Annotated in this window: 53 protein-coding genes; 29 read left to right on the top strand and 24 right to left on the bottom strand. The window is 59.5% G+C overall.

From position 1 onward, the window contains the following. The first annotated feature begins 1 nt into the window (after position 1). From AC13Q5_RS28685 to AC13Q5_RS28675, 3 genes are all read left to right on the top strand, one after another. Entirely contained in the window at positions 2–463 is a 462-nt protein-coding gene (locus AC13Q5_RS28685; RefSeq protein ID WP_488504076.1) for a YbhB/YbcL family Raf kinase inhibitor-like protein, read from the top strand. Between the two features lie 56 nt (positions 464–519). Then, on the top strand, positions 520–690 hold the full coding sequence (locus AC13Q5_RS28680; RefSeq protein WP_488503984.1) for a hypothetical protein: 171 nt from the start codon (positions 520–522) through the stop codon (positions 688–690). 111 nt (positions 691–801) lie between these two features. Then, positions 802–2,103, top strand: coding sequence for a serine hydrolase (locus AC13Q5_RS28675; RefSeq protein WP_488503983.1), 1,302 nt, complete (start codon positions 802–804; stop codon positions 2,101–2,103). Positions 2,104–2,317: 214 nt separating this feature from the next. On the opposite strand, the gene AC13Q5_RS28670 is transcribed toward AC13Q5_RS28675, so the two are convergent. The 3 genes from AC13Q5_RS28670 to AC13Q5_RS28660 all read right to left on the bottom strand — a co-directional run bounded on the left by AC13Q5_RS28670 (position 2,318) and on the right by AC13Q5_RS28660 (position 6,689). Next, positions 2,318–4,693: a phosphoketolase family protein gene (locus AC13Q5_RS28670; RefSeq protein ID WP_488503982.1), complete on the bottom strand. Its 2,376-nt coding sequence runs from the start codon at positions 4,691–4,693 to the stop codon at positions 2,318–2,320. 19 nt (positions 4,694–4,712) lie between these two features. Next, complete coding sequence (locus AC13Q5_RS28665; protein ID WP_488503981.1) at positions 4,713–5,885, bottom strand: acetate/propionate family kinase; 1,173 nt, start codon at positions 5,883–5,885, stop codon at positions 4,713–4,715. A gap of 105 nt (positions 5,886–5,990) precedes the next feature. Beyond that, positions 5,991–6,689, bottom strand: coding sequence for a DUF4336 domain-containing protein (locus tag AC13Q5_RS28660; protein WP_488503980.1), 699 nt, complete (start codon positions 6,687–6,689; stop codon positions 5,991–5,993). A gap of 52 nt (positions 6,690–6,741) precedes the next feature. Between AC13Q5_RS28660 and AC13Q5_RS28655 the strand changes: the two genes are divergently transcribed. After that, positions 6,742–7,329 (top strand): TetR/AcrR family transcriptional regulator, encoded by a 588-nt coding sequence (locus AC13Q5_RS28655; protein WP_488503979.1) that lies wholly within the window; start codon positions 6,742–6,744, stop codon positions 7,327–7,329. 32 nt (positions 7,330–7,361) lie between these two features. Here AC13Q5_RS28655 and AC13Q5_RS28650 read toward each other — a convergent pair whose 3' ends face one another. Continuing rightward, positions 7,362–7,739: a hypothetical protein gene (locus tag AC13Q5_RS28650; protein WP_488503978.1), complete on the bottom strand. Its 378-nt coding sequence runs from the start codon at positions 7,737–7,739 to the stop codon at positions 7,362–7,364. Between the two features lie 263 nt (positions 7,740–8,002). Beyond that, on the bottom strand, positions 8,003–8,227 hold the full coding sequence (locus AC13Q5_RS28645) for a hypothetical protein (protein ID WP_488503977.1): 225 nt from the start codon (positions 8,225–8,227) through the stop codon (positions 8,003–8,005). A gap of 426 nt (positions 8,228–8,653) precedes the next feature. Here AC13Q5_RS28645 and AC13Q5_RS28640 point away from each other — a divergent pair, with 426 nt between their 5' ends. Next, positions 8,654–10,294, top strand: coding sequence for an FAD-binding dehydrogenase (locus tag AC13Q5_RS28640; protein WP_488503976.1), 1,641 nt, complete (start codon positions 8,654–8,656; stop codon positions 10,292–10,294). A 368-nt stretch (positions 10,295–10,662) separates the two neighbouring features. Here AC13Q5_RS28640 and AC13Q5_RS28635 read toward each other — a convergent pair whose 3' ends face one another. From AC13Q5_RS28635 to AC13Q5_RS28620, 4 genes are all read right to left on the bottom strand, one after another. Further along, a complete protein-coding gene (locus AC13Q5_RS28635; protein WP_488503975.1) occupies positions 10,663–11,034 on the bottom strand; it encodes a hypothetical protein in 372 nt (123 codons plus the stop codon). 138 nt (positions 11,035–11,172) lie between these two features. Continuing rightward, entirely contained in the window at positions 11,173–12,906 is a 1,734-nt protein-coding gene (locus tag AC13Q5_RS28630; protein WP_488503974.1) for a phospholipase D-like domain-containing protein, read from the bottom strand. A 100-nt stretch (positions 12,907–13,006) separates the two neighbouring features. After that, complete coding sequence (locus tag AC13Q5_RS28625) at positions 13,007–13,681, bottom strand: DUF2278 family protein (protein ID WP_488503973.1); 675 nt, start codon at positions 13,679–13,681, stop codon at positions 13,007–13,009. A gap of 23 nt (positions 13,682–13,704) precedes the next feature. Beyond that, positions 13,705–14,250, bottom strand: coding sequence for a hypothetical protein (locus AC13Q5_RS28620; RefSeq protein ID WP_083961423.1), 546 nt, complete (start codon positions 14,248–14,250; stop codon positions 13,705–13,707). A 434-nt stretch (positions 14,251–14,684) separates the two neighbouring features. Between AC13Q5_RS28620 and AC13Q5_RS28615 the strand changes: the two genes are divergently transcribed. The 10 genes from AC13Q5_RS28615 to AC13Q5_RS28570 all read left to right on the top strand — a co-directional run bounded on the left by AC13Q5_RS28615 (position 14,685) and on the right by AC13Q5_RS28570 (position 23,523). Then, positions 14,685–15,731 carry a LacI family DNA-binding transcriptional regulator gene (locus AC13Q5_RS28615; protein WP_488503972.1) on the top strand — a complete coding sequence of 349 codons (1,047 nt, stop codon included), beginning with the start codon at positions 14,685–14,687 and terminating at the stop codon, positions 15,729–15,731. A 79-nt stretch (positions 15,732–15,810) separates the two neighbouring features. After that, positions 15,811–17,418: an ABC transporter substrate-binding protein gene (locus tag AC13Q5_RS28610; RefSeq protein WP_488503971.1), complete on the top strand. Its 1,608-nt coding sequence runs from the start codon at positions 15,811–15,813 to the stop codon at positions 17,416–17,418. Positions 17,419–17,429: 11 nt separating this feature from the next. Next, positions 17,430–18,398 carry an ABC transporter ATP-binding protein gene (locus AC13Q5_RS28605; RefSeq protein ID WP_457877869.1) on the top strand — a complete coding sequence of 323 codons (969 nt, stop codon included), beginning with the start codon at positions 17,430–17,432 and terminating at the stop codon, positions 18,396–18,398. After that, positions 18,391–19,257, top strand: a complete 867-nt coding sequence (locus AC13Q5_RS28600) for an ABC transporter ATP-binding protein (protein WP_488503970.1) — start codon at positions 18,391–18,393, stop codon at positions 19,255–19,257. The genes AC13Q5_RS28605 and AC13Q5_RS28600 overlap by 8 nt, the downstream gene beginning before the upstream one ends. Positions 19,258–19,267: 10 nt before the next feature. Continuing rightward, positions 19,268–20,194 (top strand): ABC transporter permease, encoded by a 927-nt coding sequence (locus tag AC13Q5_RS28595; RefSeq protein ID WP_112411044.1) that lies wholly within the window; start codon positions 19,268–19,270, stop codon positions 20,192–20,194. A 25-nt stretch (positions 20,195–20,219) separates the two neighbouring features. Continuing rightward, entirely contained in the window at positions 20,220–21,110 is an 891-nt protein-coding gene (locus AC13Q5_RS28590) for an ABC transporter permease (RefSeq protein ID WP_488503969.1), read from the top strand. A gap of 38 nt (positions 21,111–21,148) precedes the next feature. After that, positions 21,149–21,946: a glycerophosphodiester phosphodiesterase gene (locus tag AC13Q5_RS28585; RefSeq protein WP_457877872.1), complete on the top strand. Its 798-nt coding sequence runs from the start codon at positions 21,149–21,151 to the stop codon at positions 21,944–21,946. An 85-nt stretch (positions 21,947–22,031) separates the two neighbouring features. Then, positions 22,032–22,355 (top strand): ArsR/SmtB family transcription factor, encoded by a 324-nt coding sequence (locus tag AC13Q5_RS28580; RefSeq protein ID WP_488503968.1) that lies wholly within the window; start codon positions 22,032–22,034, stop codon positions 22,353–22,355. Further along, complete coding sequence (locus tag AC13Q5_RS28575) at positions 22,352–22,777, top strand: SRPBCC family protein (RefSeq protein WP_075854964.1); 426 nt, start codon at positions 22,352–22,354, stop codon at positions 22,775–22,777. The genes AC13Q5_RS28580 and AC13Q5_RS28575 overlap by 4 nt, the downstream gene beginning before the upstream one ends. A 125-nt stretch (positions 22,778–22,902) precedes the next feature. Continuing rightward, a complete protein-coding gene (locus AC13Q5_RS28570) occupies positions 22,903–23,523 on the top strand; it encodes a YdeI/OmpD-associated family protein (RefSeq protein ID WP_488503967.1) in 621 nt (206 codons plus the stop codon). A gap of 185 nt (positions 23,524–23,708) precedes the next feature. Here AC13Q5_RS28570 and AC13Q5_RS28565 read toward each other — a convergent pair whose 3' ends face one another. Together AC13Q5_RS28565 and AC13Q5_RS28560 are read right to left on the bottom strand one after the other, a co-directional pair. Next, complete coding sequence (locus AC13Q5_RS28565; protein WP_488503966.1) at positions 23,709–25,268, bottom strand: glycosyltransferase family 39 protein; 1,560 nt, start codon at positions 25,266–25,268, stop codon at positions 23,709–23,711. 748 nt (positions 25,269–26,016) lie between these two features. Then, complete coding sequence (locus AC13Q5_RS28560) at positions 26,017–26,937, bottom strand: LysR family transcriptional regulator (protein ID WP_488503965.1); 921 nt, start codon at positions 26,935–26,937, stop codon at positions 26,017–26,019. A gap of 73 nt (positions 26,938–27,010) precedes the next feature. On the opposite strand from AC13Q5_RS28560, the gene AC13Q5_RS28555 reads away from it, so the two are divergent. Both AC13Q5_RS28555 and AC13Q5_RS28550 read left to right on the top strand, forming a co-directional pair. After that, a complete protein-coding gene (locus AC13Q5_RS28555) occupies positions 27,011–27,454 on the top strand; it encodes a VOC family protein (RefSeq protein ID WP_488503964.1) in 444 nt (147 codons plus the stop codon). Positions 27,455–27,609: 155 nt separating this feature from the next. After that, complete coding sequence (locus tag AC13Q5_RS28550; RefSeq protein WP_488503963.1) at positions 27,610–28,827, top strand: MFS transporter; 1,218 nt, start codon at positions 27,610–27,612, stop codon at positions 28,825–28,827. A gap of 68 nt (positions 28,828–28,895) precedes the next feature. On the opposite strand, the gene AC13Q5_RS28545 is transcribed toward AC13Q5_RS28550, so the two are convergent. From AC13Q5_RS28545 to AC13Q5_RS28530, 4 genes are all read right to left on the bottom strand, one after another. Beyond that, positions 28,896–29,480 carry an IMPACT family protein gene (locus AC13Q5_RS28545; RefSeq protein ID WP_488503962.1) on the bottom strand — a complete coding sequence of 195 codons (585 nt, stop codon included), beginning with the start codon at positions 29,478–29,480 and terminating at the stop codon, positions 28,896–28,898. A 528-nt stretch (positions 29,481–30,008) separates the two neighbouring features. Further along, the gene (locus AC13Q5_RS28540) at positions 30,009–32,105 is read right to left on the bottom strand and encodes a carboxy terminal-processing peptidase (protein WP_488503961.1); all 2,097 of its coding nucleotides are present in this window, start codon (positions 32,103–32,105) and stop codon (positions 30,009–30,011) included. A 511-nt stretch (positions 32,106–32,616) separates the two neighbouring features. Next, positions 32,617–33,678, bottom strand: coding sequence for a porin (locus tag AC13Q5_RS28535; RefSeq protein ID WP_075854958.1), 1,062 nt, complete (start codon positions 33,676–33,678; stop codon positions 32,617–32,619). 540 nt (positions 33,679–34,218) lie between these two features. Further along, entirely contained in the window at positions 34,219–35,706 is a 1,488-nt protein-coding gene (locus tag AC13Q5_RS28530) for a nucleobase:cation symporter-2 family protein (RefSeq protein ID WP_488503960.1), read from the bottom strand. A 323-nt stretch (positions 35,707–36,029) separates the two neighbouring features. Between AC13Q5_RS28530 and AC13Q5_RS28525 the strand changes: the two genes are divergently transcribed. The 3 genes from AC13Q5_RS28525 (at position 36,030) to AC13Q5_RS28515 (ending at position 38,968) form a co-directional block, all read left to right on the top strand. Beyond that, complete coding sequence (locus AC13Q5_RS28525) at positions 36,030–36,326, top strand: hypothetical protein (RefSeq protein WP_244557918.1); 297 nt, start codon at positions 36,030–36,032, stop codon at positions 36,324–36,326. A 331-nt stretch (positions 36,327–36,657) separates the two neighbouring features. Continuing rightward, complete coding sequence (locus AC13Q5_RS28520) at positions 36,658–38,286, top strand: thiamine pyrophosphate-binding protein (RefSeq protein WP_488503959.1); 1,629 nt, start codon at positions 36,658–36,660, stop codon at positions 38,284–38,286. Positions 38,287–38,527: 241 nt separating this feature from the next. Continuing rightward, entirely contained in the window at positions 38,528–38,968 is a 441-nt protein-coding gene (locus tag AC13Q5_RS28515) for a Fur family transcriptional regulator (RefSeq protein WP_075854956.1), read from the top strand. A gap of 81 nt (positions 38,969–39,049) precedes the next feature. Here the strand turns inward: AC13Q5_RS28515 and AC13Q5_RS28510 are convergent, their stop codons facing one another. Genes AC13Q5_RS28510 through AC13Q5_RS28495 form a run of 4 tightly spaced genes read right to left on the bottom strand, consistent with a single transcriptional unit; the run spans position 39,050 to position 42,571 of the window. Then, complete coding sequence (locus AC13Q5_RS28510; protein WP_488503958.1) at positions 39,050–39,895, bottom strand: metal ABC transporter permease; 846 nt, start codon at positions 39,893–39,895, stop codon at positions 39,050–39,052. Then, positions 39,892–40,752, bottom strand: a complete 861-nt coding sequence (gene sitC, locus AC13Q5_RS28505; protein WP_488503957.1) for an iron/manganese ABC transporter permease subunit SitC — start codon at positions 40,750–40,752, stop codon at positions 39,892–39,894. The genes AC13Q5_RS28510 and sitC overlap by 4 nt, the downstream gene beginning before the upstream one ends. Then, positions 40,749–41,654 carry a manganese/iron ABC transporter ATP-binding protein gene (locus AC13Q5_RS28500; protein ID WP_488503956.1) on the bottom strand — a complete coding sequence of 302 codons (906 nt, stop codon included), beginning with the start codon at positions 41,652–41,654 and terminating at the stop codon, positions 40,749–40,751. The genes sitC and AC13Q5_RS28500 overlap by 4 nt, the downstream gene beginning before the upstream one ends. Continuing rightward, the gene (locus tag AC13Q5_RS28495; protein WP_488503955.1) at positions 41,651–42,571 is read right to left on the bottom strand and encodes a metal ABC transporter substrate-binding protein; all 921 of its coding nucleotides are present in this window, start codon (positions 42,569–42,571) and stop codon (positions 41,651–41,653) included. Before AC13Q5_RS28495 ends, AC13Q5_RS28500 begins: the two co-directional genes overlap by 4 nt. A gap of 174 nt (positions 42,572–42,745) precedes the next feature. Between AC13Q5_RS28495 and AC13Q5_RS28490 the strand changes: the two genes are divergently transcribed. Next, entirely contained in the window at positions 42,746–44,050 is a 1,305-nt protein-coding gene (locus AC13Q5_RS28490; protein ID WP_488503954.1) for an Nramp family divalent metal transporter, read from the top strand. 143 nt (positions 44,051–44,193) lie between these two features. On the opposite strand, the gene AC13Q5_RS28485 is transcribed toward AC13Q5_RS28490, so the two are convergent. Then, positions 44,194–44,478 (bottom strand): acyl carrier protein, encoded by a 285-nt coding sequence (locus AC13Q5_RS28485; RefSeq protein WP_075854950.1) that lies wholly within the window; start codon positions 44,476–44,478, stop codon positions 44,194–44,196. A 96-nt stretch (positions 44,479–44,574) separates the two neighbouring features. On the opposite strand from AC13Q5_RS28485, the gene AC13Q5_RS28480 reads away from it, so the two are divergent. Continuing rightward, entirely contained in the window at positions 44,575–45,789 is a 1,215-nt protein-coding gene (locus AC13Q5_RS28480; protein ID WP_488503953.1) for a beta-ketoacyl-[acyl-carrier-protein] synthase family protein, read from the top strand. A 118-nt stretch (positions 45,790–45,907) separates the two neighbouring features. Next, a complete protein-coding gene (locus AC13Q5_RS28475; RefSeq protein ID WP_488503952.1) occupies positions 45,908–46,549 on the top strand; it encodes a Pr6Pr family membrane protein in 642 nt (213 codons plus the stop codon). A 77-nt stretch (positions 46,550–46,626) separates the two neighbouring features. On the opposite strand, the gene AC13Q5_RS28470 is transcribed toward AC13Q5_RS28475, so the two are convergent. After that, positions 46,627–47,850 carry an MFS transporter gene (locus AC13Q5_RS28470; protein WP_488503951.1) on the bottom strand — a complete coding sequence of 408 codons (1,224 nt, stop codon included), beginning with the start codon at positions 47,848–47,850 and terminating at the stop codon, positions 46,627–46,629. Positions 47,851–47,985: 135 nt separating this feature from the next. Here AC13Q5_RS28470 and AC13Q5_RS28465 point away from each other — a divergent pair, with 135 nt between their 5' ends. Then, a complete protein-coding gene (locus tag AC13Q5_RS28465; RefSeq protein WP_075854946.1) occupies positions 47,986–48,579 on the top strand; it encodes a TetR/AcrR family transcriptional regulator in 594 nt (197 codons plus the stop codon). Positions 48,580–48,640: 61 nt separating this feature from the next. Here AC13Q5_RS28465 and AC13Q5_RS28460 read toward each other — a convergent pair whose 3' ends face one another. Continuing rightward, complete coding sequence (locus AC13Q5_RS28460) at positions 48,641–49,291, bottom strand: glutathione S-transferase family protein (protein WP_488503950.1); 651 nt, start codon at positions 49,289–49,291, stop codon at positions 48,641–48,643. A 142-nt stretch (positions 49,292–49,433) separates the two neighbouring features. Continuing rightward, complete coding sequence (locus AC13Q5_RS28455; RefSeq protein WP_488504075.1) at positions 49,434–50,357, bottom strand: LysR family transcriptional regulator; 924 nt, start codon at positions 50,355–50,357, stop codon at positions 49,434–49,436. 131 nt (positions 50,358–50,488) lie between these two features. Between AC13Q5_RS28455 and AC13Q5_RS28450 the strand changes: the two genes are divergently transcribed. Next, positions 50,489–51,199 carry an SDR family NAD(P)-dependent oxidoreductase gene (locus AC13Q5_RS28450; protein WP_457882098.1) on the top strand — a complete coding sequence of 237 codons (711 nt, stop codon included), beginning with the start codon at positions 50,489–50,491 and terminating at the stop codon, positions 51,197–51,199. Positions 51,200–51,377: 178 nt separating this feature from the next. Then, positions 51,378–51,644 (top strand): WGR domain-containing protein, encoded by a 267-nt coding sequence (locus tag AC13Q5_RS28445; protein WP_488503949.1) that lies wholly within the window; start codon positions 51,378–51,380, stop codon positions 51,642–51,644. 59 nt (positions 51,645–51,703) lie between these two features. Here AC13Q5_RS28445 and AC13Q5_RS28440 read toward each other — a convergent pair whose 3' ends face one another. Next, positions 51,704–51,907 (bottom strand): cold-shock protein, encoded by a 204-nt coding sequence (locus AC13Q5_RS28440; protein WP_047631453.1) that lies wholly within the window; start codon positions 51,905–51,907, stop codon positions 51,704–51,706. 314 nt (positions 51,908–52,221) lie between these two features. On the opposite strand from AC13Q5_RS28440, the gene AC13Q5_RS28435 reads away from it, so the two are divergent. The 3 genes from AC13Q5_RS28435 to AC13Q5_RS28425 are packed head-to-tail and all read left to right on the top strand — an operon-like array spanning position 52,222 to position 55,470. After that, positions 52,222–52,434 (top strand): hypothetical protein, encoded by a 213-nt coding sequence (locus AC13Q5_RS28435; protein WP_488503948.1) that lies wholly within the window; start codon positions 52,222–52,224, stop codon positions 52,432–52,434. Then, positions 52,431–54,089: an acetolactate synthase large subunit gene (locus AC13Q5_RS28430; protein ID WP_488503947.1), complete on the top strand. Its 1,659-nt coding sequence runs from the start codon at positions 52,431–52,433 to the stop codon at positions 54,087–54,089. Before AC13Q5_RS28435 ends, AC13Q5_RS28430 begins: the two co-directional genes overlap by 4 nt. Continuing rightward, positions 54,079–55,470 carry an aldehyde dehydrogenase family protein gene (locus AC13Q5_RS28425; RefSeq protein WP_075854942.1) on the top strand — a complete coding sequence of 464 codons (1,392 nt, stop codon included), beginning with the start codon at positions 54,079–54,081 and terminating at the stop codon, positions 55,468–55,470. Before AC13Q5_RS28430 ends, AC13Q5_RS28425 begins: the two co-directional genes overlap by 11 nt. The last annotated feature ends 193 nt before the right edge of the window (positions 55,471–55,663 follow it).

The following is a 55,663-nucleotide window of genomic DNA, read 5'->3' as shown; positions in this document are numbered from 1 at the left end:
AATGGCTTTGACGTTGATCAGCAAGGTCTTTGCTGAGGATGCGCCGATACCGGGCAAACATGCGCTGAACGGGGCAAATGTATTCCCGCCGCTCGCCTGGGGTGGCGCTCCCGGAAAGACCCAAAGCTTTGCCTTGATCATCGAGGACCTGGATGCGCGAGGTGGCACATTCCGCCATTGCGGCATCGCCAATATTCCGGCGGAGTGGAGCGGTCTGGCCGAAAACGTGGATACGATGCAGGAGCGGGCGCTGCGCTTCTATAAGAATGATTTCGGCAATGCCCGCTATGACGGTCCGCAGCCGCCGGACGGTGACCCTCCGCATCGTTATGTTTTCCGGCTCGCCGCCCTTGATGTGCCGAGGATGACGCTCCCTGAAGCCGCCGGAGCGGAAGCAATGTGGCAAAAGGTGAAGAAACATATGCTTGCAGAAGCACGCCTTACCGGCACCTATCAGTCGTAAACCATCATCTGCGGGCAGACATGACCGGCAGGCTTTGCCGCCGAGGGATGGATGCAATGAGCAGAAGAGATCAGGGCGATCGAGACAAGCGCGAGCCTCGGACATTTTCCGGGGAAGATGTCCGCCAAGGCGAGATCATCCTGAAGCGACGGTGGCAACGCCTGATGTTCATCGGCGGGCTTGCCGCCATAGTCCTTGTGATCCTGCTGGTGCGATTTGCCGGCTAGGGGCACGAAACTCAGGCGAAGACGATAGACGTCGGAGACGCCGGTTGATAATGATAGCTTGATGACGTGGAAGGTGAACGGCGCAGTCGAGTTGCGTTGGGGATCAAGATCATGTCCGCATCTGCCGTCCCACCGCCTGCTTTGTCCGAGGCCGCGATTCGCCGACTGCTTGTCGAGCGTGTCGATGAGCGCTGCTTAAGCGTCGGAATGGTCGTCGGCGTCACCGAAGCCAACCGCCATCGGATCATCGCCCATGGTCGCCGCGACAGGAGCGGCGCGGGTCTGGTCAACGAAGAAACCCTGTTTGAGATCGGCTCAATCACCAAGCTGTTCACTGCGCTGTTGCTGTCCGACATGGCAAACCGATGCGAGGTCGGGATGGATGAGCCGGTGGCGGAGCTGTTGCCGGCGGGAACACGTGTCCCGGTTCGCGATGGCAAAGCCATCACGCTTCGCGATCTGGCCTCGCATTATTCCGGACTGCCGCGGGTGGCGACAAATGGCGACCCGCCAGATCGGCCTGCCGGTCCCTATGTCGCTTACTCCGCGGAAAGGCTCTACCAGTTTCTCGCTAGCCACGAACTGATCCGGACACCTGGCGACAGCTTCGAATATTCCAATGTTGGCGTCGGGTTGCTGGGACACGCGCTGGTGCTACGCGCCGGGGCCGGCAGCTACGAAAGCCTGATCCGCGCGCGCATCCTGGATCCACTGGGTATGGACGATACAGTGATTGCGATCCCGTCACGATTGGCAGGAAACGTTGCGTCAGGCCATGACGACGATCTGGAGCCGACTTCGGACTGGACATTCGATGTGCTGGCCGGAACAGGCGCGCTGCGCTCGACCCTGCCTGATCTGTTGCGTTTTGTGGATGCGGTATGTGATCAGAGCTCAGCGATTGCGTCCATCATCCGTCCATTGATGACCCCGCGCGACCAAGGCGGGTTGGAACTGGCGAAGCCTCACCTGGATGGCGTAATCGCGCTGTCGAAGCCCGGCGGTACGGGTGGTTTCCGCAGCTTTGTCAAATGCATTCCAGAATGGAAACGCGGAGTGGCCGTGCTCAGCAATGCGAGCATCGATGCCGTTGTCGATCTCGGAGCCCATGTATTGGATCCGCGCCGCGACTTGATTTCGTATCCGAAAGAGGTTGCGATCGACCCTGCTTGTCTCGCCTGTTTGGTGGGACGCTATCAAATGAACGATTGGGTGTTCGACGTCACATCCATGGGTGGCCGGCTCCATGTTCCGGTCGGCGATCAGCATAGGGTTTTCCCGACCTCCGAATGGCATTTCTTTCACAAGAGCTCGCCCGTGCAACTCACCTTCGAACCCGGCCCGGACGGTCGAGCCGCCCGTCTGATACTGCATCACAACGGCACCGATCAGATCGCCGAAAGGATTGGGTAGGGCGGGCAGAGTGATATGCGACGACAACGAGCGCTCGAGGCAATTAGACCGAAGCAGCGGCACCCGGCTACGCCAGGTGCAATCTACCGGAAGCCTATGGCCCCGCACCACTTGCTATAATCGCTTTATTCGCTGGCGATAGGCTGGCAGCCAACGACCGGCCTTCGTCAAGCCTGCATCCAACCGCATTGGCTAAGCGCTGACGAGACCGCGCTTATCGCTTCCAGCGCCAATCCCTGATTTCAGGCATGTCTTCGCCGTGCCGCTGGACATAATCATGATGTTTGATGAGCTTTGCTTTCAAGCCGTTGACGACATCGGGCACTTTTTCCGCCAGGCCCGGAACCCGGTCGATTGCTTCAAGCGCGAGATGATAGCGATCCAGTTCGTTCAGCACGGTCATATCGAATGGCGTGGTCGTCGTACCCTCCTCGATAAAGCCGCGAACATGGATGTTGTCGTGATTGGTCCGACGGTATGTCAGCCGGTGGATCAGATAGGGATAGCCGTGATAGGCGAAGATCACCGGCTTGTCCGTGGTAAAGATCTGATCGAAGGCCTGATGATCGAGACCATGCGGATGCTGCTTCGGGTCCTGCAGAGCCAGGAGATCGACGACGTTGACCGTGCGGATCTTGAGATCGGGGATCGCCTCGTGCAGCAGCATGACGGCGGCAAGCGTCTCCATGGTCGGGACGTCACCGGCGCAGGCCATCACCACGTCGGGGGCGATCGTGTTGTCCTCGTAGCTTGCCCAGTCCCAGATGCCGACGCCGGCCTTACAATGGGCACTCGCCTCGTCGATGCTCAGCCATTGCGATTCCGGCTGCTTGCCGGCGACGATGACGTTGATCCGGTCATAGGTCCTGAGGCAATGATCGCCGACCCATAACAGCGTATTGGCATCCGGCGGCAGATAGACGCGCACAATGTCGGCCTTCTTGTTGGCAACGAGATCGACAAAGCCGGGGTCCTGATGGGAAAAGCCGTTATGATCCTGGCGCCAGACATGCGACGTCAAAAGATAGTTCAGCGATGAGATCGGCTTGCGCCACGGCAATTCGCGCGAAACCTTCAGCCATTTGGCATGCTGGTTGAACATGGAATCGACGATGTGGATGAAGGCCTCATAGCATGAGAACAACCCGTGCCGGCCGGTGAGCAGATAGCCTTCCAGCCAGCCCTGGCATAGATGCTCGCTGAGCACTTCCATTACCCGCCCATCCGGGGCCAGATGGACGTCATAATCCTCGATCGCCTCCATCCAGACCCGATCGGTGGCTTCGAAGACGCTGCCGAGCCGGTTCGATTCCGTCTCGTCGGGACCGAAGATGCGGAAATTCTGCTCGGGATCATTGAGTTTCAGCGTGTCACGCAAATAGTGGCCAAGGATTTCGGTGGATTGCACCTGCTTGCTGCCGCGCTCGCCGATCTCGATTGCGTAATCCTCGATAGGGGGAACCAGAAGCTCCTTGCGCAGCAGGCCGCCATTGGCATGGGGATTGGCGCCCATGCGCCTTTCGCCTTTCGGTGCGAGCGCCTGCAGCTCGGCTTTCAAACGTCCTTCGTCATCGAAAAGATCGCTCGGGTCGTAGCTGCGCATCCAATCTTCCAGGATCTTGCGATGACCCTCGTCGCCGCGGCAATTCGCGACCGGCACCTGATGTGCCCGCCAGAAGCCTTCGACCTTCTTGCCATCGACTTGCCTGGGGCCGGTCCAGCCCTTCGGACTGCGCAGCACGATCATCGGCCAGCGCGGCATGCCTTCGGACGATGTCCTTTCGCGTGCGTCTCTTTGTATGTCGCGGATTCGGTCGAAAACCCGGTTAAACGTGACGGCCATTGCCAGATGCATTACGGATGGTTCATGTCCCTCGACGAAGAAGGGTTCGTAGCCATAGCCCGAAAACAGCTTGCCGAGATCGTCATCGCTTTCCCGGCCGAGAATGGTCGGATTGGCGATCTTGTAGCCGTTGAGGTGGAGGATCGGCAGCACGGCGCCATCACGCGCCGGATTGAGGAATTTGTTGGAATGCCAGCTTGCAGCCAGAGGTCCGGTTTCGGCCTCGCCATCGCCGATGACGCAGGCAACGATCAGATCGGGATTGTCGAAGGCGGCGCCATAGGCATGCACGAGCGCATAGCCGAGCTCGCCGCCCTCGTGAATGGAGCCGGGCGTCTCAGGCGCGGCATGGCTCGGAATGCCGCCGGGGAAGGAAAACTGCTTGAACAGCCTTTGCATCCCGTCCGCCGTTTCGGAGATATCCGGATAGATCTCGCTATAGGTGCCCTCGAGATAGGTATTGGCGACCATGCCGGGACCGCCATGGCCGGGGCCGCACATGTAGATGATGTCGAGATCCCGCGCCCTGATGATGCGGTTGAGATGCGCATAGATGAAGTTCAGCCCTGGTGTCGTGCCCCAGTGGCCAAGCAGCCGTGGTTTGATATGCTCCGGTTTCAGCGGTTCGCGCAGCAGCGGATTATCCATCAGATAGATCTGGCCGACAGACAGATAATTGGCCGCCCTCCAGTAGCGGTCGATCAGGGAAAGCTCTTCGGGCGAAAGCGGTGTGGTAACGGCGTTCATCTGCGTCTCCTCGTTTTCGTCAAGCGATGAGGGCAACGGCCTCGTCGGCGATTACCCGTTCCTCGTCGGTCGGGATCACGAACAGCTTCACGCGGCTCGATGCCGCGTTGATTGCGATCGAGTTGCGCATGTTCGCACCTTCATCGATCTCAATACCCAACCATTGCAACCTTTGTGCAACGCGGGTTCTGATCTGCGGCTGGTTCTCACCAATGCCGGCGGTGAAGACGATCGCATCGAGACCGCCGATCGTGGCGCATAATCGGCCGACTTCGCCGGATATGCGCAGGCAGAACAGATCTATGGCTTCGGCGGCTTCCGGGCTCTTGTCATCGAGCAGAACCCGCGTGTCGCCGCTGATGCCGGAAACGCCGAGCAGGCCGCATTCATGGTAGAGGAAGTCCTCGATCTTTTCCGGCTGCGGCATTCCAGTTCTCATGAGATAGAGCAATGCGCCCGGGTCCAGCCAGCCGGGACGGGTCGCCATCGGGATGCCGTCCAGCGCCGAAAATCCCATGCTGGTATCGCGGCTGATGCCGTTTTCCATCGCACAGAGGCTGGCGCCGCTGCCGAGATGGCAGGCCACGACCTTGCCTCTTGCAGCTTCCGGATCGATCTTTCGAAGCTGCGAGGCGATATATTTGTAGGAGAGGCCGTGAAAGCCGTAGCGGCGCACGCCGTCGTCATGCATGGCGCGCGGGATCGCCAGCCGACGCACCAGGTCGGCTTGCGGCGCATGGAAGGCCGTGTCGAAGGAGGCGACTTGCGCGACCTCGGGACGCAACGTTTCCACCGAGCGGATGGCACGCAGGGCCTGTGGCTGGTGCAGCGGCGCAAGGGGCACGAGCGTCTCGATCCGCTCGATTGCAGCGTCATCCAGCAGGGTCGCCTCTTGAAACGTCAGGCCACCATGGACGACGCGGTGGGCGACCGCGCGCAGCCTGCCGGGAAGGTGAGCCAGCATATGATCCAGCGTTGCGGAGATGACGGAGACGAACTGCGCCCCGTTATCGCCCCTGATCGCCTTCTCGTATCTATCCGGGCCGATGGAATAGCGAAGCATCAATGGGCTCTGATCGAAATCGATCTTGCCGCGGCCGACATTCCTTGGCCCCTCGGTCGCCAGTTCGAAGACCCCGATTTTCAAGGTCGAGGAGCCGGCGTTGAATGTCAGCAAGACATCGTCGGACATGTCAGCCTCGAATGAAGAGTGTCGACTACCGCAAGTTAGTGCGTTCGCTTGCGGAGGCAACTATGCAGACGGTCGCAGGCGGCTCTTTCTCGCCAAATGAGGCCGTCATTCACCGGCAAGCCAGCGAAATGCGCGCCGAAGAAACACCTGACCATTCGCGGTGATCGGGGTCCCGTGCGCCATCAGAACCTTTTTCGCGGGCCAGGCCAGAATATGGTCGAGCGCGGCGCGAGCGACCTGACGATCGGTAAAAGCCACACGAAATTTGCGGGGCACGGAGGGTTCTGGCGCCACCATGAGATCGAGCCGGGCGACGAGGCCCCGCCATCCCTTGAACCAATCCCGCGGAAATTGTTGGAGGAGATCGGCAAAGATCGCCGTCTCGCTGCGGTGGTGAAAGAGGACGGATTCCGTCGTTATCCGGTTTCCCTCGACGATGACGACATCGATCTCTCCCGTCCAGGCGGAAATCGGCGTGTCACGGCGAAGGTCCTCATCAAAAGCGATATCGCTGCGCTTTTCCCGCAGGCCGGGAGGTGCGTAGATTTTCGCCTCGGGAAAAGCTTCGTGCCATTCGGCAAGCCATGTGTGATGCAGTGCGTTCGGCGGCACGAGGTGCCGCACCGTGCCTAAAGCTTCGATCTCAAAGCGCAGATCGCTTGTGAGTTCCACGGGCGACCATAGGACCAGATCGCCATTGGTCAGCCGGATGACGGCCATGCGCGTCGGATAGTGAAATCCCGCCGCAGCCGTCACGACCGGGCCATCGGCAATCCAGATATCGGGACCGAATTCCTTCAACATGGCAGCATCCGATTTCATTTACACATGTGTAAAATTACACTATTGTATAAAAATGACAATCTTGAAGCGCACGGAACGATCGCGAAAACTCATCCTCGATGCTGCGGATGTGGCTTTCAGGGAACTTGGATTTGCTGCAACCTCCATCGAGGAAATAGCGGGCCGCGCCGGTTTGACGCGCAAGACAGTCTACAATCTTTTTCGCTCAAAGGAGGAGATCGCGCTCTGCCTGATCGGACTCGTCGAAGCACAGGATGCCGGCTATCGCGTGAGAATGGCGGCAAACGAGAATGTTTTGTCCCTGCTCGAACTGGTGCTCGTCGACAGCGCAAGCTGGTGCCTCGCCAATCCCTCGCTTGCAAGGCTTGCTCTCAGCCCCGCCGAACGGCCGTCGCTCGAACCGCCCGCCGATCGGCCTTCGTTTCAGGGCTTGGTGAGGGACATTCTGGTTCTTGGCCAGCGGCAAGGGATCATTCGCAAGGACGAAGACCCCAGTTTCATGACCCTTGTCCTGCTCGGCGTTTTTGGACAATCCATGCTGACATCGCTGTCAAAGGGATCGTTCGAGGAGCAGGAGATCAGCCACATAATCCGCATCCTTGTCGAAGGCATCGGTTCTACCGCGCAGCCCTTGCGTTGACGGCCCTCAAGCGACATCGCTTCTAGGCGGCCTCAGACCTCCATCACGTCTTCAAACGCTTCGGGAAAGCTTTCGCGCGCCAGTTTTTCGTTGATCACAAACATGGCTTCGTACGAGGCCGGGTCGAAATCCTTGTCGGCTGGCAGGACTTCTCGTCCAAAGAGGAGGTTCAGCCGAGCGGCGTCGAGATTGCCGCGCTCGAAGGGTTCAGCTCCGAAATAGTGCCAAAGCGCGTGCAGGAATGCGGCGTCGATCCGGTGTTCCTGCGTTCCCGGCCGCGCGCGGCGCGGCAGTTTCTTGATCGGCGTCACGCCCTTGGGATTTGCGCGGCGAATGGTGAATTGTACGCCGGTACCCGGCATGCCCGAAGGAAAGCCGCGGTGTTTCGTCATGTCGGGAAGCTTGCCCATGGCTGATGCTCCTCTCTCGTTAAGCAATCGAATGGCGCCTTTTCCGATGTCAGGCAAGCCGATGCGATGGAGAAGGCGGTGGAGGGCGCACTCTGTCGTGATTTCCTGCTCCCAGTCAATTGCGAGCCTGGGTTTTCGCGGTTCACCGAAAGGATGTCACGCAGGCTCGATAGCGGGGGCATCGCCTCTCCGCGCTTTGTTCCTTCGAAGACGGCGTGATGCGCGGAGCGGGGAGGGGAGGGTTATCGGTTCCGGGGCAAAAATTATCGCTCAAGAGTGAGCGGAGCGATTTGCGGAGGGGAGCCATGCACGGAAAAGTTCAATTCCACCTCAAGCAAATGATACATGAGTGCGGCGAGGGCGACAAAAAAGACGGTGCCTAGAATGAAACGAAGCAATATCGGCCAAAGATAAGCGGTAATGATCGGCGTCAGGCGCGCCAACAGCGCAAGCCAATCGACAAGCGTGGGCGTCTTGCGTTTATACATGATGCTTCCCCTGCGGGATCTGGCTGTGTCATTTGGCGCTATGCCCGTCTACGCTCGACGCTCCATACCTGCTGAAGGCCCTTTCGTGGCGACAGCGGCTGCCTCGTCGGAAAAAGGGGCGATTGGTCGCCTGTCGGCATCGGAAGACAACATGAATATGGTGCAGGTTTCGTGGAGATGGGATGCAGGCTTGGTGGATGCCGCCATTCGATCCATTGCCCTGCCGGCTATCTGATCGTGTAGGAACGGCGTTCGAGCGCCGTTGCGTCCGGTGCGCAGTCCGGATGCGCCACAACCGAAAGCGGTATTGATGGGAGGCATGAAGCCACCCAACGATGGATTCCTGACCCTCATCAGATCTGTTTTACTTTTACGTAAGCTTCATTAGACTTCCAGATGAGTACGCTATTCGCTGGGGGAGAACGAATGAGCAGTCGTGCGGATGTTGTCATCGTCGGAACAGGCTTGTCCGGCCTTGTTGCCGCCTGCGAGCTGATAGAGCGCGGGAAACGGGTGATCCTCGTCGATCAGGAGCCGCGCGCGAGCCTGGGAGGTCAAGCCTTCTGGTCGCTCGGCGGGCTGTTCATGATCGATACGCCGGAGCAGCGGCGGATGCGCATCCGCGACAGTCTCGATCTCGCCCGTCAGGATTGGCTGGGTGCGGCGGGCTTCGATCGGGCTGAGGACTTCTGGCCGCGTGCCTGGGCGGACGCCTATCTCAATTTTGCCGCCGGCGAGATGCGCAGCTGGCTGCATGGGCTCGGCATGCGCTGGTTTCCCGTCGTCGGTTGGGCTGAACGTGGCGGGGGGCTTGCCGACGGGCACGGTAATTCCGTGCCGCGCTTCCACCTCACCTGGGGCACGGGGCCTGGCGTTCTCGATCCATTCCTAAGGCGGGTTTTGGCGGCGGAGAGGGAAGGCAAGGTCGAGCTGTTGTTCCGTCGGCGGGTGACGCGGCTGATCGGAGACGCCAATGGCATTACCGGCGTGGAAGGTGAGATCCTGGCGGAGGATGGTGTCTCCCGGGGTCAGCAGTCGAACCGTGACGTCGTGGGGGACTTCCGTATCGAGGGTGCGGTGATCATCGCAAGCGGCGGCATCGGCGGCAATCAGGAGCTGGTTCGTAGTGCCTGGCCCGTCGAACGTCTTGGCGCTCCGCCTGATCGGATGCTGAGCGGTGTGCCCCATCACGTGGACGGCCTGATGATCGGTCATGCCGAGGCTGCCGGTGCAAGGCCGATCAACGGTGACCGGATGTGGCACTATACCGAAGGCATTACCAACTGGGACCCGATCTGGCCGAACCACGGTATTCGCATACTGCCTGGCCCGTCTTCGCTCTGGTTCGATGCCAATGGCAACCGCATGCCGGCACCCTGCCTGCCGGGCTTCGACAGCCTTGCGACGCTGCGGCATATCTGCAAGCTCGGCCATAGTTACAGCTGGTTCGTGACCACGCAGAAGATCGTCAAGAAGGAGTTCGCTCTTTCGGGTTCCGAGCAGAATCCGGATCTTACGGGACGAGACATAGGATTGCTCCTGCGCAGCCGCCTTGGCCGGTTGGCTCCCCCGCCGGTGGAAGCCTTCAAGGCGAAGGGTAAGGATTTCATCGTCGCCGAAACGCTGGAAGAGCTGGTCGCCGGTATGAACCGCATCGGCGATCACCCGCTCGACCTTGCGCATCTGCGCTCCCAGATCGAAGCCCGCGACCGCGAGTTGGGCAATCCCTTCGCCAAGGATGCCCAGATCGTCGCGTTGAGACAGGCGCGTGGCTATCTCGGCGATCGATTCATGCGCACTGCTCCACCGCATCGCATACTGGATGCAAAGGCCGGCCCTCTGATCGCCGTTCGCCTCAACATCCTCACGCGCAAATCCCTGGGTGGGCTCGAAACCGATCTGAATAGCCAGGCGCTTGGGCGGAGCGGCGCACTCATACCGGGATTATATGCCTGTGGCGAGGCGGCGGGCTTCGGTGGTGGCGGATACCACGGCTACAATGCGCTGGAGGGCACGTTCCTGGGAGGGTGCATTTTCTCTGGCCGCAAAGCAGGACGGGTAGCATGAGCTGGTCGAAATAGACGCCGTTCCAGGAAGGGTGTCCGACGACACTGCGAGGGCATGCAGTCTCGTCGGACGCTGCAATGGCCGGCCCGGGGGTGGCATCCAAGCCGGTAGCTTAATTGATAGCATCTACCAGAGGTTTATTTAACCTACCCGAATGGACGGCTGGAAATCCTGGCGGTGGGGGAGATCCAGCAGCGTGTGCGCACGAAGAGCAATCGGCGCTCCTTACTTGGCGTCATCTAAAGCGTGAAAAGTGATCTTTCAGATTCGCTTTTCACGCTTTAGATCCTTGATCTTGCGCATGTCGTCGTCGCAAAACCGCTGCACACTTTTGCGCGGCCTGCTTTAGGCAAAAGCGGCGGGATTATTCATGTTCCATGGTCGGCTTGCGAAGTTTCGTCATGAGCCGCTTTACGCCAATGGCGCGACCGCAGAAGGTATAGAAGCATCCTCGCCCTTTCGAAATAGCTACGCGTCGGGGTTGAGCCGCCGCCGTCATGCAAGGAGGCCTGGTGGAGGTCGCGACCGGAGCCAGGCAGCACGGCATTGCCGGCAATATCGTGCCCTGCAGTGCCTTGCCGTTCGGGTACGAGGTGAAGCACGCCTGCGAGCGGTCCGTGATATTGCGCGGCTATCTTGTCTGACCGGCCCACATAAGGCTTGTCGATGACGAAAGCCCACCCCGTAAGCGCCAAAGCGCCGATAAAGAGAAGCATGGAAAGAGAGCGGCGAAGCAACATTGGATAATCCAGATTGTTGCCAAGCCACTAGAAGCCGAAGATTGCCTCGGCATTACAAACGCACGAGCAAGTCGAGCTATGCCCGCAGGGAGGACCGCAGCGGATTTGCTGCGATCCAGGGCCGACACCCGTCAGGCGTCAGGTGTTGTCATTCTTGCCAAACCAGAAGTCGAGCTCGCGTATGCGGCGCTTGTCATAGGGTTGGTCGGGCGATTTGATCTGCCAGTTGTCATCGTTGGCAAGACCGGTCCACTTGGGCGCGCCGCCCTGTTTTTGAACGGATTGTCGCCAGCGATACTGGGCATAGATCTCCATGATCTTGCCGGCATATTGGCTGGCGAGATCGCCGTTGCCGGTGATGATGACGAGATTCTCGTCGTTCACGCCGCTCGCCTTCGGACCCATATTGTGGGAACCGGTCATGACGACGGGATTGGGACCATATGGATCGACGATGACCACCTTGCTGTGGACCATGGCGTGGGCCGTCGGCAGCTTCAGAACTTCCTTCTGCCAATAGGCAAAACGGCCGGGGATTGCGGCGGGGAGGACGACGTCGGCATTGGCGTCGATCCGTTCGCCTCTGTTGAAGAGCACGACAGGGTTCTTTGCCGTGCCGGGATTCTGGTTGACGACGCCCTGGATGTAGAGATCGGGCTTGAACGAAGGGCTCGACGGAGACGCAAGCTCGATGATGTCGTTGAGAAGCGTACCGCGAGGCCCGGGATTGAACATGGCGAACAGGATGCCCTCCTGGGCGCCGCGGATCAGCTCGCCCGCCTGTTCGAGGTCGAGTCCTTCGCGCATCGGCGTGAACCAGACCGTCGTATTCTTGGCTTTCGGCGTTGTTCTGGGTTCGGCATTGCTTTGATAGAGCGCGGGCGGAGAATCGTTGCCGTCGGAGGCAAGCGTTTTCCACTGGTCGAGATAGAATTCCGCCACGGCCGGGTTGTCGATCAGAAGCGCATTGTTGGCCTGGGTGCAAAGGCCGGTCATCGTCCAGTTCGTGCTGCCGGTCCACACCGCCTGGGGCGACTTGTCGGCATCGCAGATGACCAGAAATTTATTGTGCGCCAGCGCCCGCGGCGCGCTCATGCGATCCTTGACATCGCAGACGGATAGGTCGGATCGGGCATCCTCGTTTTCGTCATCGCCCTTTTTCTTGACGCTGCCATTGCCAAGCACGATGTGGGCACGTTTCTTGAAGCCCTGCAGCAGGGGAACGAGTTCTGGATCGTCCAGTTCGAACAGGGCGGCATAGATATGGCCGCTATTTGATCTAGCATCGTTCAGGAGCGATACCAGTTTGTCGCGGATCGGACCTGCAAGGAAGCGGCGGATCGGATCGTCCGGAGTGCCGATCGCCTTCTTGAGTTTGGTGGTGGGAGCCTCCTCGGGCAAAGCTCGCGCAAGCCATTGGCTGGCGACGATACCCCGATTGAAATAGCAGCTGACATGGCCACTGGTTTCGGCCCCGATCTGCATGGCATCGCTCCAGTCCGATACGTGATCGGCCGATTCCTGCAGCGCCGTCTCAGGCCCGACCATGGCGGAGACCCGGTAGGCGACGATATCGCCCGGATTGACGGCGAAATCGGACCAGAGATACTTCTGGATCGGCCATTCGGTCGTCGGCTTGCGTGTACCCTCCGCGACGGCCGGCCCATCTGCAAAGCCGACCCAGCTCGCAACGATCTCCTCATGATAGCCATCGGCATCGACATCGGAAACCGTATTCGGGCTTTGCGGGCTTCCGGCCGCCCGCTTGATCTTCCGTCGCAAGGCGAAGCCACGGCACTGGTCGATGAAATCGCTGCGCCAGGCAATAAGAGCACTATCGACACCGGGATGCACGATCAGACTTATGTTCATTGTACCTCTCCCTGGATGATTGCTTCGGTTTTTGCAATTGCTGTCGAGTATGAGATTTGCGCTCGCGTTCTGATCTCGCGAGGCCTTGACCGAAAGCCCGTCAGCCGAGCGGAGCTCCGGTCTGGTCGTCGGTTTTCAGCACCTGAACGCTGAAGCGCACGAACAGGGCCATGGTCTCGCCGCCGGTAAATCGAATGAACAGCCCGCCATCGCCATGGACGCGATTGTCGTCGGCGAAGCTGCCGGAGTTGCCCTGCATGAAGTGAATGTCGTGGACGCCGCGTTCCGGGCTGAAGTGAAAGGTCTCGTCGCTTCCCTGGTCCTGAAAATACTCTCCGAAGGCGACGATGACGGCGCTTGTGTCGGCCTTTGCGCGCTCGATCTGTCCGTCGAGCATATTGGCCAGAGAAAGCTGCGCGCCCTCGGCCGGAATGGGGGTCATGTCATCGAGCGGGAAAAGCGTGTCGCGAACATAGTCCAGGCCCTCGCCATCCGGCCCGGTCTGCAAGGCCTTGAAACCTGTCGGGCCTTGCGCAAGCCCGGCAATATCGTGGCTGCTATTGTCCTTGAAGTCGGGGTCGTAATGAACCAGCACCTCGCTGCCATCAACGGATTGGACATTGACGGCAATGCGGAAATCCTCATCGCCTGCTTTGACCCAGATCTCATAATGCGGCGAGGAACCCGACGGCTTCATCGCGCCATCGGCAACCTTGCCGACGAGGACTCCGTAGGTGCGCTTGGCATTTTTGGGTTTCCGCCGTTCACGTGTCATGAGAAAGGACCTTCATTTGGGGGCTAGAAGATGCTTGCCTGGTCGCCTGCCAATAGCTGTTGCGGCATTTGGACGAGACGCCAGGCCGGATCCGGCGTCAGCACGAAGATCATGTCGAACCGATCGTCGGGCCAAACGGGCGCGTTTATCGCACTTTGCGTCAACGCTGTGACGATCTCATGAATTGCCTTGTGCTCCCAGGCAATGAGCACCACTCCCGCCTGATCCCGGATGGCTTTTGCAAGTTCCGCCTCTTCGCCGCGTGCGTGATCGATATTGACGGTGAGCCCGGTCAGGTCAGCCAGCGGCTGAAGGGTCGACCGAGTGCGGTGGCTGCGATGCTTGTCGTCGGGATGCGCCGCATAAAGTGAGGTCGGCCGTTCGATGGTGCCTTGGGCGCCGCTCGTGCCAAGCGGACAGAACAGGCGAACCAAAGCGCCGGCCCGCTGCCATCCCCTCACGGTCAGAAAGTTTTCGTTCGGCGTCCCGTCAGGCCGGACGCCCTGGTCCTTGCCGTCGTCCATGGGACGTTCGGCGTGGCGGATAATCATGATCTTGCGTGGCGCCAAGGTAGGGTCCTCAAAATACGTGGATTTCAATGGGCTTTGACAAGCCTGGACGCTTCGTTGTCGATCGTTGCTGCGATTTTGGGAAGGCCAAATTTCGTGGCTTCGCTATGCGCATGAACAAAACAAATTGCCATCGCATATGGAATCGCGGCTTAAATCTCGAAGGGAAAGCTCGGCAAATGCCTGAGTCGCGATTTCCATTGCTGGTTGATCTTACGGCATTTCGCCTCCCGTTGTCTGCGTCCATTTTTGACAGCCTCAGCTCGCCAAGTCGCGGATAGGTGCTTCTCGTCCCGCTTCGGCTTGATGTTCACGGTCGCCGCTGAAAATCTCCCTGAAGCCGGAATGTAAGCTTGCGTCTCGAATGAAGTGAGGCAAGAGTTCGAAACCCTCGCCGTCGGGTCGGCGCGAAGGGAGGAGTTTCGGCAGGCCGCATGAAAGCACCAAAGAGAATCGGCATTCTGGAAGTCGCCCGGCTGGCTGGCGTGTCTGCGACCACGGTTTCCCGCGTCCTGAATGGACATGCCGACAGCCGCATCAGTCTGGAAACGCAGGAGCGCGTCAAAGCGACGGCAAGCAGCGTCGGCTATGTCGTCAACCGTCTGGCAACATCGCTCAGAACCCACAGGACCGGCGTCTTCGGCGCGATCGTCAATAGCCTGTCGGGTCACTATCAACCGCATTTGACAAGCCGCCTCCAGGCGGCAGCGCAACGCCGGGGCGTCGAGCTGCTGGTGGCGCAGGCCAAGGCCGAGGCCGGCGAAATCGCAGGGCAATTGCAGTTGTTCCAGCAGGATTTCTTCGATGGTGTGATTATGGTCAGCGATCTTCCCGGTCAGCAGGCGCTTTGCGATCATCTTGACCGCATGGGCAAGGCGCATGTGACGCTCGGTGCCGGGTTGATGGGGCCGCTCCCGGCGGTGCTGACGGATGATCGCCATGGCATGGATCTTCTCTTTGACCACCTGAAGGGGCTCGGGCATCGCCGTATCTCCTTCGTTTACCGCATCAGCCGCAGCGCGCTTCGTGATCGCTTGTCGATGTTTGAAGAGGTGGTTGGAAATAGCGCCGGCTCCATGGCCGGCGGCGTCATCTCCTTCGAGAAGGACGAGCGCGACCGCAAGCTCTTTGCAGATCTTCTGGCCTCGCCCGAGCGCCCGACGGCACTCATCTGCGGCAGCGATGGGCTTGCGATCGAGGTCGTTGCGTTCTTGCGCGATCTCGGCCTGCAAATCCCCACCGATATTTCCGTTGTCGGCTATGACAACGTGCCCGACACTGCCTACTGGGCACCACCGTTGACGACCGTTGCCCAGCCGACGGATGCGCTCTGCGAGGCCTCGCTTGACCTCCTGATTGAACTTTCGAACCTCCCGATGGACGCGCGCGTTGCAATGCGTCCGATACGTTTCGTGCCGCCCGAACTTGTCATACGTGCGTCATCGAGCTCGCCTAGCTTGCGGCCATTCTCCCTTGCGTAAAAACGACAGTTTTGAGCGCAAGTGGTCGTATTTCATTTGCGCAAACGTTTGTGCAAAGCTTTAACAGGAGAGTGTGCCGATGTCCGAATTCTTGCTCACCGGCTTCAACAGCCCGGTTACCCGCCGCACGACCCTTCTGATGGGAGCCGCTGCCGGCCTTTCCGCTTTCGTCCCGGCGCTGTCTGCCTCAGCTGATGACAACGCCGACAAGAGGCCGGAACTGCGCATCGCCGTTCAGATGAATCCGGTGTCTCAGGAACCTGTAGATGCCGCCAGCAATGTTGCCTTCCGCAACAACTATTCCATCCACGAGACCGTGCTTGCGCTCGACATGCGCGGCGACTTCTCGGTCAAGCCGAACCTCGCCACGTCCTGGACCTGGATTTCGCCGACCGTGCTCGAAATGAAGCTACGCCCGGGCGTGATCTTCCATGACGGCCGCGAGATGACCGCCGAGGATGTCGCCTTCTCCTTCGGGCCTGAGCGGCTCCTGAACAAGGATGCGCCCGGCTATCCGACCTATCGCACCAATTTCACCAGCCTCGACCACGTCGAAGTGGTCGATCCGCTGACGGTCCGTTTCGTGACCAAGTTCCAGGACCCGATCTTCTTGCAGCGCCTCGCATCCTATGCGGCTGTCGTCATCAGCAAGGATGCCTGGCAGAAGAACGGCGGCAACTGGACGACCTGGCGGCAGAAGCCGGTCGGCGCCGGCCCCTACAAGGTCGAAAGCTATACGGCCAATGAGAGCGTCGTTCTCGCCGCGCACGACCAGGCCTATCGCGGCAAGCCGGCCGCCAAGCGGGTAACCCTGCGCATCGTGCCGGAAGTGTCCTCGCGCATCGCGGGCTTGCTCGCAGGTGATTACGATATCGCCACGGACCTGCCGCCCGACCAGCTTTCGGTCGTCACCGCCAGCACCGGCCACGAGATCGTCGGCGGCCCGGTTCCGAACAACCGCATTCTGTTCTTTGACAAGAACAATCCCGCATTGAAGGACCCTCGCGTTCGCCAGGCCCTTATCCTTTCCATCGACCGCCAGGCGATCGTCGACACGATCTGGAATGGTCGCACCAAGGTGCCGAACGGCCTGCAGTTCGAACTTTACGGCCCCATCTATCTCAAGGATTATCCGGCCTACAAATATGATCCGGATCAGGCGATGCAGCTTCTGAAGGATGCCGGCTACAACGGCGAAGAGATCGAAGTCCGCTCGCAGAACAATTATTACACGGCGGAAAATCCGGTCACGCAGGCCGTTGTCGCCATGTGGCAGGCCGTCGGCGTCAACGCCAAGATGAAGTTCGTGGAATCCGGCAAGCTGTTCGACAACTCGCCGACCCGCGCGACCGGCAACTGGTCGAGCACCGGGCAGATCCCCGATCCCTATATTTCCTTCTTCACGCAATTCAGCGCCGCCGGCTCGCTCACCTCGTTCAAGATCTGGCAGAATGCCGACTTCGATGCGCTCGGCGCGAAAATGGAAACGGCGGTTGATCCTGCCGACCGCGCCAAGATCTTCCGCGACATGCTGCACCTGATCGAATGGGAAGATCCGGGCGTCACCGTCCTGCATCAGAATGCCGTCTTCTTCGGCGTCCGCAAGGGCATCAAGTGGCAGCCTCTGCCGGCTTTCCAGATGGATCTCGGCGCCGGCAGCCTTGCCTTCGAAGAGCAGAAAAGCTGAGCTGCTTCGCGATGGGCGTTCCCGTTCTTTCCGTCGACAATCTGAGTGTCTCGTTCAGAACGGGCGCCGGGCGGTTTCATCCGGTCAACAATGTCTCCTTCGACCTTGCCGAGGGTGAAATCCTCGGCATCGTCGGAGAGAGCGGATCGGGAAAGAGCCTCACCTGCCTTGCGCTTGCGGGTCTTCTGGGGTCGACCGCCAGCGCGACGGGCTATATTTCCTTCCAGGACGCCATGTATGACGCGGCCGAGCTCGGTCCGCGGTCGCGGGTAAAGCTGCCGCCGATCGGGCTGATCTTTCAGGAGCCGGTTTCCTGTCTCGATCCGGTGCGCACCATCGGTTCCCAGATTGCCGAGGCGGCCGTCAGCGCCGGCATGTCCGCAAAGGAGGCCAGAGCTGAAGCACTCCGGCTCCTGGCGGAGGTCGCGATCCCGCAACCCGAGGCGCGCTACAATGCCTATCCCGCGCAATTTTCCGGCGGCATGTGCCAGCGCGTGATGATCGCGACGGCGCTTGCCATGCAGCCGCGATTGATCATCGCCGACGAACCCACGACGGCGCTTGACGTGACGGTACAGGCGCAGGTCATTGCTCTCCTGGTCAAGGCGGTGCGCGAGCGCGGCATTCCCATGATTTTCATCAGCCACGATCTCGACCTCGTCTCCGAGGTCTGCGACCGTATTGCGGTGATGTATGCGGGGTCGCTGGTCGAGATCAATCGCACCGACGATCTCTACGACAATCCGCGCCATCCCTATACGCGGCTGTTGCTGGAGGCGATGCCCGGACGGGGTAGGCCGCTGGAAAGGCTCGCGGACATCCCCGGCGAGCTGAAACTGCATGATGACCTGCCGCAGGCCTGTGCCTTCGCGCCCCGCTGCCCACGCGCCGAGCCGGGTTGCGCGACGATGGTTCCGCCGTTGATCGCTGGCGCGGCAGCCCTTGCCTGCTTCAATCCATGGAGTTCCCATGATGCCTGAGAAGCAAACCCCCTTCGATGCGCAGGAGGGTACGCTCGCACTTGCCGCTCGCGATCTGCAATTTTCCTATGCGCCCGGCTTTTCCCTTTGGCCGGGCCGGGCGAGGGGATTTCACGCGATCAAGGATGTGAGCCTTGAACTGAAACCCGGCGAGACCCTCGGCCTTGTCGGTGAGTCCGGTTGCGGCAAGTCCACGCTTGCCTCACTGCTCTGCGGCGATCGTATGCCGACATCTGGCGAAATCACGCTGTTCGATCAGCCCTTTCAGAGCCTGATGAAGCCGAACCGGCGTGGTCTGGCAAAACATCTACAGGTCGTTTCGCAGGATACGATGGGTGCGCTCGATCCGCGCCGAAGCGTCGGTCATCAGATGGTGGAGACGCTGGCAATTCATGGCATAGGCTATCCGGCAAGCAGGCTTGATCGCGCCGCGGAGACGTTCAAGGCCGTCAGCCTGCCGGTTTCCGCCTTGCAGAAATTTCCGCATCAGCTCTCCGGCGGGCAGCGCCAGCGCGTCGCAATCGCTCGTGCCCTCGTCGTCGAGCCGCAAATTCTGCTGTGCGATGAGCCGGTCTCGGCGCTCGACGTCTCGGTGCAGGCGCAGGTGCTCAATCTCCTGCTCGAGCTGCAGCGCGCACGCGGCCTGTCGCTGCTTTTTATCAGCCATGACGTGCGGGTGGTTCGGCATGTCTCGCATCGCGTCGCGATCATGGAAGCGGGCCGCATCGTCGAGACCGGCCCGACGGATGATGTCTTCGCAAATCCGGCCCATCCCTATACCGCCAAGCTTCTGTCTGCCGTTCCTCGCGGGCGGCGCAGCAGGGTGCGGCGGGCAGCGGCCATGCTCGAAACGCTCTGAAGGAACAGCAATGCTTCAATCCATCCTGCGGGCGTTTCTAAGAGCACTCGTGACGCTGTTCCTGGCGATGACCTTCACCTTCGTCATCCTGCGCGTCAGCGGTGACCCGCTGCATTCTCTGTTGCCCATCGAGACGCCGCCGGAAGTGGTGGCGCTGATGCGGCAGCAATGGGGTCTCGACCAGCCGCTCTATATCCAGTATTTCGCCTATCTCGGCCACCTTTTGCGCGGCGATTTCGGCACGTCCCTATTGAATGGACAAGACGCGCTGACACTGGTTCTTTCGAAAGTCCCCGCGACGCTGGAATTGATGGGCGCCGCCCTGATACTGGCGTTCGGCGCCGGCGTGCCTTTCGGCATTCTGGCGGCGCGCAATCGCGGCGGCCTGATCGATCGCTTCGTGATGGCGCTTGCGGTGCTGATGCATTCGCTGCCGAATTTCCTGATCGCCATCCTGCTCATCCAGCTTTTTGCCGTCTCGCTGCGGATATTGCCAAGCGGCGGGGGATCGACGATGGCGCATCTCGTCATGCCCGTTCTGGTCATCGGTCTCTACAACGCCGGCATCATCGCCCGTTTCGTCCGCTCGAGCGTGCTGGAGGTGCTGGGCCAGCGCTTCATATTGGCAGCGCGCGCCAAGCGCATCGGCGAGAGCGCGCTTCTCTGGCGGCACATCATGCCGAATGCGGCCCTGCCGCTTCTGACCATGCTCGGTTTCCTCGTCGGCGGCATGATCGGCGGGGCGGCGGTCGTCGAGAGCGTCTACGCCTGGCCCGGCGTCGGCCGCTTTCTCGTCTCCTCGGTGGCGCAGCGCGATCTGAACATCGTGCAGACCATCGTGCTTCTCATCACGGCGACGATGGTGACGGCCAATCTCATGATCGATTGCCTCTACATTCTCGCCGATCCGCGCTTGCGGCATCGGGCATCGGCCTGATCGGCCGCCTCGAAAGGTAACAGCCATGGCGAATGCAGCGACCGGCGCCGACGTTTCTCAAAAGACCAGATCAGAGAAAATCTTCCGGCCCAACCTCCGGTTCGATCTCATGACGGTCATTTGTGCCATCATCCTCGTGACCTTCATCATGGTCGCGATCTTTGCCAATGTGCTTGCGCCCCATGGTTTTGCACAGATCGATCTTCACGCCCGCAAGGCGCCGCCAATCCTGTTCGGCGGTTCGTTCAAGCACATTCTCGGCACGGACGAGCTCGGCCGCGATATTCTGAGCCGTATCTTCTATGGCCTGCGCACCAGCCTGCTGATCGCGCTCGGCGCATCGGCAATCAGCCTGGCGCTCGGCACGGTACTCGGGCTTCTTGCCGCGTTTGGTCGCGGATTTGCCGATATGCTCATCCGCGTCGCGGTCGATTTTCAGGCATCGATGCCGTTCCTCATCATCGCGCTCGCCGTCCTCGCCTTCTTCGGCGACAATCTTTGGCTTTTCATGGCGTTGCTCGGCCTCTACGGCTGGGAGCGTTACGCGCGGCTGGTGCGCACAATGGCCGGGCTGGAACTCGAGCGGGGCTATGTCGCTGCCTTGAAGCGCAATGGTGCGGGAACGGGGCGTATCGCCTTCCTGCATGTGCTGCCCAACATCCTCTCCGTCGTCCTCGTCAACCTGACGATCGTCCTGCCGGAAATCCTGCTGCAGGAATCGGCGCTGAGCTTTCTCGGGCTCGGCATTCAGCCGCCGCTCGTGAGCCTCGGCAGCATGGTGGGTGCGGGCCGTGACTATGTGATGACGGAGTGGTGGATCGCCATCTTGCCGGGCATCGTAATCTTCATCCTGTCGCTGTCGATCAGCCTGATCGGCGACTATCTGCGCGACGTTCTCGATCCGACACTTCATTAGGTTGCCCTGTAAAGAACCGACTTCCAAGGAGACTTGCATTGCCTTTGCCCCTTCACGCTGCTCGTCATGGTTCGCTCCGCATTGCCGCCCATCGCGGCTTCAGCCGGCGCTTCCCGGAAAACACCATTCTCGCCTTCCAGGAGGGTGTGAACGCAGGCGCCAACGAGTGCGAAATCGACCTCATGCTGACGCGTGACGGCAAGATTGCGGTGATCCACGACAGAACGCTCAATCGGACGACAAACGGCTTCGGCTTCGTGGCCGATCACGATCTCGAACACATTCTTTCGCTCGATGCCGGCGCGAAATTCGACCCGCGCTTTACCGGAACCCGTGTGCCGACGCTTGCCGATACTTTGCTATGGGCCAAACAGACGGATACGCGCCTGGCAATCGAGATGAAGGAGCCCGAACGCGCCGATCGGCTTATCGATATCATGATCGGCACGCTGCGGGAGCTCGACGCTTTCGACCATGTTGCCATATCCTCCTTCGACCATATCGACCTGCTGCGCGTGAAGGAGCGCGAGCCGCGCCTGCAGACGGAAGCGATCCTTCACCATCGTCCCGTGGACATTGTCGCCTCGATGCGTGCCGGCGGCATCGATGGCGTCTCGCTGGAGCTGAACCGCTTTCACCGGGCTGATGCCGAGGCACTGCAGGAGGCCGGCATTGCCGTGCGCCTGAGCCTGCCGTTGCCGGAAAAGCTTGCCATGCTCTGGCAGGGCGGCCGCGACCCGCTTCCTATGATCCGAAGCTGCGTCCGGGACCGGCTGGTCGACGCCCTTATCGGCGACGATGTGGATTTCCTGCGGATGCTGGGCGCAAGCGCCTGAAAATATCGGCCGGTGGTCGACGCTTGACTTATTCATAGCTCACCAGCTATTGATTTCATCAATAGCCAAAGAGTTATGAATTGTCATGACCAATGCCCATGATCCTATTTTCCGAGCGCTCGCCGATCCGACGCGGCGGGCGATCTTCGAGCGATTGTGCCGCGCCGGCGATCAGACCGTCGCGGCACTCACGGCCTATGCCGGGGTGTCCCAGCCGGGCGTTTCGAAGCATCTCGCCGTTCTGAAGCAGGCGGGGCTGGTGTGTGACCGGCACGAAGGGCGCCAGACGCATTATAGCGCGCAACGCAACGCCCTTGCCCCATTGCTTGACTGGACGAGCGAAATGGCCGGCTTCTGGGAGGGTAAGTTCGACGATCTGGAAGACTTGCTCGATCGGATGGACCAATGAAGGCGGTATCGGGCGAAGTGCGCGCTGTCGTCGTCGAGCGTGAAATTGCGCATCCGCCGGAAAAGGTCTGGCGTGCGCTGACCCAGCCGCATCTGATCGCCGAATGGCTGATGAAGAACGACTTCGTTCCCGCCCTTGGCCACCGCTTTACCTTTCGCAGCGACTGGGGCGGTATCCTGGATTGCGAAGTGCTCGTCGTCGAGCCGAACAGCAGGCTGTCTTACCGATGGAATTTTGCGCACGATGATCCGTCTTTCGATCTGAAGAGCGTCGTGACATTCACGCTTATACAGACGGATAAGGGGACACATCTGCGCATGGAGCAGGTCGGCTTCCGACCGGGCCAGAAGCAGGCCTATGGAGGTGCCAAAGCCGGATGGCGGCAGTTCCTTGAAAGACTTGACGAGGTTCTGCGGGAGTGAGTGGGACCCATCGCCGGTAAATTCCCCGATGCAATTGTGGGAGCATATTCCGGCCGCTTGCTTGCATCGGGCTTTTGTCTCCGTGCGGGCAAGTCAACCGGCAGAATTATGAAGTGGATGCGGACATGATCACCGATATCGAGGACTTCTTTACCAAAGGATGCGGACGCTGCGAACGCTTTGCGACGCCGGACTGTTCGACGAGGCTGTGGATTGACGGTTTGAACGAGCTTCGCCGGATCTGTCTGGGAGCAGGTCTCGTCGAGACGGTGAAGTGGGCGCATCCATGCTACATGCATGCGGGGCGTAACATCGTCGTCATCGGTGCCTTTCGCGGTGATTTTCGCGCCAGCTTCTTCAACGCGGCGCTGATGAAGGACCCTGAGGGTGTGCTCGAAAAGCAAGGGCAGAATACCCAGCATCCCGATATGATCCGCTTCGTGAGCAATGATGCCGTCGCAAGGATGGAGCCGATAATCCGATCCTACCTGAAGGAGGCAATGGGATATGCTGAGGCCGGCATCAAGCCGCCGAAAGAGCAAAGCGAAGTCGAATTGCCAGACGAGTTGATCGAGGCGCTGGATTCCGATCCGGAGCTGGCGGAAGCCTTCCATGACCTGACGCCAGGGCGAAAGAAGAGCTATGTGATCAATCTGAATTCGGTGAAGAAGTCCGAAACGCGAAGCGCGCGGATTGCGAAATTCCGCAATCATATTCTCGCCGGAAAGGGTGCGCTGGAGCGGTAATCGGCAGTTCGTCAGCGGTTCGTTTGCAAAGCGGATATTCGAGATATGCACTGCGTTTCATCGGCGGGTGATGCCCCCGGGCGAAGCTATTCAGGATTGAGGCTGCCGGGATGAACGCGCAGTGGAAACTTGCCTGTCCTCAATCGTCTCTTCATCGGTGAGGCCGCACGGCTGTAGTGTCGAGGTCAGTTCGGCTTCGGATAATACCACGCATAGCCAAAATGATAGCGATCCGGGTCCTTGCCGTAATAATAGGGAAGGGCAATATCCTGCTGCGATGGCAATTGTTCCGCCGCTCCGAATTTCGACGTAAACCATAGCTTCAAGGCATTCGGCATGCTTGACTGATGCCCGTCTCGTTCGTTCCAGACCAGCAGGACCGGCCCAGCTCCTATGGTCTGCCGACTAAGGTCCGATGCAGGATATTCCGTCGATATCACGGCTGTGTGTGGCATGTTCACACGGAGATTGCCCGCCTTGTGCCAGGTCGTCGTCACGACTGCCGAGGGCTGCTTTCCCTCTGCGGCAACGATTTTTTCCACGAAGGTCGCATAGGGCGTGTTCAGATGCTCGTAAGAATGGAAAAACCGAGCGAAAAGAATGCCTCCCGCCAGTATCAACGGCAGCGCCACCATCATGACGATGGGTACATAGAGGAACTTCTTTATGTCGGCCCCAAGCTGTTCGCCCGCGGCATCGAGTTTCAGACAGAAGTAGGCCGGCAGCAGAAACAGGAAGGGGAGCAGCCAGCGATCGCGAAACTCCGTGAGCGTTATCACCAGTATCAACACCAGCAAGATCCCGACGGTGCTCGAAAGTATTCTTCCGACGAAATCGCTCCACTCGCTTCTTGCACGCAGCGAACGCAGGAATGACTGACGGAAGAACAGCAGAAAGATCACGCTTGTGGGAGCGACGATTGCGACGCTCGTTTTGACCAGTTCCAGAAGTCCGAAACCGATGTCGGAAAGCTTCCCGCCGGCGCCTTGCTCCGACATGGTATTGACCGTCGTTGTCAGGACGCGGTCCATGTTGGACACCATCCATACGGCATGCGGCAGGAACACGAGACCGGCGATTGCGAGCGTCAGTAGAAGGCGCCAGTCCAGGAGCCTTTTTCGTCCTTCGGGATGAAAGAAGGTCGCGATGAGCACACTGATGATCACCAGAGCGAAGTTGTACTTGGTGAGCATTCCAAGCCCGGCCCAGAGGCCGATCAGCGCATAGGAGATGAGCGTCGGACGGCGAATGGTGGCAACGACGAAGTAGATCAGCATCAGCACCGCAAGCAGAGTGCCGACCGTATGCGTCAGGTCTCTCTGCGCCTGCCAGAACATCTGCGGCATCGTCAAGAGCGATAGCGTTCCGACCGCCGCCAGCCTTTTATCGGCCACGAGCAGCCTCAAAAGCTTGTAATAGGCGAGGTAGACGAGGAAAAGCAGAAGATTCTTCACTATGACGAGCGATGCGACACTCGTGCCGAAAACTTCGAAGACGCCGTACTGAATCCAGTTGTAGAGCGGCGGTTGGGCGTCATATCCCCAGGCAAGCCATTGTCCTACGAGGAACTGCTGCGCTTCATCGATGCGTAGTGAGCTGGAGATCGCGATGCGGATGGCCGCCTGCACGATGAAATATATGGCTAGGCTTCCAGACACCCACCAATATTCGGAGGATGACCTGTTGTCGGCTGACGCAGCCTGCTGACGCGCACCCGCAAAACTGTCTTTTCCCAGAAAGTTCATCCGGTTCTCCGTGCGATTGCCACTATCGTCACACGCGCCATGTCATAGATGTCGCGACGGCACAATCGTTTTCAGTAAGATTTCAAGGGGCGGCATCTCGAGGGCAGATCTGATTTACCAGATATCATTCCTTGGGTAGCCAGGTCGTGAAAGCATCCTCGTCGTTCGTCGCGTTCAGCGCTCCCGTATTACGCTGAGCGAATCCGCCTGGTCAAATAACTGCCTATGGCTGCGGGAATATGAATGCAGCGCCAAGTGCCAACAACATTTTTTCCAGATGCTGCCTTAATCCGCATCGAATTGGTTGTCAAACATACCGAATGTATGTATATAGGAGCCAAGCTTGGGTGAGGGGGAGTTTTCAAACCCCGAGTCCGACCAGCATCCGACACCTTGTGTCGGTACCAGCAGCCCATCGTTCCAATCCGATGCGGCTGCCCACCCCGATCGGTTGACCTCCGATCAAGACGAGAAGGATTCGGCTTTCCCTCCGAATCCTTCTCTTTTTTCAGCTGTGCGGACTTTCGCCTATATTGTGGAACTTTTCCGCCGGCGATCCGGGTCGGGCAAGCGTATGCGTTGCCGGCGTTATATCGAAAGAGGCCGTGCGCCAGTCATGGACCCGACATGACGAGAATAGGCTCTACCTTCCGTGTGGATGCGGACATGGTTGCGCTCCATCGGGAAACGTATGATCCCGTTAAGGCCGATCCCAACGAACTTGCCCCAGAGGTCTATCGCCTGCGTTTCATGCTGCCTGCCGCACCAAGCCCTCGATCTGCCCGCGGAGCCAATGATGCGCCGCATCCCGATCGCGGCGACGATGCCAGGTCTGGACGAAAGGAAAGCTCGGCAGCGCGAAGGGTACCTCGAGGCATAGAAGACCGTGGCCTGACAAATGCTCTATGCTGCGTCGCGCCGTGGTCAATATGAGATCCGTGCCGCGCACGAGGTCCGGCGCGGTCGACCAATGTGGAATCTGAACGGCGATCCGGCGCTTGTGACCCAGTCGCAAGAGCGCTGTGTCGATCTCGCTGCTGTCCTGCAGCGCGACGGAAACCTGAACATGAGGCCGCGACAGATAGGCGGCAAGATCCAGGGGCACAGATGTGGACTTGGCATCCACCAGGCAGGCGAAGCTCTCCTCGAACAGCAATGTGCTGTTGAGATCGCGATGGCTCGCCTGTTTCAATGTCGGATAGACGCCAACGGCAAGGTCGAGCTCGCCATCCGTCAAGGCGGCAAGAGCTCTCTCTCTGCCGTAGGAGACGATGGTGAGATCAACGAGCGGGGCGCTTTGCCTCAGTCGCGAGACAAGGGCTGGTAAGAGAATGGCTGCGCCGTAATCCGAGAGCGACACGCGGAAAAGCCGCTCGGTCTGGCCGATACCGAATAGGGGCTGTTCCACCATGGAACGCACGAGCGCAAGGGCTTCCGACAGCGGCTCGGCGAGCTGCAGTGCTCGCGCGGTCGGTTGCATCCCATCGCTGCCTCTGACCAGTAGCGGATCGTTGAAGATATCCCTCAGCCTTGCCAGGGCGTGGCTGACCGCCGGTTGCGAGCGATTGAGCCGCAAGGCGGCGCGCGAGACGTGGCGTTCTTCGAGCAGCGCCTCCAGGACAAGCAGAAGATTGAGGTCCGACGCGGCGATATTATTCATTTCCTGCATGGGATAGATACCGTCTTTCGATTTCCATTCCCAATATCGATGATCCACATTGAAAGGGAAAGGAGAATTGATCATGAGCCAATCGTCAAACAAGGATCTGGGGTTATCGCATGTCGCGCTTCTGGTGCGCGATCTCGACCGGAGCGTCGTTTTCTATGAGGAATTTGCCCGTCTTCACGTCATCCACCGCCGGGAGGCGAGGGAGCCTCTGGACGCTGTCGCATGGATGGCGGACGGTCTGCGTCCCTTTGCGCTCGTTCTCGTCGCCTCGCGCAGCCTGCAGGATACGCCGCTCGGGCCTTTCGGCCATATCGGCATTGCCTGTTCGACACGTGAAGAGGTGCTGTACCAGGCCGATGAAGCCGAACGCCGGGGCATTTTGAGATCGAAGCCGCGCGACGATGGACCTCCGGTCGGTTGCTGGACCTATATCGCCGATCCCGATGGCAATACGCTTGAATTGTCCTTTGGCCAGGAAATCGCGTTCACGACGGAGACGCCGCAGGCGCGGGCCTAGGCCACGCCTCTCTCAACGCACAAGGAACCTTTTGCCGTCGAGCGCTTTTCATTTGACGATCTCAGGAACCAGGTGGTTGTCAATTGTCGCGCTCTTCTCCCCTCGACCGCCAGCAAGCCCGAGCTCTCATCCCACTAGAGTTTCTGAATTTCTTCATGGCCGATGTTCAGGCCGGCATTGGTCCCTTCCTTGGTGTTTTCCTCGTCGCCCATGGCTGGCAAAGCGGATCGATCGGTTCCGTCATGACGATCGGCGGGATCGCGGGCATGGTGATGATGGCACCGGCCGGAGCCTTCATCGATGAGACGACGCATAAGCGCACATGCGTGATCGTGCTGGGTATCTGTACTGTTCTGGCGTCCATGATCATATTGGTGTCGCAGCTCTTCTGGGTCGTGGCGCTGTCGCAGGTTGCGACCGCCATTGCCGGCGCCGCGATCGGGCCTGCCCTCAATGGCATCACTCTCGGTATTGTCCGGCAGGCCGGCTTCAATCGGCAGAATGGCTACAATCAGGCGTTCAATCACGCCGGTAACCTGGTCGGTGCCGGACTGTCGGGATGGCTCGGCTGGATGTTCGGGCTTACTGCCGTATTCTGGCTGTCGGCCGTCTTTGGCGTGCTCACCATCATTTCCGTGCTGATGATCCCGGCGGACGCGATCGACGATGATGAAGCGCGTGGCGCGACCCTTGCTGCCGCTGGCCCGCGAGATGAGGTGGAGCCTGCAAGACATCGAAAACCGAGCGGCTTCAAGGTGCTTGCAGAATCGAAACCGCTGCTCATCCTCGCGGGCGCGCTTGCATTGTTTCATCTCGGCAACGGGGCGATGCTGCCGTTGTTCGGGCTGGCCGTCGTCTCCGCCGGTCATGCCGATCCCGCAAGCTTCGTCGCCCTGACCGTGGTGGTGGCGCAGGGCACGATGATCATCACCTCCTTGATCGCGATGCACATGGCGGAAAGGAGAGGGCAATGGCTCGTGCTGCTGGTTTCGTTCCTCTCCTTGCCGATCCGCGGTTTCGTCGCGGCGCATCTGATTACCTCCTGGGGCGTCTATCCCGTTCAGGTTCTCGACGGTATCGGCGCGGGTCTGCAGAGCGTTGCCGTGCCAACGCTCGTCGCCCGTATCCTGAACGGAACCGGTCGCATCAATGTCGGGCAGGGCGTCGTCATGACCATGCAAGGGGTCGGCGCATCCCTGAGCCCGGCGATCGGCGGCTGGCTGGCGCAGGAGATCGGCTATGGCGCGATGTTCACGATCCTCGGCAGCTTCGCACTCGGGTCGATCGCGCTTTGGGTTGGATTTCATGGCCTGCTGCGGGCGGCCGCTTCCGTACCGGGGTCGCCTGAGGGCGTTCTACTCTCCGGCGATTGATTGCCTATCCCCACCCTATCGCTGCGATGGGAGAGCGCTATCGTCCGGCGTCTCTCTGAGTGTTCCGATCAATCCAACTTGACGGTAGCCCGACCGCTTGTGAGATCCTGGATGTTGCCGACGATCCGTTCGACAATCGAGGCGCCTATGGTCACACTAAGCACGGCTCCGGATTCGGTGAAGCGTTCCTCCAGAATCTGAACGCCGACCTCGGCGAGAAGCTTCGCTTTTACGAGAGCAAGATGGGAAAACTGCACATCGATCGTCACGGCGACTGTCGGGACGATTTCTCTTTTCTCCGCGCCTTGCAGACATATCGCGGCGGTGCCGCCATAGGCGCGGATCAATCCGCCAGCACCCAAAAGAGTGCCACCGAACCAGCGCGTCACGACGACGGCCACCATATCCAATTCGAAACCGTCGATCGCCTGGAGGATCGGCTTGCCGGCCGTACCGCTCGGCTCGCCATCATCGCTGAAGCGATAGTTCTGTCCGACACGCCAAGCCCAGCAATTGTGATTGGCATCCATGATCGAGTGCTGCGCGACAAACGCCTTTGCAGCGTCGATATCGGCAATCGGCGCGGCTGTTGCAACGAACCGGCTTCGCTTGACTTCCTGATGGGCGGTGGCGATCGAAACGAGCTCAAACATATGGCCTCTTAGCCAATTTCGTACACTATGCGAAGAGGCAGTCGCGGCCGTCCGGGAAGATATGCGCTGGCGTGCTGCGCGGGTGAAATGAAACTAGTCCTTGCCGCTTTTGTCAGGGTGAATTGAGATGGCCGATGGACGCTATCCAAGGCCTTCGACCGTACAGCCAAGGCTCGCTGTGCATGATGCAGGCGAGAGGAGCTCTGCCTCATTGTCGTGAGGCAGAGCAGAGAGCCTTATCGGCGCCTCGTGCGAAACTTTGTTGGGGGCGCAAGTATTCGCACGCACATAGCCTACAACGGCTAGCTGAAACGTAGCTGAGGCCATGGAGCTGGATGACTTCAGTCCCATTCGATCTAAAATCTGAATTCACTCTGAAATCAAAGAAATAGAGCATGAGCTCGCCCGAAAATCATCCACACTTTTCGGTATTCTGTTCTGGCTGCAAGCGGCAGCCAAGAGGCCGGTCCACGTCACGGCAGCGAGATCGTCTCCCTCTGCCGTGAGCGACACGATGCAACTTCGTGACTACTTTGCCGCGGCCCTCGACATGCCGGCCTGCAGATCCGCCTCGTCGGCAACGATGGAGGCAGCCTCGTTCTGCAGGATATCCTTTGCGTTCTTGCGGGCCTTTTCGATGGCGATATCGGCGCTCAGGCTGCGCTCATTGGCCTGCAGGCCATCATCTTCGCCGGTATCGATGCCATCATTCACCTGTCCGCGCGACTTGAGACGACTTGCCTGGGCAGTCAGCTCGTTGCGGCGTTCGGTTTCGTTGAGAGAAATGACCTTCTTGTCGCGCTGTTCTTTCAACGTGGTGACGTCCTCCATGAAGCGCTGGTATTCCGGGTCATCCTTCACTCGCGCGTCATGGCGGCTTTGCAATTGCGGCAGCAGTGCCTGGATGTCGCCCCAGGGCTTATAGTTCGCGGGCTTTACTTGCGTCCACGGCAGTGCGTTGTCGTAGCTCGACTCGCCGAAAGTCTTGAGGTCGGAAAGCCCCGGCAGGCTGATATCCGGCGTCACGCCGCGCAACTGTGTCGTACCGCCGTTGACGCGGAAGAATTGAGCGACCGTCAGCTTCAGCTCGCCGAATTTCGGTTTCTGATTGTGGGCCACCTGATCGAGATTGACCACGGTTTGCACCGTGCCTTTGCCGAAGCTGGGTTCGCCGATGATCACGCCGCGACCGTAATCCTGGATCGCTGCTGCAAAGATCTCGGAGGCCGATGCCGAGCCGCGATTGATCAGCACGCCGACGGGGCCGGTCCAGGCCGGGGCGGCAAGATCATCGCTCTCGACCTCTACTTCGCCGCCGGCGTCGCGCTGCTGGACGACCGGACCCTTGCCGACGAACAGGCCCGTCAGGTCGATTGCTTCGGCCAGCGAGCCGCCGCCATTGTTGCGCAGGTCGATCAGGACTCCGTCGACCTTCTCCTGCTTCAACTCGCCGAGAAGCTTGGCGACGTCGCGGCTGGCGCTGCGGTAATCCTTGTCGCCCTTGCGCCGCGCTTCGAAATCTTCATAGAAAGCCGGCAGGGTGATCACGCCGATCCTGCGCGTGGTATTGCCGTCTTTCACCGACAGGATCGTCTGCTTGGCGGCCTGCTTGTCGAGACTGATCTTGTCGCGTACGAGGCTGATGACGTGATGCTTGCCATCCGGCCCGGCATCACCAGGCAAAATGTCAAGGCGCACGACCGAACCCTTGGCGCCGCGTATCATCTGCACGATTTCATCGAGCCGCGTGCCGACGACTTCCTTTATCGGGCCGTTCTCGCCTTGACCGACGCCGATGATGCGATCGCCGACCGCAAGCTTGCCGGACAGCTGTGCCGGGCCGCCGGCGACCAGTTCGCGGATCGTGGTATAGTCGTCCCTTTCCTGCAGGACTGCGCCGATACCGACCAGCGAGAGTTTCATCGAAATATCGAATTCGGCCGAGGCGGTCGCGCCGAAATAATCGGTATGCGGGTCGACCGACGTCGTGTAGGCGTCCATGAATGTCTGGAAGACATCGTCGTTTTTGTATTTATAGGCGCGCTCGAGGGAGTTTTCGTAGCGTTTGTCGAGCGTATCGCGAATGGCGGCATCATCCTTGCCGGCAAGTTTCAGGCGCAGCCAGTCGTTCTTGACGCGTTTGCGCCAGAGATCGTTGCTTTCCGCTTCGGTCTGTGGCCAAGGCTCCTTGTCGCGCACCAGCGAGTAGTCTTCCTTGGTGGTGAAATCAAACTTTTGATTGAGCAGGCTGCGCGCATAGGTCATGCGGTCGACGACACGCTGCTCGTACACATTGAAAATGGAAAACGGGATATTCAGGTCTTCCTGATTGATGGCGTCATCGATCTTGGTGCTGCCCGCCATGAACTTGTCGATATCGCTCTGCAGAAAGATGACACGATCCGGATCGAGGGACTTGATGAAGCGATTCATGATCCTGGCAGACAGGACGTCGTCCAGGGGAACGGGCTTATAGTGGAAGCGTTGCAGAAACTGCGCTGTCAAATGAGCGGCCTGCGCCTGCTGCGGCAGCGGTGTCAAAACTGGCGGTGAACCGGCTTCCAGAGCGTATGCCGATGAGGCAAATGCCAGGAACAGGCAGAGGAAACCATATTTCGTACGCATCAAGTCTTGGCCCGATTCTCAACGTTAAATGTTCAATCTATAATCTAGGTGGAACAATTATGGTTTTTTGGCAACCAGACAGATGCTTTCCTTTGGGAAAGATTTTCGAAACATTTGCGTGAAGCGAGTGTGACGACCCTCAACGAATTCGAAGCTAGGGGTGCCGAAGTCGACCTTCGAATGCCGGAGACGGCGCCGCGCAAGCTGTTCGATAGCTGTGCCGAGGTAGGCTTGGCGGGATCACTCTCGGATCGGCGGCTCATCCTTCGGTCGAGATGAGGCTGGGTAGTGCAACAGCGAGCGCCGCGATGATTGAGGCTGGCGGGGATGACATAATAATGCGCAACCGTCACCGGTCGTGCGATAGTCGTTCGACCTTGGATTTCGCGGGCAATATGCGGCCTGGAATGGCTGCCAAAAAATACAGCCTGCAATAAAATAGAAAAGAAGAAGACCCGGAGGGAAACCAGGTCTTCTTCCGTCTCTGATCGGAGGTCTAGTTCAGATCAGATTAGAAGCTACGCTCGAAGCGGAGGATACCTGCCCACTGGTCCTGATTGATGGAGTCCCAGTTGGTGTAGGTAACTTCCGGCTCGACCAGAAGGTTCTTGACCGGCTTGAACTTGAGGTTCGTTGTTGCCGAGAAGATCTTCGAGTCGGTGTAGGCGACCTGGAAGTTCCACTTCAGCTTTTCGTTGATCGGAACGCTTGCGCCGCCCCAAACTGCCCAGTCGCCCCAGCCGATGCCGGAGGCAGCGCCACCGCCGTTCGCGCCGGCATACTTGTTGAGCTTGCTGCCGTCGGTGTTCCAGCCACCCATGACGAAGGCCGAGAAGACGCCGAAGTCAGCATCGACACGAGCCTTGATAGCACCTTCTTCGACGATCGAGTCGTAGCCGCCGACGACCTTGAAGCCCCATGCGCCGGACTTGAAGCCAGCACCGGCAACAACGTCAGGAGCGTAGTGATCCGAGCTGTCTTCGCCATTCGAGCCAGTTGCGCCCGAGCCGGAGTTCGTGTCTTCGAGCGAGATCACAGCCGAGAAGCCGTTGCCGGCGTCGTAGTTGTAGGTGATCTGGTTGAGTTCGTACGGGCCGTCATAAACAACGTCGTCGTTGATGACGTCGCCGGCATAACCGGTGAAGACGTTGAACTGCGAGTCTTCCTTACCAACGAGGAAACCGCCGAGGCTGATGCTGGCGTGCAGCAGGTTGGTGGACGTCGCGTTGCCGTCGTTCCAGTCCCAACGCAGCTCGGTGTTGGTCTTCAGCGGGCCGTATTCGGTGTCGGTTGCCGTCTGCAGCTGCAGCTCAGCACGGGTATGCCACTTCGTGCCGAAGCGAGCGCTCGGGTTGTAGGGGTCGTACCACTGACCTTCGGTACGAACCTTACCGCCGATCTTGAGGCAGGTTTCGCTGCCCGGGATGAAGAAGTAACCTGCGCCGTATGCGTCGCAGATGCGGACATATTCCAGGGGCTCCGGCTCGGCAGCGACAACAGCGTCAGCCGCGTGAGCACCGGATACTGCTGCAAGGGCAGCAGCGGAGCCGAGAAGAAGGCTCTTGATATTCATTTTTTCTCCAATCGATTTGCCAGACCGGAATGCAGTCGGAGGATCTCCACCACGTTCATCTGGCCGTTCCCTCTTACCGAAAGCCCGAAAGACTTCCGTGCAGGCAAGCTAACGAGGCTGCTGGCACATCGGAATAGAATAATTCGCAGTTGTTATGTATTTCTCTTCATAAATTCGTCACAGATGCAAAATTACACCATAAACTAACGCGATCTTAGTATGTATATCAAGTATATTAGATAGATATACTTAATAAACATTCCAAATGTATGTTATTTTTGGCAAAATCTCCAAAATATAGTAAGTTATACATACAAACTATATGCCGGAAATGCATGGGCGAATCGCGTTGTGCCGACCACCATTAGTCGACACTGTCTTACGCAAACTCGTTCAGATGCCTTGTCCAAGGATAAATGCGGATCGTGCTGATGACTTCCGGTCTATTTGCGAGCTTGGGGAAACGGCGGCCTGGTTTAAAGGAAAACGGCTCCAAAACGCCGAAACGTTTTGAAACCGTCGAAGCAGATACGCTTGCGTCTAATGGGCTTCCGCGGAGATCAACGGCACTTCCGCGCCCTTGGCGTCATAAAGCCTGCCGTTCAGGAAATAATCGCCGTCATGCAGGCTGGCGATATCCTGATATCGGATCAGGCGCTCGGTTCCGGCAACGAAAACCGATTGTTGATCCGAGTTGCCGGTTGTCAGATGGTTGAATAGCAGGTTCAGCGTGATTGCCATCAGGGCGGCGGAACTGATGCCGGAGTGGAAGATGGTGACGACCCATGCCGGAAAATGCTCGTAGAAGCCCGGCGAGGCGATCGGGATCATGCCGAAACCGATCGAGGTTGCCACGATGATGAGGTTCATGTTGTTCTCGTAGTCGACCTTGGCGAGTGTGCGAATACCGCTCGCAGCGACGGTGCCGAACAGGACGAGGCCTGCTCCTCCAAGGACGGAACTCGGAACGGCAGCGACGATGCGGCCGACGATCGGCAGCAGGCCGAGGGCGACGAGAAAGAGGCCGCCGGTTGCCACGACAAATCGGCTCTTGATGCCGGTCACGGCCACGAGGCCGACATTCTGGGCAAAGGCGCTCTGCGTGAAGGAGCCGACGACAGGCGCCAGGATGCTGGAGAGCATATCGGCGCGCAGACCGTTGCCGAGCCGGCGCGCATCAACCTTGGTGCCGACGATCTCGCCGACGGCGAGGATATCCGCGGAGGTCTCGACCAGCGTCACCATGATGACGATGCACATCGAGATGATCGCCGCCATGTCGAACACGGGATAGCCGAAATGGAAGATCTGTGGCAGGGCGACGAAGGGGCCGTTCATCACCCGGGAGAAATCCGTTAAGCCGACCGCATAGGCGATGCCCGTGCCGATGACGATGGCGAGCAGGATCGAGAGCCTCGATATGGCAGAACTGCCCAGCTTGCTGAGCAGCAGCACGATCATGAGCGTCACGGCCGCAAGCAGAATGTTGGCCTGACTGCCGAAATCCGGCGCGTTCCGGTTGCCACCCATCGCCCAACTCGCTGCAACCGGCATGAGCGTGAGACCGATGGTGGTAATGACGATGCCGGTGACGATCGGCGGAAAGAAGCGTGTGATGCGGGAAAAGACGGGCGTGATGAGGAGCCCGATGAACGACGCCGCAATGACTGCGCCAAGAACGGTCTGGATGCCGCCATGTCCGGTGATGGCGATCATCGTCGCGACGCCGGAAAAGGATACGCCCTGCACGAGGGGAAGGCGGCTGCCGAAAAACGGTATTCCGATCGTCTGCAGGATAGTCGCGAGACCGCCGGCAAACAGCGATGCGGTCACAAGCAGGCCGACGTCGGCCGGTGTAAGGCCAGATGCCTGGCCGATGATCAACGGAACGGCAACGATGCCGCCATACATGGTCAGGACATGTTGAAGACCATAGGCCAGATTGGCACCAAGGCTGAGCTTTTCATCTTCAGGCGATAGGCGTGCGGTATTTTCCTCTGAGGCTGCTGCCAAGGTAATCTCCTCCATACCTTTGCGTTTCTCGTTTCCTCCAAACGAGCCTTGCACGTTACGGTGTGCGCCGTGTCATGACTTTATAGAAAAATGCGAAACACCTTACCAGAAGGCCATGCCCGCGTTGGTTTGGTTGGTCGACCACCGTTTTCCGCCGGTGGAGCGGGCAAGCGGAAAGATCCCATGCCGCCGAGACGGGCAACTTCATATCGGCCGCGTCGGCATAATTGACGATGCGGCCATTGAGGTCGGTTCAGTCTCGGGAAAGACTATATGTGCAGAAACATATAGTCCATTTTCCGGTTCGAGTATCATTCAGAAGATTTGGGTAGGGTATAATGAGCGAATATCAAAACAAGGCAGTCAGGCTGCTTGCGTCGATCGTCGGCGACGAGTCCCTATTGGATCTGAATGATCGTCGCGATGCGTTTTTGTATCGAGCCTTGGAGCTCTATTTCGCAGCTGACGGTGCCGAAGATGCAATCCAGCCGATCGTCGAGAAAGTCTATTCGAAGAACAAGCCACGCGTGGATAAAGCCGTTGGCGATGTGCTCTATAAATTGGCCGGCATCGGTCACGCCGCCGACATCGATATCATACAGGCAGCTTATAATAAGCTTGATGAGACGAAGTAGAAACTTGCAGGCGAGACCTCTCATCCTTCCTGATAGGAGCGTTGGCTTTCCTTCATCGGTGGCTGCAGAGTTGCAGGAAAAACTCGTTCGATCCTTCTGATACCTCGCGTTCCAGAACCGCCTGTCCATCTTCCCGATAGGATGGCGGGCTTGGACCCTGCTGTGAGCCTTTGAGCGTCGACGCACGCATCGTGCATTTCCTTCCATATCATGGCAACTATCTTGCGCGCAGACAGGTTCTCTATCTCGAACTTGCGCACCCCTTGCACGCCCTTGCTGATATTCTGAGCGTCAACGATTTGAGGCGCCGCAGGAGGGGAAAATACTCAAGATGACCGAGAATGCCATTTATGTTTACCAGTCGATTGCGCGCGCGGTTTGCGATCATGATGTCAGCACGATGTTCGGTCTCATGGGGGATGCCAACCTTTTCATGATCGACCACTATGTGCGCGGATGCGGCGGCCGCTTCGTGCCGGCGGCCCATGAAGGGAGCTCGGTCCTGATGGCGCTCGCCTATGCCCATGTCTCCGGAAAGGTGGGTGTCGCGAGCGTGACCCACGGTCCGGCATTGACCAATTGCGTCACTGCGCTCACCGAAGGTGCCCGTGGCTCCATCCCCATGGTGCTTCTGGCGGGCGACACGCCGGTCGTCAACCCGCACCATCTTCAGAGCATCGACCAGCGCGAGGTCGTCAAGGCCACCGGCGCCGGTTTCGAGCAGATGCGCTCGCCGGAAACCGCAACCTGGGACGTTGCCCGCGCTTTCTATCGCGCCCGGGTCGAGCGGCGTCCGATCGTCTTGAACATGCCAGCTGATTTCATGTGGTGTGAACAGGCGCACGAGCGGGCTGTGTTCGAAGTCTTCGATGCTCCCGGCTATGTGCCAGAGGGCGACGCGCTCGACAGGGCCATCGGCATGATCGCCTCGGCAAAACGGCCGCTCATCCTCGCAGGCGGCGGAGCTTGCGATGCGCGCGATCAGCTCATCCGCCTGGCGGACCGACTGGAAGCGCCGCTTGCGACGACCTTGAAAGCCAAGGGGCTCTTCGGCGGCCATCCCTATAATATGGATATTTTCGGTACGCTCAGCACACCTGCCGCCTATGACCTGATTGCCAAGGCGGATTGCCTGATCTGTTTCGGAGCGGGATTGCATGATTTCACGACTGATAGGAGCAAGCTCCTGAGGGGCAAGCGCGTCGTCCAGATCGATATGGATGCACGCGCCATCGGCAAGAACATTCATCCGGATGCGGCTCTGGTGGCCGATGCGGGCCTGACGGCAGACAATTTTGTCCATTGGCTGGACGTGGCGGAAATTCCGCCGAGCGGCTTCACGCGTGAATTGGATGTCCCTTCGCTGACCACCCATCCGCGTGATCAGCGCGGCAAGACGAATGCGGGATATGTGAACTACATCTGGGCGCTCGAGGAGCTGGAAAAGGCCCTGCCGAAGAACCGAGTGCTCGTGACCGACGGCGGGCGTTTCATGACCGAGGTCTGGTGCCGGATTTCCGTCAGCGACCCGCGCAGTTTCGTCGTGACGGCAAATTTCGGCTCGATCGGTCTTGGATTGCAGGAAGCGATCGGCGCAAGCGTCGCCGCGCCTGATCGGCCGGTGGCGCTTTTCACCGGGGATGGCGGCTTCATGATGAGCGGCGTCAACGAGTTCAACACTGCCGTACGTCTCGGTCAGGACCTGATCGTCATCGTCTGCAACGATTCGGCCTACGGAGCCGAACATATCCAGTTTCGCGATCGGAAGATGGATCCGGGTCTCACCCAGTTCAACTGGCCCTCATTTGCCGATGTCGCGACCGCGCTCGGCGGACATGGCGTCGCGGTCAGCTCGGCTGATGAGCTTGAAGGCGCTCTTGACGCCATCAGGAACCGCAACCGCCCTGTCCTGATCGAGCTGCGCCTCGATCCCAACGACGTGCCGCGAATGCGCATATGACGATCTTTTCAAGGTTGCGAGAGGCTAATCGCCTTCAAGGGGGAGGGTTGTGATATCAGCGCGGCGATCCCGCGAAGAGCTGTCGTGTGTGCCCCGGGGATAATTGAGACGTCTTCGCCGGATCGTTGCGACGCGGTGACGATGACTGTAAAGCAGATGAGGTTGCGCCTAGGCTTGGCGTGGAATATCGCCGCAGAATCACGATAATTGCGGCATGCCGAGGATATTTGGGTTCTGATCCATGGATGAAAAAAAAGATATTGTCGGGCTTTGCAAGGAGAAGGGGCTGCGCCTGACCGCTCCGAGGCAGGCGATAGCCAAGGTTTTGTCCGAGGCGTCGGATCATCCCGACGCGCTGGAAATTCATCGCCGCGTCACCGCAATCGATCCCGGCATCGCCATCGCCACTGTCTACCGGACGCTGAGCATCCTTGAGGATAACGGCATTCTCGAGCGCCATTCCTTTGGAAATGGCCCCGCACGCTTCGAAACTGCCGATCAGGAGCATCACGACCATCTGATCAACATGGAAACCGGCACGATTATCGAATTCCGGTCCGATGAAATCGAGCGGCTTCAGGAAGAGATCGCACGAAAGCATGGTTTCGAGATCGTCGGGCACAAGCTCGAAATCTACGTCAAACCCTTGAAGAGAACGCGCGGCCCAAAAAAAGCGGGATGATTAGGCCCGTTTTGGACCCGCCGGTCCACAACGCATAGCGTTCTCGGGGCGGCATCGTACCGCTCCCTTCCTGCGGAGGATCTAGCTGACGTCGGTTGCATCGGTCGATGCCGCCTTGCGGGTGGCGCGAGCGAAGGCAAAGACAAAGGCCATGGCAAGCAGGAGCACGATGGTCGGCGCCGGCGCGCTGTCCATGAAGAAGGACAGGTAGACGCCGGCAAAGGAGCCGATCACGGCGATCGCCATCGCCAGAACGAGCATCGTGCTGAACCTGCGGGCAAGCAGAAAGGCGATGGCTCCCGGAGCGATCAGCATGGCAACCGCAAGGATGAGGCCGACCGCCTGCAAGGCGCCGACAATGGTCAGCGAGATCAGCCCCAGCAATCCGTAATGCAGCAGCTTCACCCGCAGGCCGATGGCGCGCGCCTGGGCCGGATCGAACGCGTGCAGGAGGAAATCCTTCCACTTGATGCCGATGATTGCAGCCGTGACCGCCGCGATGACGGCTGCCATTCCGATATCGTGCCAGGAAACGCCGAGCATGTCGCCAAACAGGATGTGATCGAGATGCACCTCGGAGCGGATTTTGACATAGAGGACGAGACCGAGGCCGAACATGCCGGAGAAGACGACGCCCATCACCGTATCCTGCTTGATGCGGCTGTTGTCCTTCAAAAAGCCGGTCGCGATGGCGCAGAACATGCCGGCAGCGAATGCGCCGACGGCAAGAGGAAAGCCGGCTATATAGGCGACGACCACGCCGGGAAAGACGGCATGACTGATCGCGTCGCCCATCAGCGACCAGCCCTTCAGCACCAGGAAGCAGGAAAGAAGCGCCATCGGCACGGCAACGAGCATTGAGATCGCCAGCGCATTGACCATGAAGTCGAACTGCATGGGGGAAAGGATGGTGTCGATCAAGCTCATCGTCCATCCTCCAGCGCCTGCATCGCCCGCCGGCGGGCGGCCAGCATTCCGTGCTTGGGCGCGAAGAAGAATGCGATCAGGAAGATCGCCGTTTGCAAGACGACGATGATGCCGCCGGTCGCGCCATCGAGGAAGTAGCTAGCATAGGCGCCGACGAAGCTTGTCAGCGAACCAATGACGACGGCGATCACCAATAGCTTCGGGAAGCGATCGGTCAGCAGATAGGCCGTCGCGCCCGGCGTTACCACCATGCAGATCACGAGGAAGGCACCGACCGTCTGAAGGGCTGCGACCGTCGAGGCCGAGAGCAGCGTGAAGAACATCAGCTTCAGTGCGGTCGGATTGAGCCCGATGGAGCGCGCATGGCTCTCGTCAAAGAAGGTCACCATCAGGTCTCTCCACTTGACCAGCAGGATGGCGAGCGAGACGAAGCCGATGATCGCAAGCTGCAATGTGTCTCCCGGCGTAATGGCGAGCACATTGCCGAGAACGATCGTCTGTATGTTCACCGCCATTGGCTTCAGAGACACCATGAACAGGCCAAGCGCGAAGAAGGAAGAGAAGGTCAGGCCGATGATCGCATCCTCCCGCAGCCTGGTTCGCTGGTTGAGAAAGAGCATCGCGCCGGCTGCTAAGCCGCCCGAGAAGAAGGCGCCGAGAGAGAAGGGGAGCCCGAGCATGTAAGCCCCCGCGACCCCCGGTACGATTGCGTGCGAAAGTGCGTCGCCGATAAGCGACCAGCCCTTGAGCATGAGATAGCAGGACAGAAATGCGCAGACGCCGCCGACAAGAGCGGAGACCCACATGGCGTTCAACATGTACTCGTAGGCAAAGGGTTCGAGCATGCCGGCCGTCATTCCCGATCTCCTCCATCGACTTCCGCTCGTCGATCGACAGTCTTTCCGCCCTCGAGGATCAGCGGGCGCTCGTCGTCGCCGAGCACGCGGACCGCAGCCTTCCCGCCATCGGGTGGCCGATTCAGCACGAAATGACGCAGCACGCCTCCGAAGGCTTTCTCCAGATTCTCCTGCGTGAACGTGTCGGCGGTCGGCCCATGGGCGAGAACCGTGCCCTTGATGAGAATGGTCCGGTCGCAGAACTCCGGCACGGAGCCGAGATTGTGGGTCGATACCAGCATCACGCGGCCCTCATCTCGCAACTCGCGGAGAAGCTTGATGATCTGCTCCTCGGTCTTGACGTCGACGCCGGTGAACGGTTCATCCAGAAGGATCACCCGGCTGTCCTGCGCCAGCGCTCGCGCGAGGAAGACCCGCTTCTTCTGCCCGCCGGAGAGCTCGCCGATCTGGCGCTTGCGAAATTCGCCCATGTTGACGCGGGCAAGCGCGGCGGCGACGGCCTCGTGATCGGCCGCTTTCGCGATGCGCATCATGCCCATATGGCCATAGCGCCCCATCATCACGACATCCTCGACCAGAACCGGAAAATTCCAGTCGACCTCCTCGGCCTGCGGCACATAAGCGACAAAGTTTCTGCGCAGGGCGTCCTTGATCGGCATGCCGAGCACGCGGATTTCGCCTTTTGCGAGCCGGACAAAGCCCATGATGGCCTTGAACAGGGTGGATTTGCCCGAGCCGTTCACCCCGACCAGCGCAGCGATCGTTCCCTTCGGAATGCAAAAGCTGGCGTTCCTGAGCGCTGTGTGGCCGTTGCGATAGGTGACGGCGGCATTCCTGACCGCAATGCCCGAACCCGCATCTTCGGATGCGGGCGTGTCAAGGCGACTGAAGGAGTGGCTCATTGCGGCAGCCCCTCAGTCAGTCCCCTGGCGAGTGTCCCGGAAGTCACCCGCAGAAGGTCGAGATAGGTCGGCACCGGCCCGTCGGTTTCGCTCAGCGAATCGACGTAAAGCACGCCGCCATAATGAGCGCCTGTTTCGCGGGCGACCTGGCGGGCCGGCTTGTCCGAAACCGTGCTTTCGCTGAAGACGGTAGGAATCCGGTTTTTTCTGACGGTATCGACGACCTTGCGCACCTGCTGCGGCGTACCCTGCTGGTCGGCATTGATCGGCCAGAGATAGAGCTCCTTCAGGCCGAAATCGCGGGCGAGATAGGAAAATGCGCCTTCGCTCGAGACCAGCCAGCGCTTGTCCTGCGGGATCTTGTCGAGCGTTTCGCGGATCGGAGCGACCGTTGCCTTGATCTTTTCCTTATAGGCTTCGGCATTGGCCTTGTAGGTGTTTGCGTTCTCCGGGTCGTACTTGACGAAGGCATCGCGGATATTGTCGACATAGACAATTGCGTTTTCGGGCGACATCCAGGCATGCGGATTGGGCTTGCCCTCATAGGGGCCTTCCGTAATGCCCATCGGCTCTATGCCGGTCGAGACGACGACGTCCGGGACATCCTTGAGGTTCCGGTAGAACTTCTGGAACCATAGCTCCAGATTGAGGCCATTCGAGAAAATGAGCCTTGCCCCCTGCGCCCGCTGAATATCGCCCGGCGTCGGCTGGTATTCGTGGATCTCCGCACCCGGTTTGGTGATGGATTCGACAATCGCGGCATCGCCCGCAACATTCCTTGCCATGTCGGCGATGATCGTGAAGGTCGTGACCGCCTTGAATTTTTCTTGAGCCGCGACCGGGGCCGCTGCCAGTGCGACGGCAAATGCTGTGCCCGCGATTCCGGCCAGGACGGACCGTCTCACCTTGTCGAACATGCCTACCTCCTTATCAATATTGAGACTTAATTGCATCTAGGGGCGGCTTTGTTCTTTTTGCAAATGATAGTGATTTGCAAAAATGGTTGACGGCCGCCCGATTTCCCATATCGTGCAATTAAGAATGAGTTGCAAGTAGAAATCAGCGACAGACCCCCAGGCTGGAGAAATGCGATGACGGAAATAGTGAGGCAGCCGACATTGTCGGAGCGGACCGATGAGCAGATCCGAGAGGTGCTTGCCGGACGGCGGCGAGGTGTCCGTGCGATGTTGCTCTTTGCCGGCCCCGCCTTGATCACCTCCATCGCCTACATGGATCCCGGCAACTTCGCGACGAACATCCAGGCCGGCTCCAGCTATGGTTATTCGTTGCTATGGGTGGTGCTGATGGCGAATTTGATCGCCATGCTGTTCCAGGCGCTGTCCGCCAAGCTTGGCATCGTCACCGGCCGCAATCTCGCCGAGATATGCCATGATCAGTTTTCGATGCCGGTTCGCATCGCGATGTGGATCGTCAGCGAGGTCGCGGCCATGGCGACCGATCTGGCCGAGTTCCTTGGCGGCGCCATCGGGCTATCGCTGCTTTTCCAGATGCCTCTTCTGGCGGGGATGACGGTGACCGCCATCGTCACCTATGGCGTCCTCCTGTTCGAGGGCCGTGGTTTCCGGCCGATGGAGCTCATCATTGGCGCGCTGGTGGCCGTCATCGGCCTCTGCTACGTGATCGAGATGTTCATCGCGCCGGTCGCCTGGGGGCAGGTCGGCATGGGGCTGATAACCCCATCCATGCCTGACATGACCGCGCTGACGATCTCCGTCGGCATCATCGGCGCGACGGTCATGCCGCATGCCGTCTATCTGCATTCCGGTCTCACGCAGCATCGCGCGCCGGCGCGCAACGATTTCGAGCGGCGCAAGCTGGTCCGCTTTTCGAATTGGGAATGCATCATCGCGCTGGCTGTGGCCGGTGCCGTCAATATCGCCATGGTGGTCATGGCGTCCGCTGCCTTTCATGCCGGCCATCCGGAGGTTGCCGAGATCGAGACCGCCTATCACATGCTGACGCCGCTTCTGGGTGGTGCCGCAGCCGCCGTCTTCCTCGTGTCGCTGATGGCGTCCGGCATTTCGTCGTCGGCCGTTGGCACGATGGCCGGCCAGATGATCATGCAGGGCTTCGTCGGCTTCCGCATCCCGATCTGGGTGCGTCGTCTCGTGACGATGCTGCCGGCCTTCGTGGTCGTCCTCTTCGGGGTCAATACGACCGACGCCCTGCTTTACAGCCAGGTCATCTTGTCCTTCGCGCTGCCGGTTCCAATGATCGCGCTGGTCATGTTCACGCGCAGCCGCGCCATCATGGGGGACTTCGCAAACGGCCGGCTGATCGATATCGCCGCGATCGTCGGCACGATCGTCATCCTGTGCCTCAATGTGGTCCTGCTTCTCCAGACCTTCGGGATTCCGATCCCCGGGCTCGGCTGAGACAGGGCCGCCGTGTCTGGCCTCATAGAGAAGGCCAGCTCGAAAAACATCACGTCATTCGGCAGGAAGGGCGGCGGGCCGACAGCTCGCCGCTCGATGACGGCATGCATCGATCAGCGTCGCGTCAGAGCCGAAGGATTTCTTCAGCCGTTCGATGCTTGCTTTTGATTTGCCGCAATCGCGTATTCTTCTGCGAGACGATAGATGTCTCCAATACAGTCGATCTTGCCGCGGAGTTCGGTGGGGCTGGCGGGGATTTCAAGGCCTGTCTTATCTTCAATGAGATACAGAATTTCGATGAAATCGAACGAGTCGACGTTGAATTCTTCCAGCTTCCGCTCCGGCGTCAATTCAGCAGGCGGAACGCCGAGAAAATCCGCGATTAGGTCGCGCAGCTTGTCGGCGATAGGAGGGTGTGGCTCAGTCATTTATCTCTCCACAAAACTGGTTGCGGGAAGCCGGTTATTCCATCGCAAGATTAAGCTGGGCTGAAATGTCGATGTCGAGACGCTGAGGAGAATAGCATGCGCAGAGTAGCGATTACCGGAATGGGCGTCGTTGCCGGAACGGGCAATGGAGTTGAGCCATTCTGGGAGGCCGTCAAAACTGGACGGCATTGTTTCGGTCCGCTGGAAGGGTTCGACGAAAGCCGTCTCAATATCCGGCATGGCGCTGTCGCGCGTGATTTTCAACCGGACCAGCAGATCAATCGCAAGAAGCTCGGCTATCTCGATCGCTTCGCGCAATTGGCCTTGTCGGCCGCTCACGAGGCGATAGGGGATGCGGGGATCGAGTGGACCGAGACGCTCAAGCGCAATACGGGCGTCATTACCGGCTCGACGATCGGCGGGCAGGCAACCCAGGATGAAGCCTTTCTGAGGCTCTATGGCAGCACGGCGCGGCCGGTCAATCCGGTTACCATTCCAAAAGTGATGCCTTGCGCGGCGACGGTTGCGATTTCGATGGAGTTCGGCCTGACCGGCCCGTCTTTCACGCTTTCGACGGCATGCGCCTCCTCGGCGCACGCGATCGGCCAGGCTTTCTGGATGGTGCGCCAGGGCACGCTTGATCTGGCCATCGCCGGAGGGAGCGAAGCGCCTTTCAGCTTCGGCTATCTGAAGGCATGGGATGCGCTGCAGGTTGTCGATCCCGAGCCTTGCCGGCCCTTTTCCAAGGACAGGCAAGGCCTGAATCTAGGCGAGGCCGGCGCGATACTGGTGCTCGAACCTCTTGAAGCCGCCATTGCACGTGGCGCGAAGATCTATGCGGAAATCGTTGGCTTCGGCATGTCCGCCGATGCACATCATCTCACTCAACCGCAGCTGGATGGACCGGTCAGGGCGATGCAGTCGGCTCTGAAGGATGCAGCGCTTGAGCTTGCGTCCGTCGATTACATCAATGCACATGGCACCGGTACGCCGACGAACGATGCGATGGAATGCCGCGCCATCCGCACGGTTTTTGATGGCCGCGCGGATCAGATCGCGGTCAGCTCGACCAAGGCGGTCCACGGCCACACGCTTGGTGCCGCCGGAGCGCTGGAGGCTATCGCCACGGCGCTTGCCTTAAGGACCGAGACAATACCGCCGACCGCCAATTTCACCGTGGGCGATCCGGAATGCGATCTAGATGTTGTGCCCAATACGGCTCGCTCTCAGCCAATCCGCGTGGCATTGAGCAACTCCTTTGCCTTTGGCGGATTGAATGCAGTCCTCGCTTTCAAGCGGTATGACGCTTAGTCTGCCGGAAACTGGGGATTAGGTGCTACGCGACATGGCACAGCACAGGCAATCAAGTAAGTGAGCATGACATCGAGTACAAAATTGGTATCGTTTCAAAATCGATAGCAGGAACTTCATGACAGGCCTGACCCGCATCTATCGCCATCTGCTTGTCCTGCTCGCTTTGTCGGGTATCGCCGTCTCATATGTCGCCATCATACCGGGCGCGCATGTTTCGCGATTGACGATGACGATGAATTTCTTCAGCTATTTCACCATACAGTCCAATCTTCTGCTCGCCGTGACACTGCTTTGCGCTCAAATTGCGCCGCTCTCGTCGATTGGCCAGTGGGCGAACAAGCCGTCGGTGCGAAGCGCCCTTCTTCTTTACGTGGGAATCGCCGGCATCGTTTATGTTTTGATGCTAAGGGATGTTTGGCACCCTCGCGGTTGGCAGCTGCTGGGAGACCAGATACTCCATTATTGCGTTCCGCTGCTATACGCCGCGGATTGGATTTTTCTAAGTGAGCGCGGCAAGCTTTCCTGGCGCGATGCGCTCTGGTGGCTGGCTTTTCCCGCGGCCTATTCTGTTTATACGCTTGCGCATGGATATATCTCGCACTTCTACCCTTATCCGTTCCTCGATGTCCGCGATATCGGCCTTGAAGCTGTCCTGCTGAATATGGGGTTCCTGGCATCGACCCTGCTGGCTTTGGGGGGAGTGCTGACTTTTCTCGATTGGGTCGCCGCCAAGCAACGGGTCTTTCGGCGTGCATAGGCAATGTTGTTGCGAAGGCAAATTCGTCACTGACCAATACGCCGCCGCGTGGCTCTTGTTCGAACTTGGCGGTCCGCTCATTCCGCCAGTTGCGTAACGGCGGCCGGGTTGGACGCTCGTGTGCCGGAAAGGCTTGCCTGGCCGAACGCCACGACCGCGACGGTTGTGATGCTCGCGGCGACCGAAACCCAGAAGCCGTTTGCAGGTCCGAAGCTGTCCACTACCCAGCCGGAGACAAAGGCGCCAAGTGCCATGCCGATACCGATGCCGGTCATGACCCAGGTCACGCCTTCCGTCAGCATGGCCTCTGGCACGCGGCGTTCGATCAAGCCGAAGGCCGTGATGAAGGTCGGGGAAATGGCGATGCCGCTGAGGAAGACGGCGAAGGCGAGCAGGGCGACCGAGGTGCCGGCAGCAAGAAGCGGCAGGGAGGTGAGCGCAAGGACGCTGACGGCGACCAGCAGCTGGCGCTGTAGCGGCATCTTGAGGTTCAGCGCTCCAATGATGAGACCGACGACGAAGGAGCCGAGTGCATAGACGCCAATGACGATGCTTGCGGCGCCCGGTTGGCCGAGTTGCTTGGTGATGGCAACGGCACTGACTTCCGCTGTGGCGAAGGTGGCGCCGACGAAGATCAGCGCGAGCGTGATGATCTGGACCGGCCGCTGCCAGATCGCCGAATGTTGCGGGCCTTCGGAGCTGGTCGCGCGCACCTTGGGTTCCGTCGATCGCTGCATCAGGAAGGCCGCCGATCCGAGCGCAAGGAAGATGGTGCTGGCGACCATACCGGCTTCCGGGAACAGCGAGACCGCAAGCCCGACGGAAAGGGACGCGCCCAGGATATAGACAAGCTCATCGGCTGCGGACTCGAATGCGAAGGCCGTATTCAATTCGGGCCGGCCTCGGAAGATCTCCGTCCAGCGAGCGCGCACCATGGCCGGTATGCTCGGCATGACCGCCGCGAAGAAGGACGAGGCGAACAGCGTCCAGGCCGGCCAGCCCTGGCTTGCCGCAATGATGAGAATGATGAAGGCGACGACCGAGACGATGGTGGCCGGCGCGACGACCGCACGCTGGCCGAACCGGTCGACGAAGCGCGATATCTGCGGCGAGACAAAAGCGTTGGTCAGGGCGAAGGTCGCCGAAACGGCGCCGGCGAGCCAATATTCGCCACGCGTCTGCGACAGCATGGCGACGATGCCGATAGGAGCCATGGCAAGCGGAAGGCGGGCAAAGAAAGCTGCGGCCGAAAAACCCTTGGCGCCCGGTGCGCGAAAAATCTCTCTATACGGATTGGACATTGGAACATTCCCTGTATCGAACGAAATGGCCGCAGACATACGCGGCGTATGTGAATGAAATAATTGCATACGCCGCGTATGTCAACTAATATACGTAGCGTATGGGAATTAATGTGACCGATCGACGGAGACGCAATGCGCAAACCTCGCAGTGAAATGATTGCGGAGACGCGAGCCAAGCTGCTCGCCGCTGGCCGTAAGGCATTTGGTAGCGTCGGCTATGCCGAGGCATCGATGGATGACTTTACTGCGGCCGCTGGGCTGACGCGGGGAGCACTCTACCATCATTTTGGCGACAAGAAGGGATTGTTGCAGGCCGTCGTCAACGAGATCGATGCGGAAATGACCGCAAGGCTCTGTCAGATCTCGTCGAAAGCGCCCTCGCGTTGGCAGGCATTCGTTGACGAGAATGTCGGCTACGTCGAGATGGCGCTGGAGCCCGAAATCCAGCGCATCATGTTTCGTGACGGCGCCGCCGTACTTGGCGATCCCTCGGCATGGCCGAGCGCCAATGGTTGCATCGCCACGATCAGGGAGAGCCTTCTTTGCCTGCGAGAAGAGGGCATCATCGTTGATATCGACCCGGAAGCCGGCGCTCGCCTCATCAATGCGGCAAGCAGCTGTGCTGCACAATGGATAGCCAATTCGGACGATCCCGAGACGACCTCGAAACGGGTAGTTGGCGCATTTCGGACCTTCCTTGAAGGCTTGCGCATCGAGAAGGATTGATTGCCTCGAGGCTTGTGATCGCGACTATATTTCCTCGCGGCAGGCAGTGGATGGAACCTTGTCAGCCGCCCGATGCGGCAGTGAAGACCGCAAGCTGAGCATCGAAAGCCCGTCTGTATGCCGGCCGGGCTTCGCCGCGGGCGACATAGGCGGAAAGGTTCTGATATTCCTGCAATATGCCCGAGTCTTTCAGTCTGAGCAGAACCGATATCATCAGAAGATCGCCGGCACTGAACGCGTCCTCGAGCCAGTCGGCGCTGCCCAGGTATTCGGAAAGTTCGTTGAGCCGCTGGCGGATGCGTTCGTCGGCCATGGACAGGCGCTGCTCATACCAGGTCTGATCGCGTTCCTGGAATCTTGCGTTTGCGCGGTCGATGATCGGCGGCTCCACCGTGGAGAGAGCAGCAAACATCCATGTGATCGCCCGCGCCCGCGCCTTGGCATCGTCGGGCAGGAGGCCGGAATAGCGCTCTGCGATATGAAATATGATCGACCCCGATTCGAATAGGGCGAGGCCGTCCTCTTCGTAGGTTGGGATCTGCCCGAAGGGATGAAGGGCGAGATGCGCGGGCTCCTTCATCGCCTTGAAGGAGAGGAGACGCACTTCATAAGGCTTGCCGACTTCTTCGAGCGCCCAGCGAACGCGCATGTCGCGCGCCAGACCCCTGCCGCGGTCCGGCGATTTTTCAAAGGCGGTGATCGTTATCGTCATTGCTGCTCTCCATGGCTCGTCTGCCTTAAAGACGATTGGCTGAACGAGATTCCGACACTCCATTTTCAAGATACTTTCCGCAGCCGAGCGCGACGCGGGCGAATGCTCCTCATTTTGCAGTTCAACCGTCTGCTGGATCAATTCATGGATAGGCCGCGCGGCAGACGCGCGTGATGATATTGCGCAGCCATCTATGGGCAGGGTCGGCGTCGACGCGCGGATGCCATATGGTGGCAATGAGTATTTCCGGCGTTTCGAACGGCAATTCGAAGCTTCGGATACCAAGCTCGGCCACCGGTTCGTTCAGCTTGCTCTTGCCGAGGCAGGAGAGGGGGACGGCCGCGATGAAATCCGTCGAAGCTGCAATTCTCATTGCATCCGGAAACCCAGGCACCACAACGCGGATTTCCCGCTTCAGACCTTTTCTTTCCAGAGCCTCGTCGACCACTTCGGCAAATTCTCCTCTTCTGGAAGCAGCGATGTGGCCGCAGGCTGCATAGCGCTTTGCCGTTATCGCCCCGCCCGTCAGCAGAGGATGGCCTTCTCGTGCCACTCCAATCAGCCGATCGCGAAGCAGAAGTCGCGTGCGCAGCTCTGGCGCAGGCACGCCTAAGACGCCGATTTCCAGATCGATCAGTCCTTCCCGCAGCATATGCGGTTCCTTGTCCCGCTTGAGCACGAAGCGGATGTGAACGCGGGGCGCCGCTTGCGTGATGGCCGCGACGAGGGGCGCCGACAGAAGCTCGAGAAAGGCTTCGCTCACGCGAATCGAAAACGTGGCGTCCAATGTGGTAACATCGAGCTCGCCGGCCGCAGGCCGAAGAATGGCCCGCGCATCCTGCGTGACGGCGTGAACGCGATCCCTGAGTGTTTCGGCAAGTCGCGTCGGCACGAGGGATCTGCCTGCCCTGACGAGCAATGGATCACCCGTCACGGCGCGCAGCCGCGACAGCGTGCGGCTCATGGCGGAAGGGCTCAAGCCAAGACGCTTCGCCGCTTCCGTCACGCTCCCCTCGGCAAGCAGGACATCAAGGGCGACGAGAAGATTGAGGTCTATGTCTTCCATGACAATTGGGTAGACCAGATCGATCGACATGCCTAGCGTCTGGCGCAACTATTCTTTGCATCCTGTGCGCCTGGAGAAATCCAGGCCGAGCTTTCATATTGGGCTCACAGCAAACAAAGGAGGCGTGCCCCATGCCGTCATCATCATCGTCCGTCGGCAGCATCTTGATCATTGGTGCATCGCGCGGGCTTGGCCACGCCATGGCCGAAGAATTCTTCAAGAAGGGCTGGTCCGTTGTCGGCACGGTGCGCGCGTCGGCATCGAGGACCAAACTGCATGATCTGGCCGACCGTTCCGACGGCCGAGTCACCCTGGAGACGCTCGATATCAACGAGCCGGCGCAGCTTGCCTCGCTGCGCGAGCGTCTCGACGGTCGCGTCTTCGATATGCTGTTCGTCAATGCCGGGACGACGAATGTTCCGACCGAGACGATCGGGGAGGTGACGACCGAGGAATTCGTCCGCGTCATGGTGACGAACGCTTTGAGCCCGATGCGGACAGTGGAAGGCTTGCAGGATCTGGTCTCGTCCACGGGACTGATCGGCATCATGTCGTCAGGACAGGGAAGCGTCAGCAACAATACGACGGGCATGCGGGAGGTCTATCGCGGCAGCAAGGCGGCCTTGAACACGTTTATGCGCAGCTATGCCGCACGGCACTCAGGCGATGAGCGAACATTGGTGCTCATGGCGCCTGGCTGGGTCAAGACCGATCTGGGCGGCCCCGACGGGCGGCTGACGATCGAGGAAAGCGTTCCAAACCTGGTGAACGTGCTTCTCAATCAGCGCGGCAAACAGGGTCTCGAATATCTGGACTATATGGGTCGAACGGTTCCGTGGTGACCCGCTGCCGAGGCGGGACGTAAGCCTTGAGGTATTGCTGGACCGGAGATGGCGCTCGCCCCGTCGGCTGAAGATGGTTCGGCAAATCGCCGAATACATAACGGAAATGAATCGAAGCTGGCCGACCGATTCAAAACACTCGTTGGACCGCAGTCACGCGATCGACGATTCTTCCGGCATGCTTACTCAACCTTATCAGCTCTATGTCGAACGCACCAATGCCGCGAAGAACATGGCCCGTTACTATGCGCTGGAGATATCGACGACATTGTTCGGCGACGCGTGTCTTACCCGACGATGGGGCCGCATAGGCTTCAGCGGACAGACGATGGCGCATCATTTCGAGGACGAGAGGGACGCCGTCAGGCTGTTTCTCGCGCTCACGCGGCAGAAGCGGGCAAAAGGCTACCGCCCTTGCCCTTTGCGAGGCAGGGCGCTCACATGAATTCCCATGGCGCCCGAGTTCACTACCCGAGATCTCGGGTAGTGACGTCTCCATAATGATTAAAGCGGTCTGACGTTTTCCGCCTTTGACTTGCCGGTCTTCCGGTCCTGGCCCAGATCGTAGGAGACGGATTGTCCCTCTCTGAGCACGTTGCCGTATTGCAGGGCGGAGACGTGAACGAAAACGTCAGGCCCCCCGCTTTCCGGTGTAATGAAGCCAAAGCCCTTATCGGTGTTGAAAAACTTAACCGTGCCAGTCGGCATGAAATCCCCATGTCTTTGCAGTTGATCGCGGCGGCAACCTAGCGGGCATCTGCTGTCAGATCAAGCACATCTGCTGCAGTCGTCCTAAAGAGGCTGCAATAAAAAATGCAATTCTCGGAGCCTGGACCGCTGTTTAATCCTCAAATGCCTTCGCGAAAGACGAGGGGGCGGGATCGCTGGAAGATCATTGGTAGCGGCCAGCAGGCTGGATCTGGTCTCAGCGCATGAGCGATAGCCATGCCCTCTATGACTCAACATTGGCGGCATTTATGAGTTATAGCGAGAGGGGTTTATCGGTTGCAGGATGCTTCCCCATGACTATCCCCCAAGGTATTCATCGTTCGATTGGGCATGCCGTCGCCAGGCATTCGCTGCGCTCGGGATGCACGGCACAGGCTATTCGCGGTCACTGGAATCTGATGCAAACTGTGATGGACTGGACGGCAAAAGGATCTATTCTTGAAGCCCGTCCTTCCAGTTGCGGAAGCGTCAATCAATCTGCCAACAAGCACGAGCTCCATCCATGACCAAAGGCTCCGATCTCCTGGTGGCCGCACTCGAAAACGAGGGTGTCGACCGTATCTTCGGGATTCCAGGCGAAGAAAATCTCGACGTCGTCGAGTCTATCCGCAAATCGTCGATCCAGCTGGTGCTGACCAGGCATGAGCAGGCGGCTGCGTTCATGGCCGCAACCTACGGCCGCCTGACGGGCAAGCCGGGCGTCTGCCTGACGACGCTCGGACCGGGTGCCTTGAACCTTTCGACGGGCGCGGCATATGCGCTGCTCGGCGCCATGCCGATGGTGATGATCACCGGCCAGAAAGGCATACTTTCGTCCCGGCAGGCCCGCTTCCAGGTGGTCGACGTGGTGGCGTCGATGAAGCCGCTCACCAAGCTTGCCAGGCAGATCGTCTCGCCGCAGATGATCCCGACGATGGTCAGAGAGGCATTCCGGATCGCACAGGAGGAACGGCCGGGGCCGGTCCATCTCGAGCTTCCGGAGGACATCGCCGCCGAGGAATGCGAACCGGTCGCCTTGATCGCCCCGCATCAGCTGGAGCTGCCGATCGCCAGTGACGCGGCGCTCGATCGCGCAGCTGCGCTCATCATCGCGGCGAAACGCCCGTTGCTGATGCTAGGCGCCGCAGCCTCGCGCCCCCGTTCGACATCGGACATCGCACAATTCGTCATCCGCACCGGTATACCGTTCTTCACGACCCAGATGGGCAAGGGAACGGTCCCAGGCGGAACCGAGCTCTACATGGGCACTGCCGCATTATCGGAGCGAGACTATGTCCATGAGGCGATCGAGCAGGCCGATCTTATCATCACCATCGGTCATGACACGATCGAGAAGCCGCCCTTCATCATGGGCAAGGGCGGTCCAAATGTGGTCCATGTCGGATATCAGCCGGCGACCGTCGAGCAGGTCTATTTCCCGCAATCGGAAGTCATCGGCGACATCGGCCCATCGTTGAAGGCGCTGGCGGATCGGCTCGAAGGCAAGCTGCCGAATGCGCAGGCCCTTTTGCATCTGCGAGAACGCATCCTCGAGCGCATCGCGGATCGAGCCACGGAAGATCGCTTCACGCCCCAGCGGCTGGTCCATGACATCCGTGAGATCATGCCGCATGACGGCATCCTGGCGCTGGACAACGGCATGTACAAGATCTGGTTTGCACGGAACTATCGGACGCGCATGGCGAACACCCTGCTGCTCGACAACGCCCTTGCAACGATGGGCGCCGGCCTCCCATCGGCCATGGTCGCCTCGATGCTCTATCCGGAACGGCGTGTCATGGCGGTCTGCGGGGATGGCGGCTTCATGATGAATTCCCAGGAGATCGAGACGGCCGTACGGCTGAAGCTCAACCTCGTCATTCTTGTGATCGAGGACGATGCCTATGGCATGATTCGCTGGAAACAGGCGGTGGATGAATTCCCGGACTTCGGAATGACGTTCGGCAACCCGGATTTCGTGAAATATGCACAATCCTATGGTGCCATGGGAACGAGGGTCGACGATATCAGCCAGTTCAAGCAAGCGCTCGAAAATGCCTTTGCCGGCGGTGGTGTTCATCTGGTGAACGTCCCCGTCGACTATTCGGAAAACGAACGTGTGCTGGTGAAGGAATTGCGCGAGCGGCTTCCCGCCATTCTGGAGGATCAAGATGACGCCTAACCTGAAGGTCTATCAGGCATTCGATCGCGAGCTGATTGCGGAAATCCCGACCGATGATGCCGCCTCTCTCGAGCACAAGCTCGACGTCGCCGCGAAAGCTTATGCCGATCGTGACGGCTGGTTGCCGGCGTATCGCAGGATGGCGATCCTCAGAAGAGTGTCCGAGCTCCTTGCGGAGAACCGCGATCGCTTTGCCCTCATGATCGCCCGCGAGGGCGGCAAGCCGCTGACGGATGCCATCATCGAGGTCACGCGCGGGATCGACGGTCTCGTCAATGCGGCGGACGAACTGCGCAATTTTGGCGGCAAGGAAATCCCGATGGGCCTGACAGCGGCCAGCGCCAACCGGTGGGCCTTCACCACCAAGGAGCCGATCGGCGTCGTGGCGGCAATATCGGCGTTCAACCACCCCCTCAATCTCATCATCCACCAGATTGCGCCGGCCGTGGCTGTCGGCTGCCCGGTCATCGTCAAGCCGGCCGCGACCACGCCGATCTCCTGCATCGAGATCGTCAAGCTGTTTTGGGAGGCGGGACTGGACGAACGCTGGTGCCAGACCTTTATCACCGAGGACAATGCGCTTGCCGAGAGCTTTGCCACAGATCAGCGTGTCGCTTTCCTGAGCTTCATCGGCTCGGCGAAAGTTGGCTGGTATCTAAAGAGCAAGCTGCCGCCAGGAACGCGATGCGCGCTGGAACACGGCGGAGCGGCTCCCGTCATCGTCGACCGCAGCGCAAAGGTCGACGCCATCGTCGGCACGATCGTCAAGGGCGGATATTATCACGCGGGGCAGGTCTGCGTGTCGGCGCAGCGCCTCTTCGTGCACAATGACATTCTCACAAGTTTCACGGAGGCGCTCGCCGCAAAGGTCGCAAGCCTCCGTGTCGGTGATCCCGCGCTGAAGGAGACGGAGGTCGGGCCGCTGATCCTGCCGCGCGAGACGGATCGCGTTGCAAGCTGGATCAAGGAAGCGACCGATGCCGGAGCAAGGCAATTCGGGGGAGGGCGATTGTCCGAGACCACGCTTCTGCCTTCTGTCCTGCTCGATCCGCCGGCGGACGCCAAGGTATCGCGCTTGGAGGTCTTCGGACCACTGACCTGTGTTTACGGCTATAGCGACGTTGACGAAGCGATCCGTATAGCCAACTCGCTGCCTTATGCGTTCCAGGCCAGCGTCTTTTCCTCCGACATAGCCGTCGCTCTCAAGGCCGCAAGGCATCTGGATGCGTCGGCGGTGCTTGTCAACGACCACACGGCTTTTCGAACCGACTGGATGCCTTTTGCCGGGCGGAGGCAGTCTGGGTATGGCGTCGGCGGCATTCCATGGACGATGGAAGAGATGGCCGACGACAAGATGGTGGTGTTCAACGGCGTCAGCTAGGCAGGCCCTGGCAAGCGTCATTCCGCCGACTATCCGGCGATGGTCTTGCCGCAATCGATCGAATGCTGCCTCGAGACAGCAGGATCGCGGTCAGTGTGACCGCGATCCCTGATTTTGAAGCCTGGCAATCCTTCAAGGATTGGATAAGGCTTAGAGATCAAAACTCTTCCCAGGATGCCGATGCTGCTGCGGC

The organism is Martinezella sp. CNPSo 3964, from assembly GCF_057784375.1.
This window is presented reverse-complemented; position numbering and strand designations above follow the sequence as displayed.

Bases quoted from the DNA above. Each gene is read 5' to 3' on its own strand.
- AC13Q5_RS28540 (WP_488503961.1), bottom strand. From the start codon at position 32,105: ATGCGTACGAAATATGGTTTCCTCTGCCTGTTCCTGGCATTTGCCTCA.
- AC13Q5_RS28655 (WP_488503979.1), top strand. From the start codon at position 6,742: ATGACAATCTTGAAGCGCACGGAACGATCGCGAAAACTCATCCTCGAT.
- AC13Q5_RS28515 (WP_075854956.1), top strand. From the start codon at position 38,528: ATGGATGAAAAAAAAGATATTGTCGGGCTTTGCAAGGAGAAGGGGCTG.
- AC13Q5_RS28485 (WP_075854950.1), bottom strand. From the start codon at position 44,478: ATGACTGAGCCACACCCTCCTATCGCCGACAAGCTGCGCGACCTAATC.
- AC13Q5_RS28665 (WP_488503981.1), bottom strand. From the start codon at position 5,885: ATGTCCGACGATGTCTTGCTGACATTCAACGCCGGCTCCTCGACCTTG.
- AC13Q5_RS28640 (WP_488503976.1), top strand. From the start codon at position 8,654: ATGAGCAGTCGTGCGGATGTTGTCATCGTCGGAACAGGCTTGTCCGGC.
- AC13Q5_RS28580 (WP_488503968.1), top strand. From the start codon at position 22,032: ATGACCAATGCCCATGATCCTATTTTCCGAGCGCTCGCCGATCCGACG.
- AC13Q5_RS28595 (WP_112411044.1), top strand. From the start codon at position 19,268: ATGCTTCAATCCATCCTGCGGGCGTTTCTAAGAGCACTCGTGACGCTG.
- AC13Q5_RS28615 (WP_488503972.1), top strand. From the start codon at position 14,685: ATGAAAGCACCAAAGAGAATCGGCATTCTGGAAGTCGCCCGGCTGGCT.
- AC13Q5_RS28685 (WP_488504076.1), top strand. From the start codon at position 2: ATGGCTTTGACGTTGATCAGCAAGGTCTTTGCTGAGGATGCGCCGATA.
- AC13Q5_RS28555 (WP_488503964.1), top strand. From the start codon at position 27,011: ATGAGCCAATCGTCAAACAAGGATCTGGGGTTATCGCATGTCGCGCTT.
- AC13Q5_RS28645 (WP_488503977.1), bottom strand. From the start codon at position 8,227: ATGTATAAACGCAAGACGCCCACGCTTGTCGATTGGCTTGCGCTGTTG.
- AC13Q5_RS28470 (WP_488503951.1), bottom strand. From the start codon at position 47,850: ATGTCCAATCCGTATAGAGAGATTTTTCGCGCACCGGGCGCCAAGGGT.
- AC13Q5_RS28660 (WP_488503980.1), bottom strand. From the start codon at position 6,689: ATGTTGAAGGAATTCGGTCCCGATATCTGGATTGCCGATGGCCCGGTC.
- sitC (WP_488503957.1), bottom strand. From the start codon at position 40,752: ATGACGGCCGGCATGCTCGAACCCTTTGCCTACGAGTACATGTTGAAC.
- AC13Q5_RS28535 (WP_075854958.1), bottom strand. From the start codon at position 33,678: ATGAATATCAAGAGCCTTCTTCTCGGCTCCGCTGCTGCCCTTGCAGCA.
- AC13Q5_RS28545 (WP_488503962.1), bottom strand. From the start codon at position 29,480: ATGTTTGAGCTCGTTTCGATCGCCACCGCCCATCAGGAAGTCAAGCGA.
- AC13Q5_RS28675 (WP_488503983.1), top strand. From the start codon at position 802: ATGTCCGCATCTGCCGTCCCACCGCCTGCTTTGTCCGAGGCCGCGATT.
- AC13Q5_RS28635 (WP_488503975.1), bottom strand. From the start codon at position 11,034: ATGTTGCTTCGCCGCTCTCTTTCCATGCTTCTCTTTATCGGCGCTTTG.
- AC13Q5_RS28600 (WP_488503970.1), top strand. From the start codon at position 18,391: ATGCCTGAGAAGCAAACCCCCTTCGATGCGCAGGAGGGTACGCTCGCA.
- AC13Q5_RS28525 (WP_244557918.1), top strand. From the start codon at position 36,030: ATGAGCGAATATCAAAACAAGGCAGTCAGGCTGCTTGCGTCGATCGTC.
- AC13Q5_RS28570 (WP_488503967.1), top strand. From the start codon at position 22,903: ATGATCACCGATATCGAGGACTTCTTTACCAAAGGATGCGGACGCTGC.
- AC13Q5_RS28495 (WP_488503955.1), bottom strand. From the start codon at position 42,571: ATGTTCGACAAGGTGAGACGGTCCGTCCTGGCCGGAATCGCGGGCACA.
- AC13Q5_RS28650 (WP_488503978.1), bottom strand. From the start codon at position 7,739: ATGGGCAAGCTTCCCGACATGACGAAACACCGCGGCTTTCCTTCGGGC.
- AC13Q5_RS28440 (WP_047631453.1), bottom strand. From the start codon at position 51,907: ATGCCGACTGGCACGGTTAAGTTTTTCAACACCGATAAGGGCTTTGGC.
- AC13Q5_RS28445 (WP_488503949.1), top strand. From the start codon at position 51,378: ATGCTTACTCAACCTTATCAGCTCTATGTCGAACGCACCAATGCCGCG.
- AC13Q5_RS28680 (WP_488503984.1), top strand. From the start codon at position 520: ATGAGCAGAAGAGATCAGGGCGATCGAGACAAGCGCGAGCCTCGGACA.
- AC13Q5_RS28605 (WP_457877869.1), top strand. From the start codon at position 17,430: ATGGGCGTTCCCGTTCTTTCCGTCGACAATCTGAGTGTCTCGTTCAGA.
- AC13Q5_RS28480 (WP_488503953.1), top strand. From the start codon at position 44,575: ATGCGCAGAGTAGCGATTACCGGAATGGGCGTCGTTGCCGGAACGGGC.
- AC13Q5_RS28475 (WP_488503952.1), top strand. From the start codon at position 45,908: ATGACAGGCCTGACCCGCATCTATCGCCATCTGCTTGTCCTGCTCGCT.
- AC13Q5_RS28490 (WP_488503954.1), top strand. From the start codon at position 42,746: ATGACGGAAATAGTGAGGCAGCCGACATTGTCGGAGCGGACCGATGAG.
- AC13Q5_RS28565 (WP_488503966.1), bottom strand. From the start codon at position 25,268: ATGAACTTTCTGGGAAAAGACAGTTTTGCGGGTGCGCGTCAGCAGGCT.
- AC13Q5_RS28560 (WP_488503965.1), bottom strand. From the start codon at position 26,937: ATGCAGGAAATGAATAATATCGCCGCGTCGGACCTCAATCTTCTGCTT.
- AC13Q5_RS28460 (WP_488503950.1), bottom strand. From the start codon at position 49,291: ATGACGATAACGATCACCGCCTTTGAAAAATCGCCGGACCGCGGCAGG.
- AC13Q5_RS28510 (WP_488503958.1), bottom strand. From the start codon at position 39,895: ATGAGCTTGATCGACACCATCCTTTCCCCCATGCAGTTCGACTTCATG.
- AC13Q5_RS28670 (WP_488503982.1), bottom strand. From the start codon at position 4,693: ATGAACGCCGTTACCACACCGCTTTCGCCCGAAGAGCTTTCCCTGATC.
- AC13Q5_RS28520 (WP_488503959.1), top strand. From the start codon at position 36,658: ATGACCGAGAATGCCATTTATGTTTACCAGTCGATTGCGCGCGCGGTT.
- AC13Q5_RS28465 (WP_075854946.1), top strand. From the start codon at position 47,986: ATGCGCAAACCTCGCAGTGAAATGATTGCGGAGACGCGAGCCAAGCTG.
- AC13Q5_RS28550 (WP_488503963.1), top strand. From the start codon at position 27,610: ATGGCCGATGTTCAGGCCGGCATTGGTCCCTTCCTTGGTGTTTTCCTC.
- AC13Q5_RS28430 (WP_488503947.1), top strand. From the start codon at position 52,431: ATGACCAAAGGCTCCGATCTCCTGGTGGCCGCACTCGAAAACGAGGGT.
- AC13Q5_RS28450 (WP_457882098.1), top strand. From the start codon at position 50,489: ATGCCGTCATCATCATCGTCCGTCGGCAGCATCTTGATCATTGGTGCA.
- AC13Q5_RS28610 (WP_488503971.1), top strand. From the start codon at position 15,811: ATGTCCGAATTCTTGCTCACCGGCTTCAACAGCCCGGTTACCCGCCGC.
- AC13Q5_RS28590 (WP_488503969.1), top strand. From the start codon at position 20,220: ATGGCGAATGCAGCGACCGGCGCCGACGTTTCTCAAAAGACCAGATCA.
- AC13Q5_RS28500 (WP_488503956.1), bottom strand. From the start codon at position 41,654: ATGAGCCACTCCTTCAGTCGCCTTGACACGCCCGCATCCGAAGATGCG.
- AC13Q5_RS28425 (WP_075854942.1), top strand. From the start codon at position 54,079: ATGACGCCTAACCTGAAGGTCTATCAGGCATTCGATCGCGAGCTGATT.
- AC13Q5_RS28575 (WP_075854964.1), top strand. From the start codon at position 22,352: ATGAAGGCGGTATCGGGCGAAGTGCGCGCTGTCGTCGTCGAGCGTGAA.
- AC13Q5_RS28435 (WP_488503948.1), top strand. From the start codon at position 52,222: ATGACTATCCCCCAAGGTATTCATCGTTCGATTGGGCATGCCGTCGCC.
- AC13Q5_RS28530 (WP_488503960.1), bottom strand. From the start codon at position 35,706: ATGGAGGAGATTACCTTGGCAGCAGCCTCAGAGGAAAATACCGCACGC.
- AC13Q5_RS28625 (WP_488503973.1), bottom strand. From the start codon at position 13,681: ATGACACGTGAACGGCGGAAACCCAAAAATGCCAAGCGCACCTACGGA.
- AC13Q5_RS28630 (WP_488503974.1), bottom strand. From the start codon at position 12,906: ATGAACATAAGTCTGATCGTGCATCCCGGTGTCGATAGTGCTCTTATT.
- AC13Q5_RS28455 (WP_488504075.1), bottom strand. From the start codon at position 50,357: ATGGAAGACATAGACCTCAATCTTCTCGTCGCCCTTGATGTCCTGCTT.